This is a genomic window from Flavobacterium sp. ZB4R12, assembly GCF_048276375.1.
GTDB classification, from domain to species: Bacteria; Bacteroidota; Bacteroidia; order Flavobacteriales; family Flavobacteriaceae; genus Flavobacterium; species Flavobacterium gawalongense.
Map to the genome: position 1 here is coordinate 57672 of NZ_JBLNKS010000013.1, position 57671 is coordinate 115342.

The window sequence follows — 57671 nt, forward strand, 5'->3', positions numbered from 1 at the left end:
TGTTCTTCTTCTTCAGTAATATATTTTTTGGCAACGGCCAAATTCAACAGATTCTGATAATTACTTAGTGTGAACAAATCGACATTTGCAGCTGCAAAATTCTGACCTGCTACATCAAAACCATATGTAAATATTGCTGCCATACCTTTTATGTTTGCCCCTGCTGCACGCAAAGCTTCAACTGCAAGTAAGCTACTGTTTCCGGTACTGATCAAGTCTTCTACAACGACTACATTTTGTCCTTTTTGTAAAAAACCTTCTACTTGGTTTAATCTCCCATGTTTTTTTGGTTCTGGACGCACATACACAAATGGTAATCCTAAACTCTCTGCTACGAGCATTCCAATTCCTATTGCCCCTGTGGCTACACCGGCAATAACATCGGGTTTACCAAATTGTTTTTCAATATTTTTGGAAAATTCATCACGGACATAATTTCTTATGGCTGGAAATGAGAGTATTAATCGGTTATCACAATAAATAGGTGATTTCCATCCGGAAGCCCATGTAAAAGGATTTCCTGGATTCAATTTAATTGCATTTATTTGCAAAAGCAATTCGGCTGTTTTTTCGGCTGTATCTTTATTAAAAATCATAATACAAATGTATAAAGTTTTTGTTAACGACAAACCACTTTTTTTGACAAATCACATCTCTAAGGAGACCGATTTTCAATTGTTCTTGTTAGAAAGTATTGACATAGAGCAGCTTATAATAAAAATATTTCAAAATAAAATTCAAAAAGCCTACTTATATCACCCCGATGAAAAGGAGATTATGAAGACTTTGAAAGCAAAAATTCCTGTTAACAAAGCAGGAGGCGGCTTAGTTTATAATAAAAAAGGAGAGGTTTTGTTCATTTTTAGAAACGGAAAATGGGATTTACCTAAAGGCGGCATTGAAAAAGGAGAAGAAATTGAAGCCACAGCCATGCGTGAAGTAGAGGAAGAAACTGGCGTAAATTTATTATCGGTATCCCATAAACTTCAAAAAACATATCACGTTTTTAAACGCAATGGAAAGTACAAACTCAAAATTACGCATTGGTTCGAAATGCAAACTGATTTTGAAGGCATGCCTCAAGGACAATTAGAAGAAGGAATCGAAAAAGTGGCCTGGATGAATCCGGAACAAATTAAGGAAGCTTTAAAAAATTCCTATGAGAACATAAAGTTATTATTTGAAGAAGAAAAGAATTTACATTCATAAATCATTATTGATTTGGGCGTGTCACCATTTGAGAAAAGGGGCTAAGTAACAGTTGCTACTTTTGCCCCTTTTCTTAAATGGTGATAGGCTATCCGCAGCACATGGTGCTTAGCTTTTATCCTTCACGCGGGAGCAGTGTTCAGATGGCAGTTTGCAGTATTCAGTTCGCAAATAGTCTACAGAATACTTTGTGTTGTAGATTATGTTTTTTTTGTTTTTGGTAATCTTTGTAATCTTTGTCAAAGTTTTAAACTTTGACAAAGATTACAAAGATTACCAAAAACAACGCTTCTGAAACTTTGGGATTCTCCTCTGCCAAACTGATTACTGACCACTGAGACTGAAAACTGCGACTGAATACTAAAAACTGAATACTGACCACTTTTTTTAAGTACTTTTGCAAAATGAATAAGAAACACCATTCCAACAATATACTTTTGAATTTAGGTATCGAAAGCCTAAACGAAATGCAGGTAGTAGCGCAAGATGCTATCTTAAATGATAATAATGTTTTATTACTTTCTCCAACAGGTTCAGGAAAAACACTGGCTTTTTTGTTGCCTGTTTTAGAAATGTTACAGACTGAAATTCAATCGGTTCAATGTTTAATTCTGGTTCCGTCTCGTGAATTAGGTTTGCAAATTGAACAAGTTTGGAAAAAAATGGGAACCGATTATAAAGTAAATGTTTGCTATGGCGGACATTCCATTGATACCGAAATTAAGAATTTAAGCAATCCACCAGCAGTTTTAATAGGAACGCCGGGAAGAATTGCAGATCACATCGACAGAGGAACTTTTCGAGTGGATAAAATCCAAACGTTGATTCTGGATGAATTTGATAAATCATTGCAATTGGGTTTCCATGAGCAAATGTCATTTATCATTGGAAAACTAACAAAACTGAACAAACGTGTTTTGGTTTCGGCGACTTCCGATATTGAGATTCCAAGATATACACGTGTGGTGAATCCAACAATTTTGGATTTTATTCCAGAAAACGAAGAAGAAACGAATCTTTCCATGAAAATGGTCGTTTCGAAAGAGAAAGACAAAATAGGAAGTTTATTCAACCTGATTTGTTCGTTGAAATCACAGTCGGCAATTGTTTTTTGCAACCATCGTGATGCTGCGGAACGTATTAGTGACACTTTAAACGAAAAAGGAATCTATGCCACGTATTATCATGGTGGAATGGATCAGGACGAGAGAGAACGCGCTTTAATCCAGTTTAGAAACGGAAGTGTTAGTTATTTAATCACAACTGATTTGGCAGCTCGTGGTCTTGATATTCCCGAAATGAATCACGTGATTCATTATCATTTGCCATCCAAAGAAGATGAATTCACGCATAGAAACGGTAGAACTGCACGTATGCTAGCTTCTGGAACGGCGTATATTATTGCTCATGAAAGTGAGAAAAAAATGGATTACATCGATTATGGTATGGAAGCTTTGAAGGTGGAAAACTCCACTTCATTACCAAAACCACCAGAATTTCAAACCATTTACATCAGTGGCGGAAAGAAAAATAAACTGAATAAAATTGATATCGTAGGTTTCTTTTCTCAAAAAGGAAAACTGGAAAAAGGCGATTTGGGATTAATAGAAGTAAAAGATTTTATCTCTTTTGCCGCAGTGAAATTCAATAAAGTGAAAGATTTGCTGCATGCCATTAAAGATGAAAAAATGAAAGGCAAGAAGTTTAAAATTGAAGTGGCTCGAAAAGTGATTAAGAAAGAAGAAGAGTAGTTTTTTTAGTGTTCAGTGGTCAGTTTTTTAGTGAGCAGTAAAAAATATTCTAAAAATAAAAAATCGTTAGCAGTATACTATTTACTGTTAACGATTTTTTGCTATAAAGGAGTCACTGATCACTCTTTTCTCTGACCGCTGAATACTTTTTATCAACTCCAGACACTGAAAACTAAAAACTGAACACTGATTACTATATTTTCTTCACGTATTGTGTAATGATTACAATCTGTTGACCATCAACTTTTCCTTCAATGTATTCAGCATTTTCGTGGTCTAGTCTGATGTTACGCACCGCGGTTCCTTGTTTGGCCACCATGCTTGAACCTTTTACTTTCAAATCTTTGATTAAAACTACTGAATCTCCATGTTCCAGGATTACTCCATTACTATCACGGTGAATCACTTTATTTTCATCATCTTCACCTTCACCTGTAGCTTGCGCCCAAGCTAAAGTATCCTCGTCTAAATACATTTGGTCTAATAATTCTTGAGGCCAACCTGCCGAACGAAGACGACTTAACATTCTCCATGCTACAACTTGTACTGTAGTATGCTCACTCCACATACTATCATTTAAACATCTCCAATGGTTTAAATCTACAGTATCTGGATTTTCAATCTGGTCAATACAGGTGCTACAAGCTAAAATACTTTCATCAATTCCACCTTTTTTGGTAGGCAATACTTGATATACTTTTAGGTTTTCTGTTGCACCACAAAGTTCACATTTAGATCCGCTGCGTTTATTTAATTCTCTTTCTATACTCATGTCTAATGGCTTTTATTTTCGGCGAAAATACGGCTAAATAGCGCTTTTCACAAATTTATATTTTTGATATCGGAGGTGCTATTTCACTCGGACCGCATCAGGAACCAACATTTCATATTGTCCTCCATTGCGAATGACATCTCTCACAATACTGGAACTGATGTAAGATGTTCGTGCTGCAGTTAATAAAAATACGGTTTCTATTTTTGATAAGCGTCTGTTGGTGTGGGCAATGGCTTTTTCAAATTCGAAATCAGCGGGATTGCGTAAACCTCGGAGGATAAAATCTGCTTTTATTTTATGACACAAATCAATTGTTAAACCTTCATAGGTTATCACCGAAACTTTAGGTTCGTTTTTGAACGTTTCTTCGATAAACTGTTTTCTTTCTTCCAGTGAAAACATGTATTTTTTTTCGGCATTGACACCAATGGCAATTACGATTTCATCAAATAAAGAAATGCTTCTTTTGATGATGTCTTCATGACCTAATGTAATCGGGTCAAAAGAACCCGGGAATATGGCTTTTCTCATTTATTTAATCTAAAATTGGAATGCGGATGATGCGGATTACATACGGATTTCTTAAATTGGTTTTTTAACAACAAACTCACGATGCAATTTGAATTTTATGTTCTCTATCTGCAGCATAGGCTAGGCAAGCTTTGATTTGATTTTCGTTAAGTTCCGGAAAGTCTTCAATGATTTCATTTGTTGTCATTCCGTTTGCTAGCCAATTCAAAACATCAAAAACCGTAATTCGGGTGCCAATTATTGTTGGTTTACCAAAACGAACTTCGGAATTTATTGCGATATATTGTTTGTAATCAATCATAATGCTTTAGTTTTATACAAAGTTAACGAAATAATAAGTTATTCAGGCAACGCCAATTCTATCGCATTGGTAAACAAATCTTCCAATGAAATTCCGGCGGCTTTGGCTTGTTGCGGAATCAAACTTTCTGTTGTTAATCCTGGAATGGTGTTCATTTCCAACATGTGTGGTTCTCCGTTTACCAATATAAATTCGCTTCTGGAGAAACCTTTCATTTTGAGGACTTCGTAAGCGCGTTTGGCTATTTCGCTTACTTTTTGCGTCATTTCATCCGAGATTCTGGCGGGTGTGATTTCTTGTGATTTACCCAAATATTTGGCTTCGTAATCGAAGAAATCATTATCAGAAACGATTTCGGTTATAGGTAAAACGGTTATTGTTCCTTTGTAATTGATGACTCCAACGGAAACTTCAGTTCCGTCAAGGAAACTTTCTATGATGATTTCGTTGTCTTCTTTGTAAGCAACTTCTATGGCGATTGGCAATTCAGCGATGGTTTTAACTTTGGAAATTCCAAAGCTGGAACCTGCTTTATTGGGCTTTACAAAACAAGGCAAACCTACTTTTTTTACAATTCCGTCGGTATTTACGATGTCGCCTTTGTTTAAGTAATAGGAGGTGGCGGTTTTTATTCCGTATGGTTTTAAAACTGACAATAAATCACGTTTGTTGAACGTTAAAGCTGCTTGATAATAATCGCAAGATGTTTGTGGAATGTTCAACAATTCAAAATACGCCTGCATCAATCCGTCTTCGCCCGGAGTTCCGTGTATGGCATTAAAAACACAATCGAAAGTGATTTTGTTTGCGTTTACCGTTACTGAAAAATCATTTTTATCAATAGGAAATTCGGCATCATTAGCATCAACATACACCCATTTTTCTTTGAAAATATGGATTCGGAATCCGTTGTATTTCGTTTTGTCAAGAAATTGATATACGACGTTTCCGCTGATCAATGAGATTTTATACTCGCTGGAATATCCGCCCATGATGATGGCAATGTTTTTCATTTTTTGTTTGTTTGATTACTGTCATATTCTATTATAGAAAAACCACCCCCGCCTTTCAGGCACCCCTCCAAAGGAGGGGAAGGCATACGTATTCCCCTCCTTTGGAGGGGTGCCCAACGGGCGGGGTGGTTTTTCAGGTGTTGTAATGGGAAAGTTTTCTTTTGAAAACGGATGCCCTAGCCCTGATAGAAGTGGTATCCTTTTCTTTAAAAAAAGAAAAGGATACCACTTCTATCAGGAAATAGCTCCAAATTGAAAAAGCCATTTTTTACTTAAACAAAATTATCATTTTTTTTGAAACGAAATAGCTTTATCTTTGCCACATATAAAAATAAATTTATGAGTTTACGTAAGTATCTTACCAGCCGTGTCTTTTTCGTACAAGTATTGATTGCTCTTGCCATTATTGCCGCTTTGGGTTATTTGTTTATGCATTGGTTGACTTTTACAACGGATCATGGTCATGAAATTGCTGTTCCGAATTTGAGTAAATTGACTGAAGAGCAAGTGGAGGAAAAGCTGGATGAGTTGGATTTAGATTACGTGCTTTTGGATAGTGTGGATTTTAGAAGTGATTTCCCTCAATTTAGTGTGGTGGAGCAAGATCCATCGCCGGGAACAAAAGTAAAAGTGGGTAGGAAAGTATATATAAAAATAAATGCTTCGGGATTTTCGTCTGTGCGAATTCCTGATTTGATTGAAAAAACGTATCGTGAAGCGGTGCCTACATTGAAAGCTTTAGGGCTTGAAGAAGGAACTGTTACTTATGTTCCAAATCTTGGAAAAGACATGGTTCTGGAAATGCGTTTCAAAGGAAGAAACCTGAAAGTAGGGGACAGAGTCTTGAAATCATCCAAAATTGATTTGGTTTTAGGAGACGGAAAAATGAGTTATGAAGAAGAGGAAAGTGCTACAGATAGTCTGGTAACACCAATAGAAGAAATACCAGTTGATGAACAATAATATTGATACAATAGATTTAGAAGAGGAGTTATTTGAACATTTCAGATTTGAAGTTCCTAAAGGGCAAGCGCCTTTGCGAATTGATAAATATTTGATGGGTTTGATTCAAAATGCAACTCGGAATAAAATACAAACCGCTGCAACTGAAGGGAATATTTTTGTAAATGACGCCACTGTGAAGTCGAATTACAAAGTGAAAGCCAACGATGTTGTTCGCGTAATGCTTACCCATCCTCCTTATGAAAACCATATTAATCCGGAGAATATTCCGCTTGATATTGTTTATGAAGATGATGCGTTGTTATTGATAAACAAATTGCCAGGAATGGTGGTGCATCCCGGTCACGGGAATTATACGGGGACTTTGGTGCATGCTTTGGCGTATCATTTTGATAATTTGCCTATGAACAGCAGCGAACGTCCCGGATTAGTTCATAGAATTGATAAAGATACTTCGGGTTTATTGGTTATTGCTAAAACCGAAGCCGCAATGACGCATCTGGCTAAGCAATTTGAAGCTAAAACTTCCGAAAGAGAATATATTGCTTTGGTTTGGGGAAATGTGGTCGAAGAGAAAGGAACGATTGAAGGAAACTTAGCGCGTCACCTGAAAGATCGTATGCAAATGGCGGTTTTTGCTGATCCGGAAATTGGGAAACCTGCCGTGACGCATTATAAAGTTTTGGAGCGTTTTGGTTACGTGACGTTGATTTCGTGCCAACTGGAAACAGGAAGAACGCACCAGATTAGAGCGCATTTAAAACACATAGGACATCCTTTATTTAATGACGAGCGTTATGGTGGTCATTTGATTCTAAAAGGAACTACGTTTACCAAATACAAGCAATTTATAGACAACTGTTTCAAAGCATTGCCAAGACAGGCTTTACACGCCAAGACTTTGGGCTTTGTACATCCTACCACTGGCGAGATGATGCGTTTTGATACAGAACTCCCACAAGATTTTCAAGATTGTATTGAAAAGTGGAGAGGGTATTCAAAATCCCATAGTACGGATGAAGAAGAAGACTAAAATATGAAAAGCCCCCCCGGATTGGGGCTTTTTTGTGGGTTTAAGTTTGGTTTTTGAAGTGATTACTGTTTGTTGCTTATTGTTGTGGGCGCAAAGTCAGAGACATTTGCGCAGCGTATACAAGGAACACTTTGCGGAGCCTGGTTTTTAAGAGCTTTTTTTTTGCCTAATTTGCTAGATGTTATGTGCTGCTTTTAATTTTTAAAATGCTTAATTCTTCAACTTCTTTGTCGTTAAATGTTTTTAAAACAACATAATACCATTTTTTATCAGGTACATCAACTTTGAAAACATCATTTTGTTTATGATTCTTTATAGCAGTTTCAAATTCAGGAACCATCATGCCTTCAGAAAACCATCCAAGATCTCCGTCTTTACTATTATCCATCGAATATTTTTTAGCTAAAATGGCAAATGCGTTTCCGTTTTTGTATTCCTCTAAAATCTTAGTTCTCATTTTTTCGATTTCTTTTGCTGAAAGTTTACTACCATCTAAATAAATATAGCTAACCCGAAAAGCTTGAATTTTTGTTGTAAAAAGTATTTTATATGTAAAATCAATATCTGAAAAAATATCTCCTAGTTTTGCTGTAGAAAGCTTTGCTGCAAATTCATCATTTTCAATTTCTGGGATTGAAGATATGAGTTGAGCTTCAAGATTTTGATTTTCTTGTGCAAACTTTTTAGCATCTTCAATTGTCGTTACTTGTTTTAATTGTACTTTAATACTTTGGGCATAAGCCTCAAAACATAATAAACAAACGATAATTGCAAATATATTTTTCATTCAATCAGTTTTTTGAGTTGTAGATAACTTGTATATATTTTTGACAGACATCAATATTTATTTCTCAAATATAATAAAATTATTCGTACAAAATAACAATTACACTTCCTCCGTAAAAGTCAATCTATTCCCAAAAGGATCAATTGCTTGCATACAAATAGCATTGGGGCTCCAGGAAGCTTTGTCTAAACTGGGTCTGTTGAATTTGTAGTTTTTAGCCAGGATTTTTTTGTGATAGGCTGCAAGATTGTTGAAGTCCTCAATATGTATTCGAGCACCGGGGACTGCAATCACCGTGATGTTCTGTTAAATGAATAATAATATCATCCAAAGATATTTGTAGATAAATAGGGGAGTTGTCCGGTTTGTTTTTTCAGTCGATTTTAAAACCTAGCCAATCGATGTAAAATGCTTTGGCTTTATCATAATCAAAAATTCTAAAAAGGGGTCTTGCAATGGCCATAATTGATTTGTAAATAAATTCGTATTCCCAAATATAGTCAAATTAGTGATTTGGAAATCTATTTATTGATATTTTGGAAATTCAAAAGCATAGCTTTTCCCAAGAAGAAATAGTAATCCATGAACAATAGGCTCGGGAAGAAAGTTTAGTTTATCTAAATAAAAGTCATATGTTTTGTTGCAATAATTAGTGATTAAAAAAGGAGAAGAATTGGAAGTTATATAAATGTCAGTTATCCTTTTATTGTCAGTTGTAGTATTTTCGTTAAAACACGAAAAGGTTACTTTTTCATTTTCATTTTTTAGATTAACCAAATCAAAAATGGATAATGGAATTGTTGGATTTATGGGGTAGAAAAGTAGTGACTTGGAAACATCTATTAAAATCCATTTTTGAAATTCTTTGGAATACACTTCATTAAACGTATGTCCGCCATTAAGAGTAGGATCTTTTGACAGTACTTTCAGTCCCCATTCTTTTACTTTTAAATCATTAATCACACAAAAATTATTGAAGACTTGTGAAAAATCACTACAAACCCCTCCTTCTCCGTTTATCATTTTTCTTAAAGCCATTTCTGATGATTTGCCTAATCCCGGACCTCCTTTTATGTTATTTCTAAGCCAGATGGCTATTCGTTTGGCTTTATCAAGATCACTCAATGCAATTTTTATTTTTTCAAAAATTAATGGATTTAACTCAAAATAAATATCCGGGATGTCGGTTGTTTTATTTATGTTGTTGTAGCAAAAATTTTCTACACGATCGATAGTTACATTTTTAGATAATAATCTAAATCGCACTTCGTATAGTAATGGGTGCCTTCTTAAATACCAAATTAAAGATCTACTCATTGTTCAATAATTTATCATGTTTTTAAACAATTAAAATAAAGAAATGCTACTAGTATAAATGATTTTTTGTAATTGTAAGTAAGTATGTAGTAGTTAAGTAGGTATGTCAAATATAGTAAAATTAACTATTTAAAAAATATCTTTTTTGAATAACCGTTAAACAGCAAATATAAAGCCCCAAGTGGGGCTTTATTGAATTTGTTTTTAAATAAATTTTAAAGGGCGTCAATAGTTTCTAAAAAAGTCACTTTTTGTGTTCGGTTCCAATTTATTTCATTGGAAAATTAGATTCGAAAGTTTTAAATCTGGAGTCGATATTTTTCAACAATTGTTTTTTTACGGAAGTATCTTTTATAAAGCTATAATTGATGCTGTTGTAAACAAATTGCTTGATATCAGTGTAGGTTATGTCTTTGTATCTTTTGGCCAGTAAAACATATTGCTCCGTCATATTGGTACGTAAAATCCCCGCATCATCCGTGCTGATTACGATTGGAACGTCAAATTCTTTGTACAATGTTAATGGATGACGGTTTTCTTTGACTTTCAAAATGAATTCATTACTCACTAAGTTGATTTCTATCGGAATAGTTTTCTTAGCCATATAGCGCAATAAATCATAAGAATTTTGTTCGTATGCCATATCCACGCCGTGACCGATACGATTGGCTCCTGCAGTGTAAACGGCAGCACCAATGTGCCAAGTCAGTTCTTCCGGTTGAACTAAACCAAGAGTCAGCTCGCCGGCATGCATCGTGTATTTTACATTTGGATAACGGGAATGACAATATTTAAACATCACCATGTGCAACCAATAATCTTTCATGGATGTTTCGCCATCTTCGGGTGAAACGATGTTTACACCCGCCATAAGCGGACTGCTATCTGCCGAGATAAAAGCGATTACCAGATTTTTAAATAAATCAACAGGTTCCATGAAACGCAATACAAAATTTTGATAACGCATGGTGAAACGGGCATCATCTATCTTAAGTTCATTGTGAAGTTTTGCAACAAAATTGGTATTGAAATCGGTAGCATAAGATGCAGCGCCTTTTTTTAGTAATGAATTGTAAACAGAATCCAGCGATTTTAGGATGGATTTTTCGTCTTTTAGCAAAGCTAATTGTCGTAATCTGGCATTGAATTTTGTCAAATCATCGGTATTCATTGTACTTGGAATCGTAGATAATTGCGTTTCAATATAACTGACGTTTTCTGTAATGGCTCTGTTTTTTAGTTCCAATACTCCTTTTCCAAAATTACCTTTGATGGCTGGCTCAAACTTCATAAACGATTCAAAAAACAACTTATCCGAAGGATAATCCACATGATTATAATCTTTCACAGACCATTTTTGCATAATTTTTTGCTTGTACATATCTAATTCGCCACGACTTTTCAGTGTTGAAAATTGTTCCCAGTTACCAGTAGATGATTTTTCTTTTTCCACTTGCATGGTTTCGGTATTGAGATAAAAATTTTCAGCAATAGCATGTTCCAGTAAGGGTTCTGCATAAATAGATCCGGAATAGTGGTGGTGTAAATCACCTCCTTTTGGCATCTGAGAAAAGAAAGCGGTTAAGGCAGCTTCATTATTTCTAATCTTTTCGAAATACTCGTTAGTTGATTGTGAGTAACCAATATTCAAAAGAGCAGAAAAAAGTAAAGTAAAAAGTAATTTCATATTGTAAATTTGATGTAAATATAATCGAATTAAATAATAAGTGTTTTTTTCGAAAGTATTAAATAATTCCCATAATCAATAAAATTGCAAAAAGGATAAGCATTACAGTCACTAAGTTTTGAATGGTTTTGATAGTCACTTTTTCTAATAGTTTATTTCCAAAATATGCCCCAATAAATGCCGAAAGGGTGGCCAAAGTGAGTAATGTATAATCAAAATGATCGGAATGATTGATTATTCCTTTTGAATAAATAGTCAGCCTGGAAATATCAACCAAACAGGCAATTACTACTCCTGTAGCAATAAAGGATTGTTTTGATAAATTGGCTCTTATCAAAAAAGCAGCTCTCAGAGCGCCCTGATTTCCGGAAAGTCCACCAAAAAAGCCACTTAAAATTCCACCTAGAGGAAGGTATTTCTTGTCAAATTGTATATTGGCTAAGCTAGGTACAACTTCGAAAAGAGAAAAAAACAATAATAAGATTCCAATAGTCAACTTTATAGGCATGATTTCAAAAATATGATTTCCCATTTGATAGTCCATTAACGGTTGCATATCAGTTAATAATGAAAGGATATAAGCCCCGAGAAAGGCAAAAAGTATGGCGGGAATACCAAAGCGTAAAACCACATTAAGATTGGCACTTTTACCTAATAAAAAAAGTTTAAAAAGATTATTCAAAAAATGGACTATTGCCGTGAGTATGATGGCTATTTCGATTGGAAAAAATATGCCAAAGACAGGAACCAGAAGCATTCCCAGTCCGAATCCGGAAAATAATGTCAAACCGGAACCTAATAATGCGGCGAGACAAATGATTATGTATTCCATTTTATTTTAGATTTAAAATAGGAAAGTTATAAAAAAGGTTGTGTTTCTTTTTCAGTGTAATCCAAATCGGTATGGAAGGTTTCTTTCAATTTCCAAAGGGCTAAAATCGAAATTACGGACAATATTGATCCTACAATCATCCCTGATTGCAGAATATTTCCATCAAAAATTTTGTCTCTGAAAAAGCCATAAATTAAGATGATTAATGGGAGTGAACCCCGAACAAAATTAGGGACAGTTGTAGTTACAGTTGCCCGAATATTAGTTCCAAATTGTTCCGCTGCAATGGTTACAAATAACACCCAATAACCCACAGAAAATCCCATAATAAAGCAAAGTGTATAGAAAGTGGAAGCCGTAATTCCAAATGCGTTCAAATACACAAAGACCATAATCAAATTAAAAACTAAAAATAAGTACATGATTTTTTTTCGACTTTTTAGCCACTGGCTCAGTAATCCGCTGGCAATATCACCAAAAACCAACCCGGCATAACACCAAGCGATAGCTTTTCCTGCCACAATAGTTTCGAATCCCTGAACGCCTAATGCTTTGGCAAATTCTGGAGAAAAAGTTATCAATACTCCTACCAAAAACCACAATGGAACTCCTATAAGAATGCACTGAAAATATTTTGAAAATCGCTTTTTATCTTTAAATAAGGATAGAAAATCTCCTTTCTTTTCTGCACTTTCATGTACTTTCTTAAACATCCCAGATTCGGAAATGCTTATTCTTAAGAAGAGTAAAAGAATTCCTAAAACACCGCCAACATAGTAACACAAACGCCAATCCTGAAAAATCTGATAGACTAAATAGGCTGCTACTGCTCCGGAAACACCCACCGAAGCGACAATCATAGTTCCATAACCTCGTTTTTCTTTGGGTAAAGATTCCGTAACCAAGGTGATTCCAGCTCCTAATTCGCCTGCAAGTCCAATTCCGGCTATCAATCTCCAGAACGCATATCCATCAACGGTGGTTACCATTCCATTGGCAATATTAGCCACAGAATAAATTAAGATGGAACCAAATAAAACAGAAATTCGTCCTTTTTTATCACCTAAAATTCCCCAAAGAATACCTCCAAAAAGCATCCCAAACATTTGCATGCTAATCAAATATTCTCCTTGATTTCGAATCGCATCTCCTGTAATTCCCAAGTCTTTAAGACTATCGGTACGGACAATACCAAAAAGCAATAAATCATAAATATCTACAAAATAACCCAGGGCAGCTACAATTACGGCGGCATTCAAAATGCGAACTGGCTTTTTTATTTCAGAGGATGGAATTCTGCTCATTACTGTTTTTTATTTATTATATGTTGCATCAATAAGTCGGTTTGTTCTTCATTTCCTAATGTGAAAACATGTTTGTCAAATTCGACAAAACCATTTTTGGTATAGAATCGGAGTGCTCTATGATTTTCTTCCCAGACACCAAGCCAAATGTAATCAACACCAGTATCTTGTGCAATTTTTTTTACTTCATCAATCAATAATTGTCCCACATTTTTTCCATGAAATGCTTGTGAAACATAAATTCGATGCACTTCTAAAGCATTTTTATTAATGGTTTCGGTTTGGGCGTTGCCAAAATTTATTTTCAAATAACCAAGGATTTCATTGCCTGAAGTAGCGAGATAAAACTGTGAATCAGCATTGTTTATTTCTGAAGTCAATTGTTCTGAATTGAAACTTTCCGTTACGTAATTCTCAATATTTTCAGTTGTATTTACAGCGGCAAAAGTTTCTATGAAAGTTTGTGTGCTTATATTTTGTATTGCTTCAAGGTCGGTTATTGTAGCTTTTCTAATTTCAATTGGATTCATAATAGTATGTGGTCTTTTGGTTTCTTTTAAAACTCAAAAATACACAAATAATTTAGGTAACAATTTCCATTTTCTATTATACTATTAAACAAATCAATTCATAGATTCCTACTTTCTTGTTTTCAATTTGTACTTTTGAATCCGTAATTCAAATAGAGCAAAATAAGTTAGCCACGAATTTCACGAATATTCCACTAATTAATTCATTATAATTTTAAAAAAAATAGTATTAATTTGTGAAATTCGTGGCAAAAAAGCAATCCACATAATTCGTGGTAGTATCAAAAAAATAGTAGTTACTTATGAAAATTGTTATATCGCCAGCCAAATCCTTGAACTTTGAAAAAGAGTTGCCAACTAAACTTCACACAGAACCCCGGTTTCTAAAAGAATCGCGACAAGTTCATAAAGTTTTGAAACAAAAAAAGCCTGCGGACTTAGCTGATTTAATGGGTATTTCGGATAAACTCGCTGATTTGAACTGGAAACGCAATCAAGAATGGAAAACACCTTTCACTATAGAAAATGCCCGTCCAGCAGTTTTTACCTTTGATGGAGATGTATATACCGGATTAGATGGGTATTCGATTCCAATAGAAAAATTAGAAACGTTACAAGATAGTTTGAGAATATTATCTGGTTTGTATGGCTTGTTAAAACCTTTGGATTTAATACAAGCGTATCGATTAGAAATGGGAACGAAATTGGCTATTGGCGAAAGCAAAAATTTATATGAATTTTGGAAATCAACGGTTACAAAAGCATTAAATAAAGAGCTTGAAAAAGGTGAATTGTTTATCAATTTAGCCAGTACAGAATATTTTTCAGTGATTGATGTCAAAACGTTGAAGGTTCCTGTAATCACGCCAGAGTTTAAAGATTATAAAAATGGTAAACTAAAAATAATCAGTTTTTTCGCTAAGAAGGCGAGGGGAATGATGGTGCGTTATATTATTGATACCAATGCAAAAACAATTGATGATTTAAAAGGGTTCAATTATGAAGGCTATCAGTTTGATGCTAATTTATCAGAAGGAAATCATTTGGTTTTTACGAGATAGCGTAGAGACGCGATTAATCGCGTCTCTACTAATGCATGGCATCTGCAGGATTGATTTTGTTTTTTCCTTTTTTAATAAAAAAGATTATTGGAATACAAAATAGAAACATAACGCCGAGGTAAAGAAAAATATCCATATACGACAAAACGGTGCTTTGTCTCATTACAGAATAATCAATGACCTGATACGCTTTTTTCAAAGATTCGTTAGCAGTAAATCCTTTTGACATAAAACCCTTTTGCAGCATTAAAACGCGTTGTTGCACTTCTAATCTGCTTCCGTCTAAATGGGAAACCAAATTCACTCTATGTTCCTGACTAAACCTTGTGATGAAAGTAGTGATAATGGCAATACCAAAGGAACCTCCCAATTGTCGCATCATTCCTGTAAAGGCTGCCCCTTCGCCAATATCTTTTCCTTTTAAGGTGGAAAGAGACAATGTTGTTATTGGTACAAAAAGCAATCCTAATCCAATTCCTCTTAAAATTAATCCCCAATAAAGATGCTCAACACCCGTATTTGGTGTCATGCTATTGTGCATGATAAGAGCAAAGAAAAAGAAAATTAAAAACCCAAGACCTACCATATAGCCTTGAGGAACACCTTTTTGAATTAATTTACCAATAATTGGCATCATGATAGCTGTGGTGATGGAACCCGGAATAAGTAATAAACCGGCATCAGTGGCGGTCCATCCTAAAATCGATTGGGTATAAATTGGAATAATTAGGGTGGAACCATAAAGTCCAAATCCTAAAATAAAACACATTAATACTCCAATTCTTAGATTTCCATCTTTTAATACACTCAAATTTACGATTGGATGCTTATAAGTCAATTCTCTCCAAATAAATAGTATTAAACCAAAAACCGATATGACACTTAATAATGTAATTATTTTGTTATTGAACCAATCGTCTTGCTGACCGTGTTCTAAAACATATTGTAACGAACCAATGAATACTGTCAACAGAAAAATCCCCAACCAATCGACCTGTTTAGTCTTTAGCTTTTCACCATATTTAGGACTTCTTACAAAACTTAATGCCAAAATAGTTGCTATGATACCAAGAGGAATATTGATGTAAAAAATATAAGGCCAGGAAAAATGATCAACAAGATAACCTCCTAATGGCGGTCCCAAAGTTGGTCCCACAATTACACCCATTCCATAAATCGCCTGAGCCATACCTCGTTTTGCAACAGGATAACTCTCGGTTATTATAGTTTGCGCCGTAACTAATAAAGCACCACCACCCAGACCTTGAATAAATCGGAAAGCGATAAGTTCCCATATATTATTGGCATTACCGCATAAAAAGGAAGCGACCGTAAAAATAATGATGGAAGTCACAAAATAATTTCGTCTTCCAAATTGTTGTGAAAGCCAGCTCGTCATTGGGATTACAATGACATTTGCAATAGCATAAGCGGTAATTACCCAAGCGACATCATTTAATGTGGCACCAAGGCTTCCTCTCATGTTGGTCAGCGCTACATTGACAATGGTGGTATCCACGATTTCGAGCAACGCACATAGTACCGCTGTAATCGTAATAAGAATGCGTCGATAGCCATATTCTACTAAATCATCTTCTACTTTTACTTGTGCCATTTTAGTTTAAATGTACGTCAACATCAACATTCATTCCTGGTCGTAATAATTTTATTTTTTCAACATCATTAGATGTATTCAGGCTTATTTTTACTGGTAATCTTTGAATGGTTTTTACAAAGTTACCAGTAGCATTATCTGGAGGCAGGATAGAAAAACGGGAACCGGTTGCTGGCGAAAAGGAAGTGATGGAACCTTCAAAATCATAATCAGGATAAGCATCTACTTTGATGGTTACTTTTTGTCCAATGACCATTTTGTTCAATTGTGTTTCTTTGAAATTAGCAATTATCCAAGCATTAGAATTATTGATAATATAAAAAAGTGATTGTCCCGGTTGTACCAATTGCCCTGGTTGGATATCAATTTTTGAAACCTGGCCATCAATTGCCGCCGTAACTGCAGTGTAGGATAAATTTAATTTTGCAGCTTCAAGCATTGCTTCTGCTTTTTTGATATTGGCAGCAGCCACTTCCGTTTGCTTGCCTGAAACTTTCGATTTGGCTACAATAACTGATTTTTGGTAAGCAGTTGCTTTTTCCTGTTGTTGTAAAATACGAATTTGACTTTCCGCTTCTTGTTTTGCAGCTAAAGCTTGCTCATATTGTTGTTTCGTAATCGAATGGTTTTTAAATAAATTTTCATAACGATTATAATCACTGGTAATTCTGCCTAATCTAATTTTTGCAGTTTCGATATTTCCACCTGCTGATTGCACATTAGCATCAGAAACAGAAATGTTAGCCAAAGCACTACCTATATCGGCTTTTGAAACTTCAAAATTACCTTCTGCAGCCATTAATGACGCCATTGCTTCGTCAATTTTTAATTGATAATCCCTTTTATCGATAGTAAACAATGTATCGCCTTTCTTTACAAAATCATTGTCTTTTATATATACTTTATCCACATATCCGGAAACTTTAGGGATAATTGGATTCATATTTTTCTCAATTTGGGCATCATCTGTTTCTTCATGCGATAAGGAGTGCATGTATTTATAAGTTCCATAAGTTCCGCCTAATACAACCAAAGCCACTAGGATAATAATGAATTTTGTATTTGTTTTTTTCTTTTCCATGTGATTGCTGATTATATTTTTGAAAGATTGAAAGATTGGGATAATTGTCCTGTAACAGAAAGCAATTCGTAGTATTTCTGAATAATATTTGCTTTTGCTAATGCTTTATTAATTTTTGAGCCCAGTTGCTCTACATCAGCTTCCAGTAAATCATTGGTGTCAGAAAGTCCGTTGTCGTACTTGTCTTTAATGATTCTATAATTTTCAGTTGATTGTTCTAATGCCTGACCGTAAACTACATTTTGTTTTAATGCCAAATCGTAGTCTTCAATCGCTTTTTGAACTTGAATTTTGATGTAATCGGTAAGTATTGCCTCAGAATTTTGTACTTCAAGCGATTTACTTTCGGCTAGTTTTACCATGGCTCCATTTTTAAGTATGGCACTTAAATCATAAGAAACTCCAACTCCAATGTTCATTGCGTTTTGAACCGTAATTACATTTTTTAAGTCAAATGCAGTATAGCCACCAATAAGTGCGATAGCCGGATAATAGGCACTTTTTGCCATTTTAATATTGGCTTGACTTGCTTTTTCCTGAAACCGAATTGCTTCTAAATCTTTACGATTTTGCAGTGCCGGCTCTTCATTAGTAGGAATATTATCCATTTGAAAGTTAGCAAAATCATTTTCTCGAACTTCTAATTTTGTTTCAACAGGTAATTTTAACAGTGTAACTAAATAGAAATTTACAATATTTAAATTAGTAGCAGCCTCATCTATTGACAATTGAATTTTTGAAACCTGTAACTGTGATTTCAATAAATCATTTCTCGGAATGATTCCGTTTTTTTCCATTTCATTAAAATCAAGGGCACGTTGCCGTGCACTTTTTTGATTTTCTTTTAGCACTTCAATGGTTTTTTGCGCTTTGTATAAATTAGCATAGCTATTAATCACTTTCATAGCAATTTCCTCCTTTGTTTGAGAAGCTGTCGCTGTTTCAGCCTGGTATAAATTATCGTAAATCTTAATGCTGTTTTGTATTTTAAAACCTGCAAAAACCGGTACGGTGGCATTAACCTGACCAAGCATCAATTGGTCTACAACTGGAGTTGGTTCAGAGTCATCGCTTTTATTTATTTTTAAATTGACCGATGCTTTTGCCAATCTTTGATATTGTCCCGAAACTTTTAAATCAGGATATTGATTGTTTTTTATCGAACGCAATTCATATTTTTTAGTTGCCACTTTGGTATTGGCTAAACTAACTTCATTGCTTTTTGTCCAAGCCAAATGAATGGCTTCATCAAGCGTTAAACTTGTTTTTTCTTGTGCCTCTAAAGATGAAATCCCGATAAAGAAAATCCCAAAGAGCATTAATTGACTAACTTTCATAAATCAGAAGGGCTTTTATAGTTTGTTGGATATGCTTTGTCAAATTGGTTTTTATGTAATTGTTGTATAAATCTTCGGTTTTTAAATTCAATAGATTTTCAAAGAAAGGTTTGTTCATGTGAAAATGAAAAAAAGTACCGAGGATGGTAGGTGTGATAAGCGGAATAATAACGTCTTTTCTGAAAACGCCCTTTTTCTGACCTTCTTCAATAATGGATTCAAGGGATTTTAGATTTCCTTTTTTTAATTCAGAAAAAGCCGGTAGATTTTGCTCTCTTTTTTTGGATGTGAATTCGAAGTGTAAAATTCTGTAAATTCCTCTGTTGCTATTGATTCTATTGATGTAAAGCTCAATTAGCTTATTAATTTTTTCGATAGGTTCAAGATCTTCTTGTAATAAATTGTCTAATTGATATTTAAGATCGGATGTTCTGTAAACAATTAGCGATTCCAGTAAACGCTCTTTGGATCCAAAGTAATAGGAAATCATGGCAATATTTATTTTTGCCACTTTCGAAATATTCCGAATAGACGTGCCATCAAATCCTTTCTCAGCAAATAAGGTCTCTGCAACTTCCAGAATTTGAATTTGTTTGTCGTTAAAATCAGTTTTCAATGCCATCTATTTTTATGAAAAAACAAAATTAAACAAGTGTTTAACTTAAACAGTTGTTTAATTATTTTTTAACATTGTTTTAACAAAATAAAATGCGTTTTTTTTATGTTAAAATGGAGTCGAATAAAAATTATTTTTTGTTTGAGTTCTTTATTTCAGCTTGTTGCTTTTAAAGTTAAATAAGAAACATTTCTTTCTTATTTAAGTTTTATAGGTATCCAAATTTCTTCTTCTGAATTTGGGTCGTCCTTTTTATATTTTGCTCCTAACAATTCGAAATGTGGTCTATGGTCTAAAATGTATTCTGAATCGGGCAACCAAGTTTCGAAAATGTATCGGAACGTTTTGTTGTCGGTGTTTGAACCTTTATGTATGAAAACGGCATAGCGTCCGCCTGCCAAAGTAAAGGTTTCCATTTCATTGGGAACGGTATTAAAATGGGAAACTTCTATAGCAGCCCATTTTCCGAAAGTGGCATTTGGATTAAAATTATCAAAATACAAAGCATCATATACTTGCATCGAATAAAGATCAAAGCCAATGTTATTTTGTATTTCTTTTCGTCTTGGCATAAAACGTTGCCATAATTCACGCGTTTTGTTATTAGCAAGTGACATTTGGATTCGCTTGCCAATTAATTTTTTTTCAGCTAAAGTTTCAATTCTCGGATTCATTTAAAAATATAACTTTTTTATTTATGATGTTTTTTAGACCTGATGGCTCGTATTTGCAATCCATACCTATAATGATTAATTCACTTCATACAAATCTATTAAAATAATAGCTAAACGTATGTTTTAATATAACAAGAACGTATGAATAAATGATAGCTATTGCCCTTTGTGCCTTATGATATGGGTACGATTGTAAATCTGCTATCGGGTTTTTGGTAAAATAATGACTCAAAAAGGCAGAAAAAATCAATGCTGACATCCATCCGAAATTGTGAATATCTATTTTATGAATTGTGAATTTATTTTCCTTTAAAATCTATCTTTGACATCCTTAAAAAAAAAGATATGAGCACAATTTGGTATGAATGCAAAGTAAAATATAGAAAAACAGATGATGCTGGATTGCAAAAGATTACGACAGAACCTTATTTGGTAGATGCTTTATCCTATACGGAAGCAGAAACCAGAATTAATGAAGAGATGTCTGCCTATATTAGTGAAGAATTTAAAATCACGAATATAAAAGTGGCAAATTATGCAGAGATACATCCCTTCGAAAATGCGGATCGTTGGTTTAAATCAAAAGTTTCTTTATTGGCTTATGACGAAGAAAGCGGCAAAGAACGAAAGTCGAATATGTATTTATTAGTGCAAGGCAACGACGTAAAAGAAGCTTATGATAACACAACCAGTGTAATGAAAGGCACCATGGGCGACTATACCATACCTGCTATTTCGGAATCTCCGATTATGGATGTTTTTCCTTATTTCAGTGGTGAAGAAGGAGAAATAGAACAATTAGAAAAGTTTAATACTCTCAAAGCTTCTAAACTTGAAACAGATAAAGGAGAAGAAATATTGGATCCTATGGAATTTGAAACTGCTATTGAAGAGGTAAGTATTTAATTATGCAGCGTATTGCAACAAGGGATAGTAATGATAATAGTATAAAGAAGAGGGCTTTTTAGCCCTCTTTTTTGTTAAGTAAATCCCCTTGCTTTCCGAAGTGTTTGTTGTGTATGCTGCGCAAATGTCTCTGACTTTGCGCAATTTTTTAGTATCTGGTTAAATTATTAGCGTCATAAAAGTCTCTGACTTTTGAATACTATTTCAATACTGATTATACCTTGTAAAAGCTTTAAGATTCAAAACATCAATGACTGGATTATCTGCTTTTTCTATTTTTAATAATCCAGAATCGTTTATGTAATTGCTTGCGCTGGAATAAATATATTGTGAAGCCTTTTCAACTAAACCAGCTCTTATTGGATTTAGATGTATGTAATCTAATTTAGACCACATAAATTTATTGGTATAAATCTCTTCAGGATGATTCCCATACTGCCAAAATTGATATTTTTTGTTTCTTGTATGCTTTTCTGCTGCTAATTTGAAGCGTTCCAGCATCCATTCTTTTCGGCTTTCTGGTACGACTTGGATTTTCTCTAAAATATTTTTTGCGGTAAATTTTTTAAAATCTCTTATCAAATCTGATAATTTACCATCTTGAGATTGAATGATTAAATGAATGTGATTGCTCATAATGACATAGCCATACAAAATCATTGCTTTGTTTTTTATGCAGTAATCCAAAGATTCTATTATACTGTCTCTGTAGGTTTGCCTAGTGAAAACATCTATCCAATCTACAACAGTTGCCGTTATATAATGTGGTAAAGTCTGGTCCCTAATTACATAGCCTTCTTTCATTTTGACATATTTTTAGTATAAAAATAACGATTTTAATGACTTGTTTATTTTTTTAAATCTAAGATGATGAAAGTCAGAGACTTTATTGCGTTTTGTTTTAATAACAGGTTTAGGAAATTGCGCAAAGTCAGAGACATTTGCGCAGCATACCCGAAAATGTTATGTACTCTTCGAAGAGCTGGGTATTTTGCGGAGCGAGATATTAATGTTTATATCCTAATGATAATGAAAACACTTTGTTTTTGATATTTGAACTACTCATAGGTTCATTATTGATATTAGCTAAACCAAGATTGTAACGAAAATTCACAGATAAATTTTTTGACACGTCGTAGACGGCTCCAAAATTTAAACCTAAATCAATTGATTTAAGATAATTTTTTATGTCATATTCTGATGTAGATGTATTTAATGATGGCAATGCTCTATCTGAACTATATTTTGCTTTTGCGCTTAATAACAAACCTATTTGCGGTCCAGCCTCAATACTCAGTTTATCTAGAATGTAATATTTAGCCATTACGGGTAGATTTAAATAGGATAAGTTCCATTTGCCATCATAAGAATACAGAAAAACTGAAGAAGCATCAAGCACAGGTATCTTCATTTTGTTTCCTTGCGTAGAAAATAATAATTCAGGTTGAACTGCAAATTTATCAGTAATTTTTATCTCGGTAAAAATGCCTGCATTAAAACCAATTAAAGGCGAACTATCAGGAAAGTAACCTGTTAAATTTGCAACATTTAACCCTGCTTTTGCTCCAAAGTTGACTTTTTGTGCATTTGTTAAGGCAAATACAAATACTGTTACCGCAGTTAAAATATATTTTTTCATCGGGTTTCTTATTAATTTAAAATGTGAAAATGGCGATAAATTCTATCTCTGTTATTTTTATCTCATATCAAATATATAAAAATAATCTTATAAAAAATTAAATTTAATTATTGTTTGACCATAAAAAAAACGGCGTTTAAAGTTCATTTAAACGCCGTTTTATTTTATATAAAAAGAAGTTTTTTATCGAATTGCTTTTACGAATTCTTCAATTTTTCCAGTTCCGTTTTCGGTTAAATGAGTGATAAAAGCACTTCCTATAATTGCGCCTTTGGCAAATTGCGTGGCTTGATTGAAAGTTTCTTTGTTGCTGATTCCAAATCCAATTACTTGAGGATTTTTTAGATTCATATCAGCAATGCGTTTGAAATAATCTTCTTGGATGCTTCCAAAACCAGATTGTGAACCGGTAACACTTGCCGAACTTACCATATAAATAAATCCATCGGATACGCTGTCAATAAAACGAATGCGCTCGTCCGAAGTTTGTGGCGTAATCAAGAATATATTTTTCAATCCGTATTTTTCAAAAGTAGCTTTGTATTCATCGGCATACACATCAACGGGAAGATCAGGAATGATTAATCCATCGATGCCAATCTCCGCACATTTCTGGCAGAAATTCTCCACTCCGTATTGCAACATGGGGTTGAAATACCCCATAATCACTAAAGGAATAGAAACTGTTTTGCGGATATCCTTTAATTGGTCAAACAAAACTTGTGTTGTCATTCCGTTATGCAACGCTTGAGTGGAACTGGCTTGAATTGTTGGTCCATCTGCCAATGGATCGCTGAACGGCAATCCAATTTCAATCATATCAATACCGCTTTTTTCTAAATCCTGAATGATTTGTACCGTATCATTTAAGTTAGGATATCCAGCCGAAAAATAGATGGAAAGTATCTTTTTGGTTTCTTGTAATTTTTGATTTATTCGGTTCATTTTATATTTTTTATCAGATTTTAAAGGTTTTAGAAACCTTCTACTTTTATTAATTCAGTGGCTTAAATGGCGGCACTGTAAGCCCAAGCTTTTAGGTTGGATTGTAAATGTACTTCAACGCGTTTGTAATGCAATCCTTCGTACAAATCCGTTTGGCGAAGTTCTTGGGACGAAATGGAATATAAAATTCCGTTGATGGTATCTTCCGGTTTATGGGTTTCCATAATGATGGGATAATGTACTAATCCAAATTCTTCTTCGATTTGAATTTCTTTTACTACATAACCAATTAACGTTTCGGGAGTTCCTTCAAGAATACGCCCAAAAAGATCTTTTTGTATGTCCTCATTTTGTAAGCTGCCGTAAGCGAATAATTTTTCCATAGTTTCTATTTTGAAAATGTAAATTGAACTTCATTTTTTATTGCTGTTGGGTTTGCGTTAAGGATTGCAGTGAAAATCCTTTTTTATCTCGTTTTTTAACGAGATAAAAAAGATTGTAACGTAAAGCCTGACCTCGCTGAAACGCTAGTGAAAGCGAGGGAACGCCCTGAAATAAATTCAGGATAAACCCAATTATAATTTAAAATAATCAATATAGGTATTCAAATCTTTGTCGCCACGACCGGAAAGATTGATGACTACAATATCCTCCGGTTTGAATTTCATTTCGTCGAGAACGGCAAAGGCATGGGCACTTTCGATAGCGGGAATAATACCTTCCATTTTGGAGAGTTGTAATCCCCAATTCATAGCCTGATCATCAGTAATCGAGATGAATTTCGCTCTTCCTGAAGCGAACAAATGTGCGTGCATCGGGCCAACGCCTGGATAATCCAATCCGGCAGAAATAGAATACGGCTCTGTGATTTGACCATCAGGAGTTTGCATCAATAGGGTTTTACTTCCGTGAATAACGCCTACTTTTCCTAATGCCGATGTTGCGGCACTTTCGCCAGAATGCACTCCTAAACCAGCAGCTTCAACCGCGATAATGTTTACGTCTTCGTTGTCAAGAAAATGATAATACGCACCTGCAGCATTGCTTCCGCCACCTACACAAGCAATTACGTAATCAGGGTTTTCACGACCTTCTTTTTCTAATAATTGTTCTTTGATTTCCTTAGAAATGACACTTTGGAAACGCGCCACCATATCCGGATAAGGATGTGGTCCAACTACGGAACCGATGATATAGTAGGTGTCAACGGGATTGTTAATCCAATCACGAATGGCTTCGTTAGTGGCATCTTTTAAGGTTCTTGAACCCGAAAGAGCCGGACGAACTTCGGCACCTAACATTTTCATACGAGCCACATTTGGTGCTTGACGTTTGATGTCGATTTCACCCATATAAACAATACATTCCAGTCCCATTAATGCACAAACGGTTGCTGTTGCAACGCCATGTTGACCTGCACCTGTTTCGGCAATAATGCGTTTTTTGCCCAACCTTTTTGCCAGTAGAATTTGTCCAATGGTATTATTGACTTTATGTGCACCGGTATGGCAAAGATCTTCTCTTTTCAGATAGATTTTGGTGTTGTATTTTTTAGATAAACGCTCTGCAAAATAAAGCGGGGTAGGGCGACCAACATAATCTTTTAAAAGCGCATCAAATTCGGCCTGGAATTCTGGTTCAGCTGTAATTTTTAAATAATTTTGACGTAATTCTTCCACATTTGGGTATAACATTTCAGGAATGAAGGCGCCTCCAAATTCTCCGTAATAGCCTTTTTCGTTGACGTTGTATGACATAATTTTATTTTTTTTATTTATTTTGGTGGAGACGTTGCATTGTAACGTCTCCACATAATTGTATGTTTTTTAATCCGGGTTCTATTTCAAATTTACTGTTTACATCAATGGCGTAAATGGGTAAATTGGTTTTCAAAATTTCATTTACGGCACCCATTTCATTAATTCCGATTCCTCCACTCAAGAAAAAGGGTTTGCTTGAAGGATACTTTTCTAATACTTTCCAATCGAATGTAGTTCCGTTGCCACCGGGTAATTTTCCTTTGGTATCAAAAAGGAAATAGTCACAAACCGTTTCAAATGGTTTTAGCACCTCAAAATCAAATGTATCATCAACCGAAAATACTTTGATGATTTCTATAGAATTATCCATTTTATTTTTCAAATCCTGACAAAATTCAACTGATTCGTGTCCGTGCAATTGAACGGCTTGCAAATCGTATTTTGCTGTTTTTTCTAAAATAACGGGAATGCTTTCATTTACAAAAACACCCACTTTTTTAATCGATTTTGGTAAATCTGGAATCACATCATCAAAATACCGAGCCGATTTTTCCCAGAATATGAATCCCATATAATCGGGTAGGAGCGAACCCACTTCGAGTATATTATCGGGATATTTCATGCCGCAGATTTTAATCCCCACCCCAGCCCTCCCCGAAGGGAAGGGAGCCGAAGTATCTTGATTGTCAGTGTTTTTTTTCATTTCCAGTTTTTTGCCACTAATTTCACAAATTTTCACCAATTGAATTCGTGTTAATTTGTGAAATTCGTGTCTAGCTTTAAATTTTTAATTTTGAAATAAATTCCGTTGCTGCTTTACCGGCATTGTCCGTTTTCATAAAGTTTTCTCCAATTAAGAAACCTTTGTAACCATATGGTTTTAGCTCGTTTATTGCTTCGATTGATGAAATCCCGCTCTCGGAAACTTTTACAAATTCATCCGGGATTTTTGATGCCAATTGTTTGCTGAAGTCCAAACTCACTTCGAAGGTTTTCAGGTTTCTGTTGTTCACGCCAATCATATCCAAAGTGGGCATAATTGATTTTTCCAGTTCTTCCTGATTGTGAACTTCCAACAACACTTCCAATCCCAAACTTTTAGCAAATTCAGATAATGATTTGATTTCGTCTCTTGTTAAAACCGCTGCAATCAGCAAAATCAAATCCGCTCCGTGGGCTTTAGCTTCTAATATTTGGTATTCATCTACAATAAATTCTTTTCTCAATAATGGAATGTTCACTGAGGCTCTTGCCAAAAGTAAATCGTCCAATGAACCGCCAAAATATTTTCCATCGGTCAAAACCGAAATTCCACAAGCACCGGCAGTTTCATATCCTTTCACCACTTCTTCAACAGTAAAACTATAATTTATTTCGGCTTTTGAAGGCGAACGACGTTTGTGTTCTGCAATGATTCCAGAAGTGCTGTTTCTTAAATTTTCACTTAAAGAAATAGTTTTTTTTCCAAAGAAAACCGAAGCTTCCAATTGCGAAACGGGAATGATTGATTTCTTGAGGATGACTTCTCTTTTTTTGTCAACTATAATTTTATCTAAAATATTCATTCTTATTTGTTTAAAGTTTTCTTTGTTTAAAGTTTAAAGTTGCACAAGATTCTTGTAATTTGTTCAAAAGTTAGAATTTCCATTCCAACAACTTTAAACCTTAAACTTTAAACGATTTTTTTACCTGCTCAATTCTTGTAATATTTTTAAAGCGTTATATCCTTTTCCAGAAAATAAACTTTCTTTTGCCAACTCAAAACCTTCAAGCGGCGAGCATTTTGTAACGGTTGCAATTGCCATTGCGGCATTGGCACAAACCACATTATTTTGGGCTTCGGTACCTTTTCCAGAAATGATATCAGTAAACATTTGAGCCGATTCTTCGATGGTAGTTCCACCTTCGATTTCGCTTTGCAGCAAAAGGCGAACACCAAAATCCTCTGGTTTTAACATTCCTTCCATTGAATTGGTAATCGTTTTTGTTGGTCCTGTCAGTGAAACCTCGTCATAGCCGTCAAGCGAATGCAAGATTGTAAAATTCACATCGGTATTTTGATACAAATAGGCGTACATTCTGGCCAGTTCTAGATTGAAAACACCTACCAATTGATTTTTAGGAAATGATGGATTTACCATTGGTCCCAACATATTGAAGAAAGTTTTTACTGCTAATTCTTTTCTAATAGGCCCCACGTTTTTCATGGCAGGATGAAATAAGGGAGCGTGCAAAACACAAATTCCCGCTTTTTCAATACTTCTTTCCAGAAAATCATTGTCGTTGCTGAACTTAATTCCCAATTTCTCTAAGACATTACTAGATCCGGAAATGGAAGAAACACCATAATTTCCATGTTTAGCTACTTTGATTCCCGCACCGGCAGCCACAAAAGAAGCTAGAGTTGAGATATTGAAAGTGTCTTTTCCATCGCCACCCGTACCGCATAGATCTATGGTATTGTATCCTGATAAATCCACACGAATACACAATTCTAACAACGCTTCACGGAAACCGGAAAGTTCTTCAATACTAATGCTTCGCATCATGTAAACAGTAAGGAAAGACGCAATCTGGCTTGTGTTATAACTTCCGTTGGAGATATTAACCAATACGTTTTTTGCTTCTTCTTTCGAAAGCATTTCGTGATTGATGAGTCTATTTAATATATTTTTCATTTTTATTTTGTTTTTGCCACAAAGGCACGAAGGTGCAAAGGGTCATTTTTTTGCTTTTGGCTCCCTCTCTTTCGGAGGGGGTGGGGGGAGGAACTAACTCTTAACCCAATTCTCCAATATCTTTTTTCCATTAGGCGTCAAAACACTTTCCGGATGAAATTGTACACCGCGAACATCATAAGTTTTGTGACGCAACGACATCACCTGGCCATTTTCGTCGAATGAAGTGGCTTCAAGTACATCAGGTAAATTGGTGTCAACCACCCAAGAATGGTAACGACCTACTTCAAATTCATTTCCTAATCCTTCGAATAATAGTTCATCATCAACTACGGTTTTTACCATTGTGGCAACACCGTGATAGACTTTATCTAAATTAGAAAGTGTTCCTCCAAAAACTTCACCTATCGCTTGTTGCCCAAGACACACTCCAAAAATACTTTTGGTTGGAGCATATTTTCTGATTACTTCTTTCAATAATCCGGCTTCATCTGGAATTCCAGGTCCAGGAGAAAGTAATATTTTATCGAAAACTGCAATTTCGTCGATATCAAATTCATCGTTTCTGTATACGGTTACTTCGCAATCTAAATCTTCCAGATAATGCACCAAATTATAAGTGAAACTATCGTAATTGTCTATGACTAGTATTTTTTTCATTTTGTTTTCTTTTACCTCACCCCCTGCCCCTCTCCAAAGGAGAGGGGGGACTCTGAGAATAGATTATGTTTTGTAATTACTTGTATAAATGGTTAAGTTGCTCATTCAGAACACTGCGACTGAACACTAAAAACTGAATACTGAATACTACTAAATAGTTTCTGCTAAATCCAAAGCTGCGTTCAACGCTCTCAATTTGTTATATACTTCCTGCATTTCGCTTTCTTCATCAGAACTCGCTACAATTCCTGCTCCCGCTTGGGAATGCAATTGATGATTTTTACTAAGGAAAGTCCGAATCATAATGGCGTGATTAAAGTTTCCTTCAAAATCCATAAAACCAATAGCACCACCATAAAAATTTCGATTGGTTTTTTCGTACTCTTCAATCAATTGCATGGCTCTGTGTTTTGGTGCGCCACTTAAGGTTCCCGCCGGAAAAGTATCAGCTACAACTTGCATAGTTGTGGCACTCGGGTGCAAATGTCCAGTTACTTTTGAAACTAGGTGAATCACATGAGAAAAGAATTGTACTTCTCTATATTTTTCTACATTGACATTATGACCGTTTCGGCTTAAATCATTTCTGGCTAAATCAACCAACATCACGTGTTCGCTATTTTCCTTTTTATCTTCCGATAATTGTTTGGCAAGAATGGCATCTTGCTCATCATCACCGGTTCGTTTAAAAGTTCCTGCGATAGGATGAATTTCGGCCTTACGGTCTTTGACAATAATTTGGGCTTCCGGAGAAGAGCCAAATATTTTGAAATCACCATAATCAAAAAAGAATAAATAAGGCGAAGGATTGATGCTTCGCAACGCTCTGTACACATTAAATTCGTCACCTTTAAAACCTTGGGTAAACCTTCTGGACAAAACTAATTGGAATACATCACCTCTAAAACAATGCTTTTTGGCCAAAGCCACATTATGTTTGAATTCTTTATCTGTCAAATTCGAAAAGCCTTCTCCTTCTTTAGAGAATTTATAGGAAGCAATGTTTCGGGATTGTAATAATTGCTCAATTTCCGAGATGTTATTTTTTCCGTCTAAACTGTGACAGAAAATATAAGCTTCATTTTTAAAATGATTGATAGCTATGATATTTTGGTACACGGCATAATAAACATCAGGAATAGAAATACTATTGTCTTTTTTAGCGATAGTAACTTTTTCGAAATACCGAACGGCATCATATGAAATATAGCCAAACAAACCATTATTTATGAATTTGAAATCATTTTTCTCGGATTTGAATTGACTTGAAAATTCTTGTATTACTTCTGGAATATTGGTTGTGGCATCAATAGCAATGTTCTCAAAACTACCATCAGGAAATGTTTTGTAGATGATTTCATTTTCTATTTTTATAGAAGCAATCGGATTGCAACAGATATAAGAAAAACTGTTGTCATTCCCATGATAATCACTACTTTCCAGCAATAAACTATTAGGAAATTTGTCGCGAATTTTGAAATACACACTCACGGGAGTTATGGTATCGGCAAGAATTTGCTTGTAATTTGTATTTAGTATAAAAGGTTTCAATTTATATAATTTTTTAGTGTTGTGTAATAGTAAAGAAATAGAGCACAAAAAAAAGGCCTGTCGTGATGACAAGCCTTTTATATTTATAGTTTAATAATACTATAGGAGCTTTGTTCACGACGACTGACGTAAATTATTCCACCACCAAGTATTGTTTATAGTTGTTTTCATGATTTTTTTGTTGTGACAAATATATAAATGAATTTCGAGTATTCAAAAATAAAAAACCAAAAAAAATATTAAATTTTACGTTTTTTTGTTAAATAAAGTTTAACTAAAATGGCAAATCAACATTTAATTCAAATTCGTCGTAAATTGTTTTATCTCCCAAATCATCAAAATAACTACCGGAACCGTATTTAATGTCATATTTTGTTCGGTCTATTTTTAAAGCGGCAGTTGCAGTATTCCCTTTTACGATGAAATCAATTTTACGGGATTTGTAACTCCTTTTATTGTCAAATCTGCAGTGACACTGTAAACATTATTGCCTTTATCGCCAATGCTTTTGAAAACCAAGTTGGAAGTGTTATAATTATCTGCTCCGAAAAATTCATCCGATTTCAAATGTCCTTCTAATTTTATTTTTGATTTTCCGGTTTGATCTGTATTTGATAATGATTTCATGTCTACAGTAAAATTTCCTCCTGCCACTTTATTATTTTTGAAAATAATATATCCGCCTTTTAGTTTTACTATTCCTTCATGTTGACCGGTTACTTTTTTTCCTACCCAATTAATTTTACTTTTAGAGATATCAATTTTATTGGTTTGTCCTTCTGCTGTAATAAATGTAAAAATGACTATTAGAACGAGACTAATTTTTTTAAATTTTTCATGATGATATTTTTAAATTAAAAGTCAATGCCGAATAAAAAAATACTAATGAAATTTATTTATTCAATATCAAAGTTACAAAAATCAATTTCAATTTTAAGATGCTGATACGCTATATCTTAGTTAAATTTATTGATGATTTCAAAATGAAAAATTATTAATAAATGAATTCACGCAATTCAATATTTAAAGCGGTTTTTACAGCTAATTTTTATATAAAATTTTATGACAGTCCGCAATATGTTCCAAAGGATAAAATAGGACACACAGATAACACGGATTGAACGGATTTTGCACAGATTTAAATAACAGTTTGATTCACCAAGTAAAAAAATCCGTGTAAATCGGTATAATCTGTACAATCTGTGGGCTAATATTTATGCTTTATAAATGTACAAACGACGAAAATTATATTCGAAATGATTTTAGTCCGCATTACGGATAGTCATATAAAATTTTATTTGGTTTGGTTAAAAAAGAAACCCATCAATTAATTACTCGTTATGGTACTGAATTATTTTTCGGTTAAATTAAATGTAAGGTTGATTAAAAAATTATAATTTAATTTTTAATCTTAAATTAGATTCATGATAATCCAGTCATTTAAAAGTTTTCTTTAGATCTTAATTTCCAATGGCTAATGTCTTGTTCTTTTGTAATCTAAAATCCGGATTCTTTTTAATGTTTGTTTCTAAAAAAAGCTCCGAGTTGTTTATTTTTAAATACTCTATTGAAAAAGATTCATTGCTAAACCAATTCTTTATTTCTGAATCATACGCTGCGTTTTCACTGTGAATACCTCCATCACAGTTATTAACGAGTACTCCTTGTAAATTAATTTTTGCTAAATTAGCTGAAATATTACTTATTTTACTGCCTAATAAAATACAAAGTTTAAATCCGGAAACAACGCTGTTGTTGAGGCTAAAGTAACTTTTGTCTTTAACGTAAACAGCTTCTCTGACTAAGCCTTGATTGTTTTCTTCTAAATTTGCTAAAGTGATATTTGTGGCAATTATTTTGGTTAGTTTTTTTGTTAAATCTGCATTTTCAATTTTATCAAATGAGTCTATTTCAAAACATCGAGAACCGGAAATATCAGATGAATATGGATAACGTATAGCAATACTGTTACTTATATTGCATTGTGCACCTTGCGTAAAATCAAAATCGTCATCAGTTGCTCTAAATGAAATGACATTGTCAAAATTTACGTCTCCACCATAACACTCATAGGAATCATCATTCGAATAACTGATTTGAATAAAATTAAATTTAGTTTTTCGACCAACACCTGCTAATGACAATCCGTTAAGTTCTTTTAAAGCATTTAGTTTTCTTCCTGAATATTCGATACGAACATATTTTAATATACCAGAATTGCTGTCTTGATTTTGTCCGCCATAATGACTAATCATAGGGTCTAAATTAAAGTCTAAAAAGCCTATTCCACCAACTTTATTTATAGGAGCTTCCCCTAATATGATAATTCCTCCCCAGTCTCCAGGTTTTCTCATTGAAATTTCTCTATTGGAAGTAAAAACAATAGGGTCTGTTACTTCACCTTCCGCCATAATTTTTGAACCTTTTGTTATTACTAGTGTTCCACATGTTTCTACATCTCCACGTATAATGGTTCCTGGTTCAATGGTTAATACAGCGTTATTTGTTATGTATACAACCCCAATTAATCTATAGGTATTCCTTTTATACAGTTTAAGATCACTACTTATTGTGCCTGTCAAAATATTAGTTGCATCTGGATACTCTTCCGCAGTTGGTTTAAAGTTGGTCCAATTTTTCATCCAATTAGTTTCACCGATGATTCCTTTTATCTGTTGGGCATTTATAGATAGGTTATTTATTAGACTTATGAATATAACAAATATGGCTTTTTTCATAATTAAATTTTTTTTGAGTTCAATTCTTGCGAGGGGCATCTTTTTATTTTCAAAATTACTTTGAGTATGTTAAAGGAATAATTACTATATGTTATTTTATTGTTACTATAAGTTATGGTATGTAAATTTTAATAGTAGATATTTGTGAGGATTAACTCTGTCTATAACATGATTTTTTTGTTTTGTAATTTGCTTTTATAAAAAAAGCCCTTGTTTTTACAAAGACTTAGAAGAATTTTATATTAATTTATAAAAAGAAACCCCAACAGTTTCCTATTGGGGTTTGCTAATTATTTTGAGAAAATATTAGAATTTCAAAGCAACTGCTAAGTCAAATTCGTCTGAAATGGCTTTGTCTCCTAGGTTATCAAAGAAACTTCCAGAACCATATTTAATATCGTATTTTGTTCTATCAATTTTTAATGAAGTTGCAGCAGTATCTTTTGTAGTTGCAAGATCAAATGTAATTGGGTTTGTTTTTCCTTTAATAGTTAAATCTCCGGTTACTGTGTAAACATTAGCTGTTTTTGCAACTACTTTTTTGAAAATTAATGTTGCTGTTGGAAATTTTTCAGTTCCAAAAAAATCTTCAGATTTCAAGTGACCGTTTAATTTTCCTTGGTATTCGCCAGAAAGGTCAGTTGCTGTTAATGATGCCATGTCAACATTAAAAGTACCACCAGCTAATTTTTTTCCTTTAAAGATTAATTTACCGTCTTTTAAATTTACCGTCCCTTCATGTTTTCCGGTTACTTTTTTTCCAACCCAGTTAACAGTACTTTTTGAAGCATCAACTTTTTTAGTTTGTGCTGTTACAGATAAAGTAGATAAAACTACTACTAGTGCCAATGCAATTGATTTTAAATTTTTCATGTGTTTAAATTTGATTTTGGATTAATATTTGATTTGAATTAGTAATTATAATGTAATAAATAAGTCTTCGTTTGATTTTCTAACTTTTTTGTAATGTTGTGTTGCATCCTCTTCGTGTCTATAACCAAGTGTTGCAATTAAAGTAGCATTTAGACCTAATTTGTCCAAACCTAATATTTCATTAACCTGAGCGGGAACAAAACCTTCCATAGGAGTAGCATCAATTTTAAGTTCAGCAGCAGCATTCAAAAGATTACCCAAAGCTAAATAGGTTTGTTTTGCTGTCCAGATGCTTTTGACGTCATGATCTAATGTAGAAATTTTAGATTTCATAAAGTCACCATAACCAGACAAAGCTTCGATTGTAGTATTTCTTGTTTCACTAATATTTTTCAAATAACTATCAATTGTTGTGTCGTCAACGTTAGTTTCATTTGCAAAAATGATTAGGTGAGAAGCTTCAACAATTTGAGATTGTCCCCAAGCCGAAGGTTGAAGCTGCGCTCTTAATTCAGGATTTTCAACAATAATAACTTTGTAAGGTTGCAAACCATATGAAGAAGAACTCAAACGAATTGCTTCTTTTAATATATTTAAATCTTCTGTTGTTATTTTTTTGGAAACATCAAATTTCTTTGTTGCATATCTCCAGTTTTGATTTTCTAAAAAAGTATTCATAATTTTAATATATTTAATTTCTGTATTTTTCTAATAAATAATTTAATTGTTCTAATTCTTCGGTATTTAATTTTTTGGAAAAAAGTTGATCGTGTGCAATTACTTTTGGATCTAATTCTTTTAAAACATCTAAGCCTTTTTGAGTAATTTGAACTTCAATTTTTCTTCTATTTTCAGGGCAAACATTTCGAGTAACAAAATTTTTTAATAATAATTTATCTACTAATCGAGTAGTGTTACTAGTTCTGGCTAACATACGTTCTTGTATTAAACACATGTTTGCCGGATTTCCTTTTTGACCTCTTAATATTCGTAATACATTATATTGTTCTCCAGATATGTCATACGGCTTCAATATCTCATTGAAATTATCTGTGATAACATTTTGAGTATATAAAATATTCAGAGTAATTTTTTTTGAAATGTCCAATGGTATTGTACTTTTTATTTCATCTTCAATTTTCATGCCTTTCTGTATTTCATTTGTCGATACAAATATAACTATTTTCATATTTGTATATACAAGTGTTTGTTATTTTTTTGTTAAAATAATTTTAATCTACAGTAAAGGATTTTTATTTTTAGAATTTAATTTTAATTAAATAGTTGTAAATAAAGTGTTTAAGTTTTTTAAGAGAGCAGTTTTGGTAAAAAAAAGCCAAAAAAAATGTTTCAGATTATTTATGCGATTATTGTGCTGTATATAATTTTTCATCTTAAACTTGTACAGTATGTCTTCGATTTAAACACTATTTGGTTATGGAATGTAATAAACTGACTCACACAAGTGGTTTATGGGTTATTTATTTTGCAAAAGCATAAAAAGAATGACTGATTAAATCCTAAAGCGAGGATAGAGTGGTTTTTAATGGCATTATTAAATTTATTTTCTTCATAATTATTTCTCTAAATGATACTGCAAAGATAAATTGTGAAAAATCTGTAGTCAGTAACTAATGTCACATTGGATAAAGAGATTGATTTTAATTATTTTTTATCCGTTGGGTGCAATTATTCAAAACGTCAGTTCGAGGCTTAATTTTTTCACAAAAAAAGCAATATAAAATGACGTATTAAGTAATTTGATTAAAATAATGTCGTATATGTTTTTAGAGGCAAACTACATAGTCATTGAGGGTTTGACCCTATAAAATACGACAATATATCGTTCCTGTTACTTATACCTATCGTCTGGACATAAGTCTAAAAATAAACACGAATTTCACGAATTGCCACGAATTTAAAGAAAGTTGGGTACTTTGACAAATAGTTGCTAACTCCGAAAAGCGTTGTCAACCGTAAGCAGATGAAATAGGTTCGCTAAAGCGAAATACTGATAAAAAACAGATTTTCCACAACACTAATCTGCTGAATCTGCAAAATCTGCGTGAAAAATTTTTAGCACGCAGATTCAGCAGATTTTATAGTGCCGTAGTACTATTTCGAATTCTTAATACCAACCATTTGAAAAGAGTTAGATAGAATTCATTCGTGAAATTAATTACACGAACTGTATTAGCCGCATAGATTTGTGAAAATTAGTGGAATTCGTGTTCAAATTTAACCTTTACTATTTGTGTCCATACGATAGGTTTTATATTAGTTTTGAAAAAACGTCAATGGTAGTGTTTTTTGTGTAGTAAAACGGAACAAAAAATGTATCGAGAACCGTTTTTTAATAATAATTTTCTAGTTCTCGATACAATTTTCTGACGAAAATCACTCGAACTGACGAAAATTATCATCAAAAACTAATTACACTCAATGGGTCATTTTTTATAAAACAATACATGTAAACAGTTGTTAAATAATATATTTAAATAAATACATTTAATTTGTTATGGTATTTTTATTACATTTAAGAGTTCTAATAATAGCGATTAAATTTGAATTTTATGAGTATGAAAGAAGCAAAACCTACATATGACGATCTACTCAACAAATTGAAAGAGCAAGAGTTAAAAATAGATCGGTTACTAAAAAAAGAAGAGTCATTAGCTAATTTCAAATTTTTTATCGAAGAGTCTAATGATTTAGTATGTATTGTGGGAATTGATGCTTTTTTCAAAAAGATAAATCCCGCTTTCGTTGAAATTTTAGGATATTCAAAAGAAGAATTACTTAACAATTCTTTACACCATCTTTTACACCCCGATGATCTTGAAAGATCGTTAAAAGAGATTGAGAAACTTTCTACGGGGATACCTTCAATAAATTATGAGAATAGATTCCTAAAAAAGAATGGTGAATTTGTTACTATTCAATGGACTGCAAACAGCATTTCTTCTAAAAATATTTATGCAATTGGAAAAGATATCTCAGAGATAAGAAACACCCAAGAAAAATTAATTAAAAGTGAAAACTTATTAAACCATGCGCAAAAAATCGCAAAAATTGGTGCTTGGGAATTCGATTTAAATACTAAAAAAATAATTTGGTCTGATGAATTGTATGCCATTTTTGAAGTTGAAAAAAAGAATGATCAAGATTTATTTCAGGAATATTTAAATAATTTCTCTAAAGAAGATATAGCGTTATTTCAAGAAAAAATAGCGCAATTAATTATTGACAAAAAACCTTTTGAAATAGAACAAAGAGCTACTTTTTTTAATAAAAAAGTAAAGTGGTTTAACCAAACTATTTTTCCGTTATTGGATGATAATGGGAATGTATTAGGAATCAGAGGTAATACTCAAGATGTTAGCTTAAAAAAACAAATTGAAGTTGCGGTTAAAGCTAAAGAACAAGCAGAAGTTGATTATAAACTAAAAGTGATAGAAGAAGAAAGCAATGCTAAGTTTAAGAATTACATAGAAAATGCACCAGATGGAGTTTTTGTCTTGGATGAAAAAGGAAATTACTTAGATGTAAACCATGCAGCAACACTATTGACCGGTTACTCAAGGGAGGAACTATTAACAATGAAGTTTGGCGATTTGTCTTCTCAAGAATCTTTGGAAGAATATTTTAAAGAATTCGAAAATCTTTTAAAGAATGGAATAGCAAAAAAAGAAATTAAAGCGATTCATAAAAAGGGAGAAATTAGATGGTGGTCAGTTGAAGCTGTAAAACTTTCAGAAAATAGGTTTTTAGGTTTTGTTAAAGATATTACCGAGAGTAAAAAAGTAATTATAACGTTAAGAGAAGAAAGAGATAAGTTTGCTAAAATTGCGGCTACTTCACCCGGTTTAATTTATTCCATGCGTCAAAATAAAGACGGCTCTTTATGCTATCCTTATGCCAGTAATGCTATTGAAGAAATTTACGGATTTACTTATGAAGATGTTGAAAATGATACCAATACCATTTTTTCATTGATTCATCCTGAAGATTTAGATTATGTCAAGTATAGCATTATTGAAACCAAGTCAAAGTTAATTCCTCTCAAAGGGAAATACCGTTACATGCACCCAATAAAAGGATTGGTATGGCACGAGATAAACTCTTTGCCAGTGGTTGAACCAGAAGGAACTGTGATTTGCCATGGAATAATTACTGATATCACCGAAAGAATAGGAGCAGAACAAAAACTCATTAAAGCCAATCGGCTTTATTTATTTATAAGCCAAATTAACCAGATGATTGTCCGTACAACTGATGAACAAACCCTTTTTAGAGAGGCTTGTTCTATAGCTGTTGAATTAGGTAAGTTTAGAATGGCCTGGATTGGATTAGTAGATGAAAATACTAAAAAAATAATTCCTAGAATGATTGCGGGCGAAGACAATGGTTATCTTTCTATAATAAAAACTATTTCAATTGAAGATATACCGGAGGGGAGAGGTCCTGCTGGAATTGCGTTTAGAGAAGCGAAATATGCAGTTTGCAATGACATTCAGAATGATCCAATGATGCTGCCATGGAAAGAAGAAGCTTTAGAACGGGGCTATTTTTCTTCAATGGCGGTGCCAATAAAAAAATTCGGAAAAGTAATTGGTATTTTTTATTTTTTTGCTGGTGAAAAAAACTTTTTTGATGCTGAGGAAATTGCATTATTGGAAGAAGCAACTGGTGATGTGACTTTTGCGTTAGAGATTTTTGAGAAAGAAGCTTTGCGCAAAAAAGCAGAAGAGGCAGTTTTTGAAAGTGAACAACGGTATCTTACACTTACTGAAGTATCACCAGTAGGAATTTTTCGTACTGATGTGGCTGGGCTCACTACTTATGTTAATCCCCGTTGGTGTCAAATTTCAGGCTTATCTTATCAGGAGGCTTTAGGAAATGGCTGGCTCAGTGCTGTCCATAATGATGATGAAAAATTATTGTTTAATGGATGGGAAAATGCAACTTATAATCAAGAAATCTCCTTGTCAGAATATCGGTTTGTTCGCCCAGACGGATCAATTTCTTGGGTGATGGGACAGGCCATTCCGGAGAGAAATACCAAAAATGAAATTGTGGGCTATATAGGCACAATTACTGATATTACAGAACGTAAAATTGCGGGAGATATAATTTTAAAGGAAAAACAGCTTTCTGAAACAATAATTAATAATCTTCCAGGTGTTTTTTATCTCTACGGTGAATCTGGAAAGTTTGTGAAATGGAATAAAAATTTTGAAGATGTAACGGGTTACAATAAAAATGAAATAGCCCAAATGAGTCCGGTTGATTTCTTTGATGAAGATGAAAAAGAAAAAGTTAAAAAAAGAATAAAAACCGTTTTAGAAAATAAACCAAAGGGAATTGAAAATAAATTTCCGGGAATTGAACTTAACTTTTATACAAAAACGAAAAATAAAATCCCTTATTATATTAATTCACTTGTTGTAGAATATGAAGGTGAAAAATGCATATTAGGAATGGGCTTAGATTTAACTGAAATTAAAAAAGCGGAGAAACAAATTAAAAGTGCCAATGAAAGATTTGAAAGAATTTCGGTTGCGACAAATGATGCTATAGCTGAAGTGGATTTATTGACTGGGCAAAGTTGGAATAATAAAGCATTTACTGAACTTTTTAATTTTGGAAGCAGAGGTGAACCAAGCACTGTCGATAATAAAGAAATATGGCGCTCTAGACTTCATCCGGATGATAGGGAAAGAGTTATTAAAAAGCTTGAAGAAAGCTATGCAAGTACTATAAATATATGGGCGGATGAATTTCGTTTTCAAAAAGTGGATGGTAGTTATGGATACTTTTATGATCGTGCTGTTATCATTAGAGATGAATCAGGGAAAGCAAAACGTTTGATTAGTTCCATGACTGAAATTACAGAATTGAAAAATATAAAAGAACAACTTGTTAATAGTGAAGAAAAGTATCGCAGCCTTATAGAACAAGCTTCTGATGCTATTTTTATTAACGATGTTTCAGGGAATTTACTCGAAGTAAATGAAAGTGCTTGCATCATGCTAGGGTATACCAAAGAGGAGCTTTGTACAAAAAATCTAACGGATTTGTATACAATTGATGAGCTAAAAAACAGACCCATCATGATTCATGAATTGCTTAGTGGTAAGCAAATTCTAATGGAGCGTAATATGCTGCGTCGAGATGGATCATTGATTCCTGTAGAGATTACTGCCAAAATGATTGCAGATGGCCGTATTGTAGCGATAGTAAGAGATGTAAGTGAACGCAAAAAAATAGAAGAAGAGTTTAAAAAAATGCACAAAAAGCTGGAAGCTATTCTTGACGCTATTCCTGATTTGCTGTTTGAAGTAGATATAAACGGTAGAATTTACAACTACCATTCCCGTCGGGATGATTTGTTAGCGTTGCCCCCAGAAGTATTTCTAGGTAAAACATTTTCGGAAGTATTACCACCCGATGTTGCCAATTTGTGTCTATCCGCTATTCGGGAAGCTTCAGAAAAAGGGTTCTCCATCGGACGACAATATTCATTACAGTTGCAGAGTGGTTTACATTGGTTTGAACTCTCAATTGCACCCATGCAGGAAAGTGAAGATCATGATATACACTTCATTTGTCTTTCTCGTGATATTACAAGTGCCAAACAATCGGACTATGCACTGCAGAAAAGTGAGGAAAGATATCGCGGTTTGTTAAATAATCTTGATACAGGTATAGTGGTTCATGCATCAGATACCTCAATTATTGTGAATAATCTAAAAGCATTGGAATTACTGGGATTAAGTGATAATCAAATGAAAGGGAAAATGGCAATTAGTCCGGCCTGGAAATTTTTGAATGAAGACAATTCGGCTATGCCGATTGAAAAATATCCAGTAAATCAAATATTAACAAGTAAGCAAGCAATAAAAAACATTACAGTTGGAGTGAATCGACCAGAAACTAATGACATCGTATGGCTTTTAGTCAATGGCTTCCCCGATATTGATAACAAAGATGAAATATTTGAAATTGTAATTAGTTTCATTGATGTCACGGAACAAAAGGTGATGGAGATGGAGTTAATAAAAGCGAAAGAACAAGCCGAAGCCGCAAATAGAGCTAAGACTGATTTTCTTGCGAATATGAGTCATGAGATTAGAACTCCATTAAACGGAATAATTGGCTTTACTCATTTGTTGATGAAGTCAAATTTAAAAAAGAATCAGTTCGAATATATGACTACAGTTAATGAATCCGCAACTTCATTAATGGAGATTGTTAATGATGTCTTAGATTTTTCTAAAATAGAATCCGGAAAATTAGAATTGGATATTGAAGAAATAAATCTTTTTAAATTAACAAATCAGGTTATTGATTTATTTAAATACCAAGCCAATCAAAAAAATATAGATTTAACACTCCATATAGATAAAAACGTTCCACAATACATTCTTGCAGATTCCGTAAGATTGAAACAAATAATAGTAAATCTGTTGAGTAATGCCATAAAGTTTACCAGTTTTGGAGAAATACGTTTGGATATAGATGAAATTTATTCTTCAGACAAAAATTGGTCAAACATAAAGTTTTCAGTAAAAGATACCGGAATAGGTATAAAAGGAGGCAACAATGAAAAAATATTTAATTCTTTTGTACAGGAAGATAATTCTACAAATCGAAAATTTGGAGGTACAGGATTAGGTTTGGCTATTTCAAATCAGCTTTTAGCACTAATGGATAGCAAATTGCAATTAATTAGTAAATACGGAGATGGAAGTGATTTTTTCTTTGACATTAAATTTAAAAAGACAAATCATAAAAAAAGTATAGATTCAGTACTTACTAATATAATTAATGAGGATACTATTATTCCCACAGAAACTCTAAATAATAAAAAGATTTTAATAGTTGAGGATAATAAAATCAATATGCTTTTAGCTAAAACACTGATTAAAAGAATAATGTCTAATTGCACTATTTTTGAAGCTAAGGATGGAAATGAAGCAGTAGGACAATATAAAAAAGGGCAACCAGATGTTATTTTGATGGACATTCAAATGCCAAATAAAAATGGATATGAAGCAACTGACGAAATCAGGAAATTAAAAGATTCTGAAAATATTCCTATAATTGCAATAACTGCGGGAATAATGGTTGGAGACAAAGAAAAATGTCTGGAAGCAGGAATGAATGATTATCTGTCAAAGCCAATTATCCAAACCGATTTGGAAAAAATGTTACACAAATGGCTGCTTAAAAAATAATTTTATTTTAGAAATTGAAAAGAGTGTTTATTATTTTAAACACTTTTTTTGTGAATGTGATTTTATAAATTTTTTCAAGAGTTTGTTTAATGATGTTGTGTTTGCTAAATTTACCTGTAAAAATTGAAAATGTAAAAATAGTTGAAAACGGGAGTAAATATTTTGTAAATTTAACCCTCTAACAAATCGAAAGTCCGGATGCTTTAAAAGGGATGATTATGCTGGTATTCAGTGATGTACCAGAAAGTGAAGAATCGGATGAAAACACATTAAAACAAAAAAACAAAGTGTTTCCAGAAAACAAAAAGAACTAGAAGCTGAACTGATTCGTTGTAATGAAGATTTGAACAGTACTCGTGAAGAGATGCAAACCTCCCAAGAGGAACTGCAGTCCACTAATGAAGAATTGACTACTTCCAAAGAAGAGCTGCAAAGTCTGAATGAAGAATTGCAAACCGTTAATACGGAACTTCAAAGTAAATTAGTAGATTTTGAACAGGCAAACAATGACATGAAAAACCTGCTCAACAGTACTGAAATTGCTACTCTTTTTCTGGATAAGGAATTAAACATTCGCAGATTTACGGATCCGGTGACAAAAATATTTAAATTAAGGGCTGCTGATACCAAAAAAATAAACGTTGAGTTCATTAGTACGATGTATTTTATAGATAGTCATAAGGTGATTCAATGTTTTATTCATGAAATTCCAAACTCCAAACTAAAAAAATAAAAAAAGAAAAGCATATATAGTTCCCCCAATCCCATCAAGAAAAAAGGGTAATATTTAACACAGGCGGAAATTATGAAAAAAGTAGAGAATAAATCAGAAGCCATGATGATTCTTCGAAAAAAAGCTGAAGAATTGCAGAAAATTAAAGAATCAAAGTTAGATTCTAAACTTTCTGAAGTTGATACATTGAAACTTATTCATGAATTTGAAGTTCATCAGATAGAACTTGAAATGCAGAAAGAAGAACTTATACTTGCAAAAGAACAGGCTGAAGTTGCTACTGAAAAATACACGGATTTATACGATTTTGCTCCATCTGGCTATTTTACACTGACAAAAACAGGAAAAGTTACAGCACTTAACCTCACGGGATCCCAAATGTTAGGTAAAGATAGGTCTCGATTAATAGACAGTCAGTTTGGATTTTTTGTGTCCAATGATACTAAGCCAATCTTTAATCTTTTTTTAGAGAAGATATTTAACAGTACTATCAAAGAATGCTGTGAGGTTAAGTTACTATTAGACAATAATAGTATAATTAATGTTTATCTCACCGGAATAGCCACTGAGGGTAGAGAACAGGCACTTATTTCAGTTGTGGATATCACACAACTCAAATCGACGGAAAAAGCACTTAAGGAAAGTGAGGAAAGATATCGTGGATTGTTAAATAATCTTGGCGTTGGTGTTATTGTATATGCTCCGGACACTTCTATTATTTTGTCTAACCCTAAAGCATCTGAATTGATTGGATTGAGTACCAATCAAATGAAAGGGAAAATAGCAATTAATCCAGTATGGAAATTTATAAATGAAAATTATAAATCTTTAGCAATTGAAAATTATCCTATAAACCAAATTATAAGTGAGAAAAAGCCAATCAAAAATTTTATCATGGGAATTAAAAGACCTGATAATACCAGAACGATATGGCTTTTATTAAATGGATTTCCCATTTTTGATTATCATGGTGAAATAACTGAGGTAGTAACCTGTTTTATAGAAATTACGGAACTAAAGATATTGGAAATAGAATTGACAAAAGCAAAAGACCAAGCTGAAGCCGCTAATAAAGCGAAGTCAAGTTTTCTAATGAATATGAGCCATGAAATTAGAACTCCATTAAATGGAATAATTGGTTTCACTGATTTGTTAATGAAGTCAAATCTTGACAAAAATCAGTTGGAATATATGAATACCATAAATGAATCGGCAATAATATTAGCGGATATTGTAAATAATATTTTAGATTTTTCAAAAATAGAATCAGGAAAATTAGAATTAAATATTGAAGAATTGGATCTCTTTGAACTAGCACATCAGGTTATTGATCTTTTCAAGTATCAGGCCTCTTTGAAAAATATAGATTTAATTTTAAATATAGATAAAAATGTACCCCAATATGTCTTTGGTGATTCCATACGATTGAAACAGATATTAGTAAATTTAATAGGGAACGCATTAAAATTCACAAAATCAGGTCAAATCCTGCTGGATATTTATAATAAATCCAATTTTGTAAAAAAGACAGCTGCCATAAATTTTTCAGTAAAAGATACAGGAATTGGTATAAAACAGCAAAATCAGGAAAAAATATTCCAGTCTTTTGTACAAGAGGATAATTCTATAACACGCCAATTTGGAGGAACTGGTTTAGGATTAGCAATTTCAAATCAACTTTTAAGTTTGATGAATAGTAAATTAGAGCTAATAAGTAATTATGGACATGGAAGTGATTTTTTCTTTACCATTGAACTTAAGAAATCAAAACATGAGCAAGATTCAAAAGCTATTAAAAGCAATTTAAATGAGGAAAATGAAATTATCCCTTCTGAAATTTTAAATCCCATTCGAATATTAATTGTTGAGGATAATAAGATTAATATGCTTTTGATAAAAACACTCCTTAAAACAGTAATTCCTAACTGTATAATATTAGAGGCTTCTGATGGAATTGGGGCAATAAAACTGTGCAAAAAAGAGCAACTGGATCTCATTTTAATGGATATACAAATGCCAGTTAAAAACGGATATGAAACAACAACTGAAATTAGAAAATTAAAAAAAGCTGAAAAAATTCCTATTATTGCCTTAACTGCAGGAATATTGTTAGAAGAAAAAGAAAAATGTTTAGAAGCAGGGATGAATGATTACATTTCTAAGCCAATTATTAAATCAAATTTAGAATTAATTCTGCACAAGTGGTTGGATAAATAATTTTTGATTTATTGCCGGTATTTCGCGATGAAATACTTGAAAAAAATATTTATATTTTCTTTATAATAAACATATTATGCACGATCAGTCTATCAAATTTCCTACAACGTAGCGTTTAAAGAGTAACAGGTATGGGGCACATTTCAGAAACACAACTTATAAAGAAATAATGTAGGTAACCCGTAATGGTTCTTTTTACTACTCTAAATCCTGTGATTAAGATTTTTTGGTCATGGATTGCTTTTTTCTAAAATGATTTTGATTATCTCCTCTTTGGTTAATACACCGGATTGTCTCCAGAGTTGTTTACCGTTTTGAAATAAAATCATAGTTGGAACGCCTCGAACCTGATATTGACTCGAAATTTGTTGGTTTTTGTCTACATCAATTTTGATAATCGAAACACGGTCTCCCAAACTGTCTTTTACTTCTCTCAAAATAGGGCTAAGCATTTTACATGGTCCGCACCATGTAGCAAAAAAGTCTATTAAAACTGGTTTGTCTGATTTGATAATAGTGTTGAAATTACTCATCTTTATTGTATTTATTGTTTGAAATAGTACAGCCATTAGAACCGCAACCTAAATTTAAAATAACCTGAATGAAGAAAAATAACCCAAAGGCGATAAACATCCATTCTCGCAATATATAGGCTTGAGCAAATAAAAATAAGGCAAACGCCAGACGAACTAAGCGCATAACATGCCAATTTGTAAATAATAATTCTTTCATTTTTTTGAAAAAGTGAACTCGTGTTACTAACTTATTTTTTTGATTTTGTACTTTTCATCATCAGAAATTGCATTTTGTAATTCTTCAATTGCAATTTTATTTTTACTGATAATTAGTACTTCTGCAAAATTACTGCTCATACTCACATTCAATATTCCATCGATTCCTGCTAACTTTTTTGTAACAGATTGAACACTACCGTTGCAAGTAATCCCTTCCAATTCATAAACATTAACTTTGACCTTATTATTCTTTTTCAATTCGAAAAATAATTCCGAATTGGCTCTTGGTGCAATAGAATTTGGACATAAATCCATTTTTAAAAATTCAAAAGCAACTGCGAAAAGCGTCTCGTATTCTTCTTTGCTTCCGCCAAAAGGAGGACTTACTTCAAATGTTCTATTAAATAATAATCCTGCCAATTTTCCTTCATCAACTAAAAGTTGATGCATTTTCCAAACGTATTTTTGACGCATGGTAGGAGGCAAAGCACAGAAAAAAGTTTGTTCAATAATCAAATCATATTTCCCCTGATGTTCAAAGAAATCACCCAATATGATTTGAATATTGGGATTATTTTTGAACTTATCTTTTAAAACAGCAACCGGTGTTGGCGCAATATCAATAACAGTAATGTTAGTAAAACCGTGTTCCAAAAGATATTCAGCTTCATAGCTATTGCCACAACCGGGAATCAAAATTGATATGTTTTTATTTTCTATTGTATCCACATAGGTTTGTATGGGAGGCGATACTTTGCCTAAATCCCAACCTGTGGCTTTTGCTTTGTACTGGGCTTCCCAATAGGCTGCATCAAGAGATTTCTCACACGAAGCTACACAACATTTTACATCTTCCATAATTTGATTTTTTTGAAATTGTCATTGCCATTGTCATTGCTTTTATTTCAAAACTTTGCTTTGGCAAACGAAATCTGTTTTTGGCAAATTTGTTTTTGCAATAGCATTAAAACCACCTTCTATTTCAGTGAAATTTCTAAAACCGCGTGCTTCTAAAATTGAAGCCGCAATCATACTGCGATAGCCACCTGCACAATGCAAATAAAAATGTTCTTTTGGATTAATATCTTTGATCCAATCATTGATAGATGCTAATGGCTTGCTAAACGATTCCTCAACATGTTCGGCACAATATTCATTTTCTTTACGTACATCAATTACTTTGCTTTCGCCAATTTTTACTTCTTTGGCAAATTGTTCGGCTGTAATTCTATTTACGGTGTCAATTTCTTTTCCAGCTTTTGCCCAAGCATCAAAACCACCTTCCAGATGACCAATTAAGTTATCAAAACCCACACGACTCAAACGCGTAACGGTTTCTTCTTCTTGTCCTACTTCGGAAACGATTAGGATTGGTTGTTTCACATCGGCAACTAAAGCGCCCACCCAAGGAGCGAAATCGCCATCAATTCCAATATTTATAGATTGAGGAATAAATCCTTTGGCAAAATCAGTATTTTTTCGGGTGTCCAAAATCAAAGCTCCAGTTTCTTCGGCAGCGACTTCAAATTCGGTTGCTGATAAAGCGCGCATTCCCAAGTGCAATACATTCTCGAAACTTTCATAACCTTTTTTATTCATAGCTACATTCATCCCAAAATAGGCGGGAGGAGGTAATAAACCTTCGGTTACTTCTTGTACAAATTCGGCTTCAGTCATATCCGCTCTCAAAGCATAGTTAGTCGCTTTTTGGTTGCCAATGGTTGATACCGTTTCTTTACTCATATTTTTACCGCAAGCACTTCCTGCACCATGAGCCGGATATACAATAACATCATCAGCCAAAGTCATCACTTTATCTCTTAAAGAATGATACAATATTGCAGCTAATTGCTCCTGAGTCATATGTGCCGCTTTTTGGGCTAAGTCCGGCCTTCCCACATCACCAATAAATAAGGTGTCTCCGGAGAAAATAGCATGATCTTTACCGTTTTCATCAATCAATAAAAAGGTCGTGCTTTCCATAGTATGTCCAGGAGTATGCAGCACTTTTATTTTGATATTTCCAATGGCAAATTCCTGACCATCTGTAGCAGAAATACATTCAAATTCACATTTTGCATTTGGACCATAAACAATTGGGGTACCAGTTTCTCTACTCAAATCAACATGTCCGGAAACAAAATCAGCATGAAAATGGGTTTCAAAAATATATTTCAGTTTTACCTGATCGCGTTCCAGTCGGTCTAAATAAGGTTGAATTTCACGAAGTGGGTCAATTATAGCCGCTTCGCCATTTGAAGTAATGTAGTAAGCGCCTTGTGCTAAACAACCTGTATATATTTGTTCAATTTGCATGATTACAATTTTTTTTATTTTACTATACAAAGGTACTTCTGTTTTTAAGAAAAATTGGTGACTAAAGTTACACAAGTTTTTTTGATTTTAGGCAAAAATATGCTAACAGAATTCGTTCCGTTTTATTTAAATTCTAACAAAGATTGTGAGTCCTTCATTAACTATTTATAATTACAGCTGCAGGCGAATATGGATTATCAGTAGGCATGTATTGTTTTTAATGAAAGAAAATCTCTTTAGTAATAATGTAAATTCCCATGACCAGTACAAACCAGCCAAAGATTGGTTTTAGTTTAGCTCCGTCAATTTTTTTTGAAAGCTTGGTTCCCACAATCATTCCTAAAAATGCGCTACTTGAAATCCCTATTAAAAAAGGATAATTTATAGGTGTACCAATATATAAATCACCAGCAAAGCCAATAGAAGAGTTTATAAAAATAATTAGTAAAGATGTACCGACGGCTTGTTTCATTGGTAAATTAGCGAAAAACAATAATGCAGGGATGATTAAGAAACCACCACCAGCACCTAAAAAACCGGTTACAATTCCAACTATAAATCCAATTATTCCCAGTTGTATGTAATTTGTTTTTGGAGTATTCGTTACTATTTTTGTTTTGCGTATCATAGCTATAGCGGCTGCGATCATGAGTACTGAAAAAACAATCATAATCAGAAAACTTTTTGATACTTGGTAGGAAGCAATGGAGAATAGTGTTGCCGCTATTTTTGGAAAAATAACTTCCCGGATTATCAAAATAGAAAAAACGGAAGGTATAGCAAAGTATAGTGCCGATTTAATTTTAAGATTCCCCATTTTATAATGGCTAATACATCCAAATAAAGAGGTAATTCCCACTATAAATAAAGAATAACTTGTGGCTAATTCAGGTTCTATTTTAAATAAGTAAACCAAAATAGGTATGGTAAGTATAGATCCACCGCCTCCTATTAATCCCAATGAAAGTCCTATGATGATTGAAGCTAAATAGCCTAAATATTCCATTTGAAAATTTTTTAATGCAAAGGCTGCCTGGAATTTTTTTACAAACAGTACTATTTAGCTCATGGAGCGTATTTTACTTTAAAAGTTCAATATTATTGCGATGTAAAATCACTAATCCGCATTGTTCCATTTTTTTTAGTAAACGGGAAATAACTTCTCTTGACGTATTTAACTCCGATGCAATTTCCTGATGGGATAGCTTTAATTCTTTGCAACCGCAAGCATCAGCATGGCGTTTTAGATAAAATTCCAACCGCTCATCCATAGCTCTAAATGCAATGCTGTCGATTACTTCGAGTACTTCTTCAAATCGGCTGCGATAGGAACCAATTACAAATTCATACCAACTCCGGTGTTGCATCATCCATTTATCCATTAAAGGTAAAGGAATCATTATCAATTCGACATCCTCAACAACTTTGGCCATGATTTGGCTTTTTTCATTTTTCGTAGCACAAATCATAGAAATGGCACAGGCCTGACCGGGTTGTAAATAATACATGAAAAATTCACCGCCATTTTCATCTTCGCGGTAAATTTTAATTTTACCACTGATAACCAAAACGGTGTTTTTTATATATTGTCCTGTTCGCATGATGACATCACCAGCTTTGAAGGATTGAATAGTAGCATTGGCTTCAATATCTTTGACTAATTCATTAGAAAATGAAGGAAATATTTTCTTTATAGGATCAAGCATTTTGGAATTATTTTAAATTTTGGCAACAGCTATACTGTAAAAGTAGTCTAAAAACTCAAAAGATTATTGGAATTATACTATTGAAAAAACAGATTGGTTCCTGCATCATTGCGTATTGTACTTTATGCATTTCCGATGGATTTAATAGGCTATTTTTCGCAAAAATAAACGCCTAATTCATAGTTTCTTGATAGTTAATGTTTTGCGAAAACGTTTTCTTTAGAATTTTATCTAATTAACAATTGAGAGGTTTATTGTTTGGTAAAATCTTTGTATTTTTACAAAAAACAATACTATGAATTTAACACAAGAAGATTGGGTTTCTCAATTCGAAGCTGATGAAAATGCAGTAATACTTGACGTGAGAACAGAAGACGAATGCAATGAAGGAATTATAGCTAATTCCATAAATATTGATATTCACATGGGACAAGGTTTTATAAACGAAATAGAAGCTTTAGACAAAAATAAAAATTATTATGTGTATTGCCGTTCCGGAATGAGAAGTGCAAAAGCTTGCGAAATCATGAACGAACTGGGTTTTGAAAATACCTACAACTTAGTGGGAGGAATTATAGAATGGAATGGCGATATCGTTTAATCATAAGACTATGCCTTCAAGCACCACTTTTTATTAAATTTTAAATTAAAATACAACCAACCTATAATGAGTTTTATACCAGAAGAATTTCAGATTAATACGTTTCTCAATCAGGATACTTATTTAATTAATGGTGAACTAAAAAAATGGACCGGTCAAACAACTCCAGTTTTTTCTACGATTTCATCTACCGAAAAATACGAACCTACTCTATTGGGTTCTATCCCTTTTATGGGAGAAGCAGAGGCTTTAGATGCTGTTGAAGCGGCATCCGCAGCGTACAATAACGGACAAGGTTTATGGCCTACAATGAAAGTTGTGGATCGTATCAAATGCATGGAAAATTTTGTGACTCAAATGAAAACGACTCGAACAGAGGTTGTTAAGCTTTTGATGTGGGAAATCGGAAAATCGTTGGGTGATTCTGAAAAAGAATTTGACAGAACGGTAGAGTACATCTATGATACTATCGAAAGTTATAAAGAATTAAACGCCCGTAGCGCGCATTTTTCTAAAGTTCAAGGCATAAATGCCATGGTCCGTAGAGGTCCGCTTGGTGTTGTATTGTGTCTAGGACCTTATAACTATCCATTGAATGAAACTTTTTCGTTGCTTATTCCAGCATTAATTATGGGAAATCCTGTAATTTTTAAACCGGCTAAACACGGAGTTTTATTAATTTCCCCTTTGTTAGAAGCTTTCAGAAGCAGTTTCCCAAAAGGAGCAATCAATATTATGTATGGTAGAGGGCGTGAAGTCGCTTCTCCAATCATGAAATCTGGGAAAGTTGATATTTTGGCTTTGATAGGAAACAGTAAATCAGCGATTGCTTTGCAAGATCAACATCCAAACAAAAACAGATTGCGTTTGGTATTAGGTTTAGAAGCAAAAAATCCTGCGATAATCCTTCCGGACGCCGATTTAGATTTGGCTATCCAAGAATGTATTGCCGGATCTTTATCGTTTAACGGACAACGTTGTACGGCTTTAAAAATCTTATACGTGCATGAATCTATTGCTGATGAATTCAATAAACGATTTGCTGCTAAAGTTGATGCGTTAACTTTTGGAAATCCTTGGGACAAGTCAGTATTTCTTACTCCTTTACCAGAAAAGGACAAGCCTTGTTATATCCAGGAATTAATAGATGACGCTACAAGTAAAGGTGCAAAAGTTATTAATGCAAAAGGAGGAGAGCAAACAGAGAACTATATATTTCCAGCGGTTTTATTTCCTATAAACAAGGAAATGCGTGTGTATCATGAAGAGCAGTTTGGTCCGGTTGTGCCTATTATTTCTTTCAAAGATATTCAAGAACCACTAAACGATATGGCTGAATCTAATTACGGGCAACAAGTAAGTTTGTTTGGAAAAGACATCAAAACTATCGCTCCGCTTATTGATACTTTGGTAAATTTAGTTTGTAGAGTAAACTTAAATAGTTCTTGCCAAAGAGGGCCGGATGTTTTCCCATTTACTGGAAGAAAAGATTCTGCTGTGGGAACTTTGAGTATTCACGATGCGTTGCGTTCGTTCTCTATCAGAACTTTTGTTGCGTCTAAAGACAATGAATATAACAATGCTATTTTACAAGAGTTATTGAACAGCAAAGAGTCCAATTTCATTAATACGGATTACATTTTGTAAATATTAAATAATTACAATTTAAGCCGTCTCGTTCTTTGCGAGACGGTTTTTTTATGAGATTCGGATATTGAATTCGGTTTTTATTTTCAGTAAATTAAATAATGAGTTATGTTTTTTAAAATAATCACAAAAATAACATAGCCTTATGGAAAACCATAAAGTAATAAAAATGCTTTATGTTATATTTGTGAAAATTACCTTTTTACCACATGGCAATGATAGTAATCGTTGATTTAATTTAAGATGCAATTATGAAACACCTTTACAAGATTATTTTTCTTTTTATCTTAATAATTTCAGTTAATAATTTAAATGCCAAAAGCAATTACCCACATTTCGGTATAGATAAAATAATCGTAAAGAGGGATGTTAATAATTTGGCTTTGCCTACAGCAACTATAACAGCGAATGCAACTGCGGTTTGTATTAATGGGACTCAACCTGTAATAATTTTTACAGGAATAGGAGGGACTGCTCCTTATACGTTTACATATAAAATTAATGGTGGAGCTGATGTTAGTATTGTATCTGTAGGAACAGGTAATACAGCCACACTCAATGTTCCTACTACATCAGTTGGAGATTTTGTATATACATTAGTAAATGTCAAGGACTCAACTAATGCAACCCAAAACCAAACTGGAACTGTAACGGTTAAGGTAATTCCACAACCAGATGCAACACTCAATGGAACTGGTTCAGGGACTGTTTTTAATGGAGTACCCGTATTTAGAGTATGCAGTAATACGGTTTCCTTATTTACATTTACAAATGCTTCAAGTACAACTTCAACAAATTTAAATTACACAATAAATTGGGGCGATGGTTCTCCTGATTTTGTGTCAAACACATGGACATCAACTACGCATACATATCAAATTGGATTATGGAACATGGTGTATACAATTGTAGGTCAGAATGGATGTTCAATTTCAAAACCCTATATTATATTTGTAGGATCTAACCCTGCTGTTTCTTTAGGTAACCCGGGGAATACAGATATTTGTAATACAAGTTCACTTACTTTTCCGATTACAGGAACAACAAATAATCCACCAGGAACAACATACACCGTTTCTTTTAATGATGGTTCAGTTCCTCAAGTTTTCAGTCATCCGCCACCTACTGATGTAACCCATGTTTTTTTAAAGTCTTCCTGTGGGACTACTAGTTCTGATGGAACGAGTTCTTATCAAAACTCTTTTTCTGCTAATATTGTAGCTTCAAATCCCTGCGGGAATTCGGCTGTAGGGGTTGTACCAATTTATGTGTCAACGCCACCAAAAGCAGACTTTAAAGTATCTTCAAATACTATTTGTACAAATACACAAGTATGCCTTACAAACGACTCTTATGGAGCTTATGAAAATTATGGTAGCAGTAGTTCATGTAACACGAGTCCCAAAATAATTTGGTTAATTACACCTGCAACTGGTTTTAATTTGGCTAGTGGAAGTTTGGGGAATGATTTTGGTTCGTCTGATCCAAGTCTTTGGACAACAGGATCTAATGTAATATGTCCTGTTTTTTCACAAGCCGGAATATATACTATTACCATGAAAGTAGCTAACCGCTGTGGTAATGATCAAATCGTAAAAACTATTTGTGTAGAGGCTCCACTAGTCCCTCAATTTACTTTAGACACAAATTCAGGATGTACGCCATTAGCAGTTACAGCTACTAATACAACTAACATTGCAGGTTCTTGTGCCACACCAACCTATTTATGGAATGTCAGTTATACTTCGGCCAATTGTGGAACAACTTCGTCTTACGCCTATACTGGAGGTACAACAGCAACATCCGCGAGTCCTATTTTTAATTTTGTGGCACCGGGAACCTATACGATATCGTTGACTGCCACCAATTCCTGTGGTGCTGTCACTTCTGCAATTCAAACGGTAACAGTCAAACAACCTCCGACAGCTGTCATAAATGCAATAGCTGATTTTTGTGGACCTACATCAATAAATCCAACAGCTGTAGTTAATGGTTGTGCTCCTGCATCAAGTGTATTGAGTTATGCTTGGAGTTTCCCCGGTGGAAGTCCTGCTTCTTCAACAGCAGCAAATCCCGGAACAATTAGTTATGGAGCTTCTGGAACTTATACGGTGTCATTAACAGTTACCAATGAATGTGGTGTTTCTGCAACCGCCACCAAAACATTTTCTGTAAGTACAACACCAGCTTTAACTAATACAGACTTAACCCAAACTATTTGTTCAGGTTCACAAACGACTTTAGTAAACTTAACTGCTGATACTGTTGGAACCACTTTTTCTTGGACAGCAACAGCAACAGCGGGAATCACTGGTTTTACAACTTCTGGCGTAACGAATACAATTCCTGTTCAAACGATTTCAACTACAAATACATCAGCAGGAACGGTTACTTATGCCATCACCCCCTCATTAAATGGATGTTCAGGGACAGTTGTAAATTACGTTGTTACTGTAAATCCAGCGCCAAATATTACAACTCAGCCAGCTTCAAATTCAATTTGTCAAAATGGAACACTTAGTGCTTTATCCGTTGTTTTAAATACTTCAACGGGAACTCCAACGTACCAATGGTATTCAAATACAAGTAATAATACAACTACTGGAACACCACTTTCTGGAGAAACAAATGCTACTTATACCCCGCCAAGTACAACAATTGGAACAATTTATTATTATTATTGTATTATTACATTGGGTGGTTCTGGAGGCTGTTCCAGCATTACTTCGGCTATTGCAAGTATTACAATTACTGCTGGAGCAACAGTTACGCAACAGCCAACAGCATCGCAAAATCTCTGTGTTGGAAGCACTATAGCCTCACCATTAACGGTAAGTTATTCTGGCGGAACAGGAATTCCGAGTTACCAATGGTTTTCAAGCACAACCAATACAAATAGCGGTGGAACCCTAATTCTTGGAGCTACTAATTCAAGTTACACACCACCAGCTTTCTCAGTTACAGGAGTAAATTATTTCTATGCAGTTATAACATTATCAGGAAGTGGATGCGGTCCAATAGCAAGTAATCCCGCAGAAGTTAAAGTTGTTGCCGACCCAATTCTTACTTCACAACCATTAGCTACCCAAACCTTATGTCAAAGTGTTGCTCCAACAGATTTATCTGTGACTGCCTCTGGGGATGTTAGTGTTGGGACACTATCTTACCAATGGTATTCAAACGGTACAAATTCAAATAGCGGCGGAACTTTATTACTTGGAGCAACAAATGCTACTTTTACACCGCCTACAACAGCAGTAGGAACAATTTATTATTACTGTGAAATTTCACAAAGTGGCTTGGGTTGTAATGCCAAAAGTAATGTAGCCACCGTAATTATAAATCTAGCACCTGCAGTTACTTTGCAACCTTCCTCAAGTACGCTATGTTTAGGAGGGATACCAACACTTTTAAAAGTAGCTTACATTAATGGAGTTGGTACGCCACAATACCAATGGTATTCTAATGCAACTAACTCCACAATAGGAAGTACTTCAATTTTAGGAGCAACAAATGATAGTTTCAATCCGCCAGCTATAACAGTTGGAACAACGTACTATTATTGTATTATTACTTTGTCTACTGGAGGATGTTCTGTTTTAACATCCGCTATTGCAGAAGTCAAAATCAATCAAAATCCTGTAATTGCAAATAAAAGTACAGTAATATGCAGCGGTACAGCTTTTACTGTTACGCCTGACAATTTAAGTGGTGATATAGTGCCAATTGGAACCACTTATACTTGGACAACTCCTGTAATTAATCCTTCGAATACTGTTAATGGTGTTCTTGCGGGAACCATTCCTCAAAACAATATTAGCCAAACGTTGATCAATACAACTACCGATCCAGCAACTGTTACTTATACTATTACTCCAACTTCAGGAACTTGTGTTGGAACTAATTTTACAATTGTTGTAACTGTAAATCCATCTATAAGTCCAAATAGTATCATCACTAATAGTACTTGTTTTGGCATTAATAATGGGTTAATACAAACTAATTTAACTGGAGGAATTCCTTTTAGTACTGGCGCACCATATTTAGTTTCATGGGTGGGACCAAACGGATTTACATCTAATGCAACAAGTATTTCTAACCTAGCAGCTGGAGATTATACACTTTCGGTTTTAGATAATGGAGGTTGTCCGTTTTTAAAAAGTTATAAAATTACGGAACCTGATGCCATTGTTATTACTACGGATTTAGAAAAGGATATTACCTGTTTTGGCGAAGCCAATGGAGCGATAGCAATTACAATAACTGGCGGCGCTTTAAATTATAATTATACTTGGACTAAAGATAATTTACCATTTGCAAATACCGAAGATTTATCGAATCTAAGCCCGGGAGTGTATGCTGTTTCAGTTTCGGATAATAATAATTGCGGGCCAGTAACAGCCACTTTCACAATTACCGAACCGCCTGTTTTAGTTTTAAATTTAGTGAGCCAGACCAATATTTTATGTTTTGGAACTGCAACTGGAGCTATTGATATTAATGTAGTGGGAGGAACACCAATTCAGATTTCTCCTGGCGTTTTTGATTATAATTATACTTGGACAGGACCAAACGGATTTGCAAGTTCCAACAAAAATCTAAGTGCTATTTTCGCTGGGACGTATAACTTAACCGTAACTGATAATTCAGGCTGTACCAAAAATCTATCAGTTCTTGTAACACAATCTTCAGAAATTATAATAAAGGCAACCACTACTGTAATCAACTGTTATGGGGATAATAATGCGTCAATTAGTATTGTTATTTCTGGTGGAAATGCGCCTTATAAAATCGTATGGAGTAATTTAGGAAGTGGATTATTTCAAGACAATCTTTCGGCTGGAGATTATCTAATTACAGTGACGGATGCTTTGAATTGTATTAATATATTAAATGTAAACATACCCGAAGCGCCAATTTTTACTATAAAACCAGTCACTAAAAACATCTCTTGTTTTGGAACACATGATGGAAGCATAGATTTAAACATTATTGGAGGTATAGTCCCAGTGAAATTAGTTTGGGACGATAGTGCCGTGGCAGGAAATGTTAGGAATAATTTAGGACCTGGAAGCTACACGGTAACAATCATTGATGGAAAACCGTGTACTATTTCCAAAACATTTATAATATTGGAACCGCAAAAATTAGTGCTTTCAGCAAATGTTACGCATGCATTCGATTGCGATGATGCCAATAGTGGCGCTATCAATCTACTGGTTGCCGGAGGAACGCCACCATTTACCTATTCTTGGTCAAACGGAGCCACAGCCGAAGATTTATCTGCTATTCCAGCAGGAAATTATTTGG

The 57671-nt window shown here is 33.7% G+C and carries 50 protein-coding genes and 1 pseudogene (2 of these 51 cut by a window edge); 12 read left to right on the forward strand and 39 right to left on the reverse strand.

The genetic code is table 11. The features are described from left to right. On the reverse strand, positions 1-596 hold the 5' portion of the coding sequence (gene pyrE, locus ACNO7W_RS10815) for an orotate phosphoribosyltransferase (protein WP_314896075.1). It extends 46 nt beyond the left edge of the window; the window shows 596 of its 642 coding nt (coding positions 1-596); its start codon is at positions 594-596; the stop codon falls past the left edge of the window. Between the two features lie 7 nt (positions 597-603). Here pyrE and ACNO7W_RS10820 point away from each other — a divergent pair, with 7 nt between their 5' ends. After that, the gene (locus ACNO7W_RS10820; RefSeq protein WP_417938138.1) at positions 604-1209 is read left to right on the forward strand and encodes an NUDIX hydrolase; all 606 of its coding nucleotides are present in this window, start codon (positions 604-606) and stop codon (positions 1207-1209) included. Positions 1210-1613: 404 nt separating this feature from the next. Further along, the gene (locus tag ACNO7W_RS10825; RefSeq protein ID WP_314896076.1) at positions 1614-2960 is read left to right on the forward strand and encodes a DEAD/DEAH box helicase; all 1347 of its coding nucleotides are present in this window, start codon (positions 1614-1616) and stop codon (positions 2958-2960) included. Positions 2961-3153: 193 nt separating this feature from the next. Here the strand turns inward: ACNO7W_RS10825 and ACNO7W_RS10830 are convergent, their stop codons facing one another. The 4 genes from ACNO7W_RS10830 to ACNO7W_RS10845 all read right to left on the reverse strand — a co-directional run bounded on the left by ACNO7W_RS10830 (position 3154) and on the right by ACNO7W_RS10845 (position 5580). Then, positions 3154-3732, reverse strand: a complete 579-nt coding sequence (locus ACNO7W_RS10830; RefSeq protein ID WP_417938139.1) for a PhnA domain-containing protein — start codon at positions 3730-3732, stop codon at positions 3154-3156. A 78-nt stretch (positions 3733-3810) separates the two neighbouring features. Beyond that, positions 3811-4266, reverse strand: a complete 456-nt coding sequence (gene coaD, locus ACNO7W_RS10835) for a pantetheine-phosphate adenylyltransferase (RefSeq protein WP_143386673.1) — start codon at positions 4264-4266, stop codon at positions 3811-3813. Between the two features lie 76 nt (positions 4267-4342). Further along, positions 4343-4567, reverse strand: coding sequence for a DUF433 domain-containing protein (locus ACNO7W_RS10840; RefSeq protein WP_218043705.1), 225 nt, complete (start codon positions 4565-4567; stop codon positions 4343-4345). Positions 4568-4605: 38 nt separating this feature from the next. Continuing rightward, entirely contained in the window at positions 4606-5580 is a 975-nt protein-coding gene (locus ACNO7W_RS10845) for a D-alanine--D-alanine ligase (RefSeq protein ID WP_143386672.1), read from the reverse strand. 339 nt (positions 5581-5919) lie between these two features. Between ACNO7W_RS10845 and ACNO7W_RS10850 the strand changes: the two genes are divergently transcribed. Both ACNO7W_RS10850 and ACNO7W_RS10855 read left to right on the forward strand, forming a co-directional pair. Continuing rightward, positions 5920-6543, forward strand: a complete 624-nt coding sequence (locus ACNO7W_RS10850; protein ID WP_143386671.1) for a PASTA domain-containing protein — start codon at positions 5920-5922, stop codon at positions 6541-6543. Then, complete coding sequence (locus ACNO7W_RS10855; RefSeq protein ID WP_143386670.1) at positions 6533-7576, forward strand: RluA family pseudouridine synthase; 1044 nt, start codon at positions 6533-6535, stop codon at positions 7574-7576. The genes ACNO7W_RS10850 and ACNO7W_RS10855 overlap by 11 nt, the downstream gene beginning before the upstream one ends. 181 nt (positions 7577-7757) lie before the next feature. On the opposite strand, the gene ACNO7W_RS10860 is transcribed toward ACNO7W_RS10855, so the two are convergent. From ACNO7W_RS10860 to ACNO7W_RS10895, 8 genes and pseudogenes are all read right to left on the reverse strand, one after another. Further along, a complete protein-coding gene (locus ACNO7W_RS10860; RefSeq protein ID WP_417938140.1) occupies positions 7758-8363 on the reverse strand; it encodes a peptidylprolyl isomerase in 606 nt (201 codons plus the stop codon). A gap of 99 nt (positions 8364-8462) precedes the next feature. Further along, positions 8463-8657 (reverse strand): glyoxalase superfamily protein, encoded by a 195-nt coding sequence (locus ACNO7W_RS10865; protein WP_417938141.1) that lies wholly within the window; start codon positions 8655-8657, stop codon positions 8463-8465. Further along, positions 8623-8826: pseudogene (locus ACNO7W_RS10870) on the reverse strand (glyoxalase superfamily protein). Before ACNO7W_RS10870 ends, ACNO7W_RS10865 begins: the two are co-directional and overlap by 35 nt. Positions 8827-8888: 62 nt before the next feature. Further along, positions 8889-9680 carry a hypothetical protein gene (locus ACNO7W_RS10875; RefSeq protein ID WP_417938142.1) on the reverse strand — a complete coding sequence of 264 codons (792 nt, stop codon included), beginning with the start codon at positions 9678-9680 and terminating at the stop codon, positions 8889-8891. A 268-nt stretch (positions 9681-9948) separates the two neighbouring features. Next, entirely contained in the window at positions 9949-11367 is a 1419-nt protein-coding gene (locus ACNO7W_RS10880) for an adenosine deaminase (RefSeq protein WP_417938143.1), read from the reverse strand. A gap of 58 nt (positions 11368-11425) precedes the next feature. Then, the gene (locus tag ACNO7W_RS10885; protein ID WP_417938144.1) at positions 11426-12199 is read right to left on the reverse strand and encodes a TSUP family transporter; all 774 of its coding nucleotides are present in this window, start codon (positions 12197-12199) and stop codon (positions 11426-11428) included. A gap of 26 nt (positions 12200-12225) precedes the next feature. Beyond that, complete coding sequence (locus ACNO7W_RS10890; protein WP_417938145.1) at positions 12226-13503, reverse strand: MFS transporter; 1278 nt, start codon at positions 13501-13503, stop codon at positions 12226-12228. Next, a complete protein-coding gene (locus tag ACNO7W_RS10895; protein ID WP_143386662.1) occupies positions 13503-14033 on the reverse strand; it encodes a GNAT family N-acetyltransferase in 531 nt (176 codons plus the stop codon). The genes ACNO7W_RS10890 and ACNO7W_RS10895 overlap by 1 nt, the downstream gene beginning before the upstream one ends. Positions 14034-14335: 302 nt before the next feature. Here ACNO7W_RS10895 and yaaA point away from each other — a divergent pair, with 302 nt between their 5' ends. Continuing rightward, on the forward strand, positions 14336-15094 hold the full coding sequence (gene yaaA, locus ACNO7W_RS10900; protein WP_417938146.1) for a peroxide stress protein YaaA: 759 nt from the start codon (positions 14336-14338) through the stop codon (positions 15092-15094). 28 nt (positions 15095-15122) lie between these two features. Here the strand turns inward: yaaA and ACNO7W_RS10905 are convergent, their stop codons facing one another. The 5 genes from ACNO7W_RS10905 to ACNO7W_RS10925 all read right to left on the reverse strand — a co-directional run bounded on the left by ACNO7W_RS10905 (position 15123) and on the right by ACNO7W_RS10925 (position 20417). Further along, positions 15123-16709, reverse strand: coding sequence for a DHA2 family efflux MFS transporter permease subunit (locus ACNO7W_RS10905; protein WP_143386660.1), 1587 nt, complete (start codon positions 16707-16709; stop codon positions 15123-15125). A gap of 1 nt (position 16710) precedes the next feature. Then, a complete protein-coding gene (locus tag ACNO7W_RS10910; RefSeq protein ID WP_417938147.1) occupies positions 16711-17790 on the reverse strand; it encodes an HlyD family secretion protein in 1080 nt (359 codons plus the stop codon). 11 nt (positions 17791-17801) lie between these two features. After that, the gene (locus ACNO7W_RS10915) at positions 17802-19127 is read right to left on the reverse strand and encodes a TolC family protein (protein ID WP_417938148.1); all 1326 of its coding nucleotides are present in this window, start codon (positions 19125-19127) and stop codon (positions 17802-17804) included. After that, a complete protein-coding gene (locus ACNO7W_RS10920) occupies positions 19117-19749 on the reverse strand; it encodes a TetR/AcrR family transcriptional regulator (protein WP_417938149.1) in 633 nt (210 codons plus the stop codon). Before ACNO7W_RS10920 ends, ACNO7W_RS10915 begins: the two co-directional genes overlap by 11 nt. Before the next feature lie 191 nt (positions 19750-19940). After that, positions 19941-20417, reverse strand: coding sequence for a GyrI-like domain-containing protein (locus ACNO7W_RS10925; protein ID WP_417938150.1), 477 nt, complete (start codon positions 20415-20417; stop codon positions 19941-19943). A 345-nt stretch (positions 20418-20762) separates the two neighbouring features. Between ACNO7W_RS10925 and ACNO7W_RS10930 the strand changes: the two genes are divergently transcribed. Further along, positions 20763-21323 carry a DUF4494 domain-containing protein gene (locus ACNO7W_RS10930; RefSeq protein WP_417938151.1) on the forward strand — a complete coding sequence of 187 codons (561 nt, stop codon included), beginning with the start codon at positions 20763-20765 and terminating at the stop codon, positions 21321-21323. A 204-nt stretch (positions 21324-21527) separates the two neighbouring features. Here the strand turns inward: ACNO7W_RS10930 and ACNO7W_RS10935 are convergent, their stop codons facing one another. The 15 genes from ACNO7W_RS10935 to ACNO7W_RS11005 form a co-directional block, all read right to left on the reverse strand. Further along, a complete protein-coding gene (locus ACNO7W_RS10935; RefSeq protein ID WP_417938152.1) occupies positions 21528-22127 on the reverse strand; it encodes an REP-associated tyrosine transposase in 600 nt (199 codons plus the stop codon). 202 nt (positions 22128-22329) lie between these two features. Further along, positions 22330-22962, reverse strand: a complete 633-nt coding sequence (locus tag ACNO7W_RS10940) for a porin family protein (RefSeq protein ID WP_143388787.1) — start codon at positions 22960-22962, stop codon at positions 22330-22332. A 183-nt stretch (positions 22963-23145) separates the two neighbouring features. Then, entirely contained in the window at positions 23146-23907 is a 762-nt protein-coding gene (trpA, locus tag ACNO7W_RS10945; protein ID WP_417938153.1) for a tryptophan synthase subunit alpha, read from the reverse strand. A gap of 62 nt (positions 23908-23969) precedes the next feature. Continuing rightward, complete coding sequence (locus tag ACNO7W_RS10950; protein ID WP_144064565.1) at positions 23970-24290, reverse strand: gamma-glutamylcyclotransferase family protein; 321 nt, start codon at positions 24288-24290, stop codon at positions 23970-23972. Positions 24291-24482: 192 nt separating this feature from the next. Next, on the reverse strand, positions 24483-25664 hold the full coding sequence (gene trpB, locus ACNO7W_RS10955) for a tryptophan synthase subunit beta (protein ID WP_417938154.1): 1182 nt from the start codon (positions 25662-25664) through the stop codon (positions 24483-24485). Positions 25665-25677: 13 nt separating this feature from the next. Then, positions 25678-26289 (reverse strand): phosphoribosylanthranilate isomerase, encoded by a 612-nt coding sequence (locus ACNO7W_RS10960; RefSeq protein ID WP_417938184.1) that lies wholly within the window; start codon positions 26287-26289, stop codon positions 25678-25680. Between the two features lie 157 nt (positions 26290-26446). Next, positions 26447-27232, reverse strand: a complete 786-nt coding sequence (trpC, locus tag ACNO7W_RS10965) for an indole-3-glycerol phosphate synthase TrpC (protein ID WP_417938155.1) — start codon at positions 27230-27232, stop codon at positions 26447-26449. Positions 27233-27352: 120 nt separating this feature from the next. After that, entirely contained in the window at positions 27353-28345 is a 993-nt protein-coding gene (gene trpD / locus ACNO7W_RS10970; protein WP_143388793.1) for an anthranilate phosphoribosyltransferase, read from the reverse strand. A gap of 93 nt (positions 28346-28438) precedes the next feature. Then, on the reverse strand, positions 28439-29005 hold the full coding sequence (locus ACNO7W_RS10975; protein ID WP_143388794.1) for an anthranilate synthase component II: 567 nt from the start codon (positions 29003-29005) through the stop codon (positions 28439-28441). A 150-nt stretch (positions 29006-29155) separates the two neighbouring features. Further along, on the reverse strand, positions 29156-30556 hold the full coding sequence (locus ACNO7W_RS10980; RefSeq protein WP_417938156.1) for an anthranilate synthase component I family protein: 1401 nt from the start codon (positions 30554-30556) through the stop codon (positions 29156-29158). Between the two features lie 414 nt (positions 30557-30970). After that, entirely contained in the window at positions 30971-31378 is a 408-nt protein-coding gene (locus ACNO7W_RS10985) for a YceI family protein (protein ID WP_417938185.1), read from the reverse strand. A gap of 638 nt (positions 31379-32016) precedes the next feature. Continuing rightward, positions 32017-33294: a hypothetical protein gene (locus ACNO7W_RS10990; RefSeq protein WP_417938157.1), complete on the reverse strand. Its 1278-nt coding sequence runs from the start codon at positions 33292-33294 to the stop codon at positions 32017-32019. Between the two features lie 306 nt (positions 33295-33600). Beyond that, positions 33601-34167, reverse strand: coding sequence for a YceI family protein (locus ACNO7W_RS10995; RefSeq protein WP_417938158.1), 567 nt, complete (start codon positions 34165-34167; stop codon positions 33601-33603). 45 nt (positions 34168-34212) lie between these two features. Then, entirely contained in the window at positions 34213-34845 is a 633-nt protein-coding gene (locus ACNO7W_RS11000) for an NAD(P)H-dependent oxidoreductase (RefSeq protein WP_417938159.1), read from the reverse strand. Positions 34846-34858: 13 nt separating this feature from the next. After that, positions 34859-35311: a MarR family winged helix-turn-helix transcriptional regulator gene (locus ACNO7W_RS11005; protein ID WP_143388799.1), complete on the reverse strand. Its 453-nt coding sequence runs from the start codon at positions 35309-35311 to the stop codon at positions 34859-34861. 1429 nt (positions 35312-36740) lie between these two features. Here ACNO7W_RS11005 and ACNO7W_RS11010 point away from each other — a divergent pair. From ACNO7W_RS11010 to ACNO7W_RS11020, 3 genes are all read left to right on the forward strand, one after another. Beyond that, positions 36741-42407 (forward strand): PAS domain S-box protein, encoded by a 5667-nt coding sequence (locus ACNO7W_RS11010; protein ID WP_417938160.1) that lies wholly within the window; start codon positions 36741-36743, stop codon positions 42405-42407. A gap of 364 nt (positions 42408-42771) precedes the next feature. Then, positions 42772-43140 (forward strand): PAS domain-containing protein, encoded by a 369-nt coding sequence (locus tag ACNO7W_RS11015; protein ID WP_417938161.1) that lies wholly within the window; start codon positions 42772-42774, stop codon positions 43138-43140. A 132-nt stretch (positions 43141-43272) separates the two neighbouring features. Beyond that, entirely contained in the window at positions 43273-45357 is a 2085-nt protein-coding gene (locus ACNO7W_RS11020) for a response regulator (protein ID WP_417938162.1), read from the forward strand. 230 nt (positions 45358-45587) lie between these two features. Here the strand turns inward: ACNO7W_RS11020 and trxA are convergent, their stop codons facing one another. The 6 genes from trxA to ACNO7W_RS11050 form a co-directional block, all read right to left on the reverse strand. Next, positions 45588-45890: a thioredoxin gene (gene trxA, locus ACNO7W_RS11025; RefSeq protein WP_143388646.1), complete on the reverse strand. Its 303-nt coding sequence runs from the start codon at positions 45888-45890 to the stop codon at positions 45588-45590. After that, positions 45883-46089: a hypothetical protein gene (locus ACNO7W_RS11030; protein WP_417938163.1), complete on the reverse strand. Its 207-nt coding sequence runs from the start codon at positions 46087-46089 to the stop codon at positions 45883-45885. The genes trxA and ACNO7W_RS11030 overlap by 8 nt, the downstream gene beginning before the upstream one ends. Before the next feature lie 26 nt (positions 46090-46115). After that, positions 46116-46949 (reverse strand): methyltransferase domain-containing protein, encoded by an 834-nt coding sequence (locus ACNO7W_RS11035; RefSeq protein WP_417938164.1) that lies wholly within the window; start codon positions 46947-46949, stop codon positions 46116-46118. Between the two features lie 42 nt (positions 46950-46991). Further along, positions 46992-48407 carry an MBL fold metallo-hydrolase gene (locus tag ACNO7W_RS11040; protein ID WP_417938165.1) on the reverse strand — a complete coding sequence of 472 codons (1416 nt, stop codon included), beginning with the start codon at positions 48405-48407 and terminating at the stop codon, positions 46992-46994. Positions 48408-48624: 217 nt separating this feature from the next. Then, entirely contained in the window at positions 48625-49413 is a 789-nt protein-coding gene (locus tag ACNO7W_RS11045; RefSeq protein WP_143388652.1) for a sulfite exporter TauE/SafE family protein, read from the reverse strand. A gap of 73 nt (positions 49414-49486) precedes the next feature. Then, entirely contained in the window at positions 49487-50113 is a 627-nt protein-coding gene (locus tag ACNO7W_RS11050) for a Crp/Fnr family transcriptional regulator (RefSeq protein WP_143388653.1), read from the reverse strand. Between the two features lie 295 nt (positions 50114-50408). On the opposite strand from ACNO7W_RS11050, the gene ACNO7W_RS11055 reads away from it, so the two are divergent. The 3 genes from ACNO7W_RS11055 to ACNO7W_RS11065 all read left to right on the forward strand — a co-directional run. Then, positions 50409-50714, forward strand: a complete 306-nt coding sequence (locus ACNO7W_RS11055) for a rhodanese-like domain-containing protein (protein WP_143388654.1) — start codon at positions 50409-50411, stop codon at positions 50712-50714. A 66-nt stretch (positions 50715-50780) separates the two neighbouring features. After that, positions 50781-52361 (forward strand): NADP-dependent glyceraldehyde-3-phosphate dehydrogenase, encoded by a 1581-nt coding sequence (locus tag ACNO7W_RS11060; RefSeq protein WP_417938166.1) that lies wholly within the window; start codon positions 50781-50783, stop codon positions 52359-52361. A 251-nt stretch (positions 52362-52612) separates the two neighbouring features. Next, positions 52613-57671, forward strand: partial view of a PKD domain-containing protein gene (locus tag ACNO7W_RS11065; protein WP_417938167.1) — the 5' portion only. The gene runs 845 nt beyond the window's last position; only the first 5059 of its 5904 coding nucleotides appear in the window; its start codon is at positions 52613-52615; its stop codon lies beyond the right edge, outside the window.

Bases quoted from the DNA above. Each gene is read 5' to 3' on its own strand.
- trpB (WP_417938154.1), bottom strand. From the start codon at position 25,664: ATGTCATACAACGTCAACGAAAAAGGCTATTACGGAGAATTTGGAGGC.
- ACNO7W_RS10905 (WP_143386660.1), bottom strand. From the start codon at position 16,709: ATGGCACAAGTAAAAGTAGAAGATGATTTAGTAGAATATGGCTATCGA.
- trxA (WP_143388646.1), bottom strand. From the start codon at position 45,890: ATGAGTAATTTCAACACTATTATCAAATCAGACAAACCAGTTTTAATA.
- ACNO7W_RS11050 (WP_143388653.1), bottom strand. From the start codon at position 50,113: ATGCTTGATCCTATAAAGAAAATATTTCCTTCATTTTCTAATGAATTA.
- ACNO7W_RS10935 (WP_417938152.1), bottom strand. From the start codon at position 22,127: ATGAAAGAAGGCTATGTAATTAGGGACCAGACTTTACCACATTATATA.
- ACNO7W_RS10895 (WP_143386662.1), bottom strand. From the start codon at position 14,033: ATGAATCCAATTGAAATTAGAAAAGCTACAATAACCGACCTTGAAGCA.
- coaD (WP_143386673.1), bottom strand. From the start codon at position 4,266: ATGAGAAAAGCCATATTCCCGGGTTCTTTTGACCCGATTACATTAGGT.
- trpD (WP_143388793.1), bottom strand. From the start codon at position 28,345: ATGAAAAATATATTAAATAGACTCATCAATCACGAAATGCTTTCGAAA.
- ACNO7W_RS10960 (WP_417938184.1), bottom strand. From the start codon at position 26,289: ATGAAATATCCCGATAATATACTCGAAGTGGGTTCGCTCCTACCCGAT.
- ACNO7W_RS11040 (WP_417938165.1), bottom strand. From the start codon at position 48,407: ATGCAAATTGAACAAATATATACAGGTTGTTTAGCACAAGGCGCTTAC.
- ACNO7W_RS10995 (WP_417938158.1), bottom strand. From the start codon at position 34,167: ATGAAAAATTTAAAATCAATTGCATTGGCACTAGTAGTAGTTTTATCT.
- ACNO7W_RS10920 (WP_417938149.1), bottom strand. From the start codon at position 19,749: ATGGCATTGAAAACTGATTTTAACGACAAACAAATTCAAATTCTGGAA.
- ACNO7W_RS10975 (WP_143388794.1), bottom strand. From the start codon at position 29,005: ATGAAAAAAATACTAGTCATAGACAATTACGATAGTTTCACTTATAAT.
- ACNO7W_RS10880 (WP_417938143.1), bottom strand. From the start codon at position 11,367: ATGAAATTACTTTTTACTTTACTTTTTTCTGCTCTTTTGAATATTGGT.
- ACNO7W_RS10845 (WP_143386672.1), bottom strand. From the start codon at position 5,580: ATGAAAAACATTGCCATCATCATGGGCGGATATTCCAGCGAGTATAAA.
- ACNO7W_RS10855 (WP_143386670.1), top strand. From the start codon at position 6,533: ATGAACAATAATATTGATACAATAGATTTAGAAGAGGAGTTATTTGAA.
- ACNO7W_RS10940 (WP_143388787.1), bottom strand. From the start codon at position 22,962: ATGAAAAAATATATTTTAACTGCGGTAACAGTATTTGTATTTGCCTTA.
- ACNO7W_RS11060 (WP_417938166.1), top strand. From the start codon at position 50,781: ATGAGTTTTATACCAGAAGAATTTCAGATTAATACGTTTCTCAATCAG.
- ACNO7W_RS10850 (WP_143386671.1), top strand. From the start codon at position 5,920: ATGAGTTTACGTAAGTATCTTACCAGCCGTGTCTTTTTCGTACAAGTA.
- ACNO7W_RS10825 (WP_314896076.1), top strand. From the start codon at position 1,614: ATGAATAAGAAACACCATTCCAACAATATACTTTTGAATTTAGGTATC.
- ACNO7W_RS10885 (WP_417938144.1), bottom strand. From the start codon at position 12,199: ATGGAATACATAATCATTTGTCTCGCCGCATTATTAGGTTCCGGTTTG.
- ACNO7W_RS10875 (WP_417938142.1), bottom strand. From the start codon at position 9,680: ATGAGTAGATCTTTAATTTGGTATTTAAGAAGGCACCCATTACTATAC.
- ACNO7W_RS10910 (WP_417938147.1), bottom strand. From the start codon at position 17,790: ATGGAAAAGAAAAAAACAAATACAAAATTCATTATTATCCTAGTGGCT.
- ACNO7W_RS10925 (WP_417938150.1), bottom strand. From the start codon at position 20,417: ATGAATCCGAGAATTGAAACTTTAGCTGAAAAAAAATTAATTGGCAAG.
- ACNO7W_RS11045 (WP_143388652.1), bottom strand. From the start codon at position 49,413: ATGGAATATTTAGGCTATTTAGCTTCAATCATCATAGGACTTTCATTG.
- ACNO7W_RS10840 (WP_218043705.1), bottom strand. From the start codon at position 4,567: ATGATTGATTACAAACAATATATCGCAATAAATTCCGAAGTTCGTTTT.
- ACNO7W_RS10890 (WP_417938145.1), bottom strand. From the start codon at position 13,503: ATGAGCAGAATTCCATCCTCTGAAATAAAAAAGCCAGTTCGCATTTTG.
- ACNO7W_RS11010 (WP_417938160.1), top strand. From the start codon at position 36,741: ATGAGTATGAAAGAAGCAAAACCTACATATGACGATCTACTCAACAAA.
- ACNO7W_RS10990 (WP_417938157.1), bottom strand. From the start codon at position 33,294: ATGAAAAAAGCCATATTTGTTATATTCATAAGTCTAATAAATAACCTA.
- ACNO7W_RS11035 (WP_417938164.1), bottom strand. From the start codon at position 46,949: ATGGAAGATGTAAAATGTTGTGTAGCTTCGTGTGAGAAATCTCTTGAT.
- ACNO7W_RS10915 (WP_417938148.1), bottom strand. From the start codon at position 19,127: ATGAAAGTTAGTCAATTAATGCTCTTTGGGATTTTCTTTATCGGGATT.
- ACNO7W_RS11030 (WP_417938163.1), bottom strand. From the start codon at position 46,089: ATGAAAGAATTATTATTTACAAATTGGCATGTTATGCGCTTAGTTCGT.
- yaaA (WP_417938146.1), top strand. From the start codon at position 14,336: ATGAAAATTGTTATATCGCCAGCCAAATCCTTGAACTTTGAAAAAGAG.
- ACNO7W_RS10830 (WP_417938139.1), bottom strand. From the start codon at position 3,732: ATGAGTATAGAAAGAGAATTAAATAAACGCAGCGGATCTAAATGTGAA.
- ACNO7W_RS10860 (WP_417938140.1), bottom strand. From the start codon at position 8,363: ATGAAAAATATATTTGCAATTATCGTTTGTTTATTATGTTTTGAGGCT.
- trpA (WP_417938153.1), bottom strand. From the start codon at position 23,907: ATGAACCGAATAAATCAAAAATTACAAGAAACCAAAAAGATACTTTCC.
- ACNO7W_RS11015 (WP_417938161.1), top strand. From the start codon at position 42,772: ATGCAAACCTCCCAAGAGGAACTGCAGTCCACTAATGAAGAATTGACT.
- ACNO7W_RS11055 (WP_143388654.1), top strand. From the start codon at position 50,409: ATGAATTTAACACAAGAAGATTGGGTTTCTCAATTCGAAGCTGATGAA.
- ACNO7W_RS10950 (WP_144064565.1), bottom strand. From the start codon at position 24,290: ATGGAAAAATTATTCGCTTACGGCAGCTTACAAAATGAGGACATACAA.
- ACNO7W_RS10930 (WP_417938151.1), top strand. From the start codon at position 20,763: ATGAGCACAATTTGGTATGAATGCAAAGTAAAATATAGAAAAACAGAT.
- ACNO7W_RS11005 (WP_143388799.1), bottom strand. From the start codon at position 35,311: ATGAAAATTGAAGATGAAATAAAAAGTACAATACCATTGGACATTTCA.
- trpC (WP_417938155.1), bottom strand. From the start codon at position 27,232: ATGAATATTTTAGATAAAATTATAGTTGACAAAAAAAGAGAAGTCATC.
- ACNO7W_RS10820 (WP_417938138.1), top strand. From the start codon at position 604: ATGTATAAAGTTTTTGTTAACGACAAACCACTTTTTTTGACAAATCAC.
- ACNO7W_RS11000 (WP_417938159.1), bottom strand. From the start codon at position 34,845: ATGAATACTTTTTTAGAAAATCAAAACTGGAGATATGCAACAAAGAAA.